We start from the raw sequence: 57,671 nt of genomic DNA on the forward strand, positions 1-57,671 counted from the left end.
GAGGATCAGAAAGCTTGTTTGAATCGATGTATTTCATCCGCAGATTATGCACGAATGCTAAGAAATCCGGAGTGCAAATATTAACCAAAAAGAAGATCGTTTTTTGATTTATGAAAGAGATCTATTGCTGGTTTTTGAACATGCCGTTAAGGTTGCACTGACCATACAGAGAGCGAGGATTAGTTTTTTCATGAGATTTATACACCGTATGTACCCAATATAATGCTAAGCGTGACTTTTATTGCTCAAGAAAAATAGCCTATTCCTGTTAACAATTGTGTGTTTGGTTAATACATCAAAACAGACATTTGATTTTTTAAAATTCGTAAATAGTGAAATATTGGTGATTTACCTAAAAGTGAACGCTAAAGGACATTTATATATTAATTGGTGAATAACTAAACAATATAGGCTTTTATAATTATTTTGCGTTGTTAAACTCTGTGGCATAGAAAAAACTGTCGGTGCAAATTGTGTTTGAAAAAACAGCGGAAAAAAGTCTGAACTTAATGGGGTGGCAAATTGATAACCATTGGGATTTAAATATCGACCAATGTGTCATGATTGCAGCGCCACATACCAGTAATTGGGATGCACTTTATGCACGCCTTGCCCTGAAAGCTTTAGGGGTAAATGTTCGTATCACGATTAAAGACAGTTATATGAAATTTCCGTTTGGACCTTTTGTACGTGCTATGGGCGGAATTGGTATTAATCGTCGTCCAAAACAAGATGGTGAAGCACGTCAAAGTATGGTTGAGCTGATGGCTGACTTATTTAAGCAACATCCGAAATTAGTCATGTTGGTAACGCCTGAAGGGACGCGCGCTAAACAAGAGAAGTGGAAAACCGGTTTTTATCATGTTGCCATGCAAGCAGGTGTGCCGATTGCTTTAGCCTATATGGACTATGCGCAGAAAAAAACGGGTGTGGGTAAAATTGTTTATCCTACAGGCGATTATGAAAAAGATATGGCTGAAATCATGGATTTTTACGCGCAAATTCATGCCAAATTTCCTGAAAAATTCAGTGTCGATACACGCTATCATTAATCCAACAAACCAATAAATAGGACAGCATCGGCTGTCCTTTTTTATGTTTAGATTCTTCTATTTAGATTCTTCTGTTTAGATTTTTATATTGATTTTAATCATTAAAGTCGGGATGGATACCGCCCAGATTTTGACATGCCGCCTTATAAATAATGTATTGCTGATCAACCACATCGATGAGCGGGATACGAAATAACTTTTCGCCTTGCTTATAGCTATCGATATAAGACACGACTTTTTGTTTGCTTGATGCCAGTTTTTCTTCATGAAAACTTGTAATCGAGCTATGAGTCATATGTGAACTTTCAATATTATTGCATTGAAAATGTGAGAGTAGTTTTTCAGCTTTTTTAATTTCACTGGACGTGCCAAACATACAGCCGCTAAGCAGAGTCACACCTGCAAGCAGGATGAGCTTTTTCATGGTTTTATTTTAAGCAAAATTATGAGGTGCAATATTCTATTAATTTTCGTCAAAAAAATTAATCACTTTTTTACCATTTGGCTAATTTTTATTTAAATGTGAACTGTGTCATTGTTACAAGATGTGAATGTCTAACTGAAAAGGCGTTTTGTTAGAACAATTTGGACAAATATCTTTAGATTTTGAGTCATCAGGTTAAGACACTCATCGTTACCAAAAAGCAGCCTGAAGAAAATAATAGCCCTAACACGATATGCTTAAATTGGCGTTCTGAAATGCGATAAAAAAGTTTGGCACCAAAAATCACTGGAAAAGCCATAATCACCAACAGCACGGCTAAATAGGGCAGATGTTCACGATGGATGATCCCTTGTAGCAGATAGCTGATGAGTGTAACGAGCTGAATGGCTAAATTGAAATGTCGCAAAATATAGCGTTGTTCTGCTTTGGGTGTATTTTTCAGCATGAGCCATGCAGAGGGTAATGCACCACAAAAGCCTCCAAGACCACCCAAGATTCCAGCAATATATCCAATACTAGAATCCGCCCATTTCCCTGATTTTTGGATGAATGAAAATTTAGGATTAAAAAATAAAATTGGGCACCAAAACATTAAAAAAGCGCCCAAAACCAATTTAAATGTATCTGGATTAATGCTGTCTAATAAATACGTACCGAGCGGTACACCTAAAATTCCTGCAATTAAATAGGGATAAATGATATTTTTATTGATCGGAATGCTTTTGCGTTCTGATGATAATGAGATGAAGTGGCTATAAACTGAAGCGCAGACGACCAAGGGTGCTGCTATTTGCGGGGGAAGTATCCAAACCCAAAATGACATTGCGATAAGGGCGAATGCAAACCCTGTTAATCCTTGTACGAATCCCGCAAAGATGGCACCAAGAATAAAAATCAGCCAAGTCATTAAATTACAGCTTTGAAATACGTGGCGCTATTGTAGTGAATTTTTCTATATAAATGTGGCTGACTGAGCAAATGAAGAAAAATTGGATGTTAAATGATGAATAAAACATGAATGTTTAAATACAGCAGATGTACACAGACTTCCAATTAAATTCATTTCGATAAGTGAAAATGCTCTTCATCAAAGAGGTGAAAATGCTCTTCATCAAAGAGGAGTGCTACACATGCTTAAACAAGTTGCTTTGCTATCTGTGGTTGCAGTTACATTTACAGGGTGTGTCGTGGCGCCATTTGATGATGGCCGATACCATTCGAATCAATATGGCTATGCAAATCAATATGGTTATTCAGGTCAATATGGTGGTTCATACGGTCAGCGCTATGACTCAAGTCAGCGTTATGACCGCTCATATGGTCGAGTGAATAGCCCGCAACATCGACCAAACTCACCACGACCGAATTCGAATAACCGTCCAGACAATATATATAAACCAAATGCGCATAAACCGAATGTACACAATTCTTCATCTCAGCATCCGTCAAATGTGCAGCGTCCAAGCTCAAAGCCTCAGACTTCGGCTAAACCCAATACAAGCAAGCCCCAGCAGCAAAAACCACAGCAACAACGTCCAAAAGTGACGCCCGTGGATAAAGCTAAAACCCCGGGTGGATTTAATAGCCAGCGTCCACTTCGACCACAGGTTTAATGATTTTCAAGTAATAAAAAAGGACGCATTAACGTCCTTTTTTGTGTGCATTTACATTAAGCCTTTTTATATAAGCCTGCACGTACCGTACCTGCTTTGGTTTGTTTGATTTGCTGCCAACTGCTCGGGAGCTTTAACTGAGCAAGATCACGGTCAGCTTCGATATAAATTAAACCATTGTCTGCAATGCACGGATCGACCAATTCAGCAAGTTCTTGCCATAAATCAAGACTATAAGGGGGATCTAAGAAAATCAGATCAAATTGATCTTTCAAGTTAGGAATGGCTTGTTGTGCCGTCATGTTTTTGAGTTGCACACGTTGTTTGTTCACCCTTAAGAGTTCTAAATTGTCCATGAGAAACTTCGCTTGGGTGCGATCAGGTTCAATTAAAACGGCTTCTGCTGCACCACGTGAGAGTGCTTCAAACGATAATGCCCCTGAACCTGTACAGAGGTCGAGGACTTTGGCATTTTGAACATCCCACATGAGCCAGTTAAATAATGTCTCGCGGACACGGTCAGGTGTAGGGCGTAAACCGTCAATACTGGCAAAAGGTAATTGACGACGCTTCCATTCACCACCAATGATTCTTAATTGATTTTTCATGAATTATTCCTCATCGGTTGCATGTGCTGCACTGGCAGCACGAGGTGTTGTATTTACACTATTCGGTTGTTGAGTGGCACTGTTGTTCTGCTGAGCTGTTGGGCTCGCATTTGGGTCGGCTGATAAAATATTAGAGCCGCTTGGTAACTCACTCGGTTTTAGACCCGCAGTCATGAGACCACCGCTAATTTGATGGCTAGCAGGACGAATTGGATTCTTTTTACGTGTTAATAACCAGTAGTCAAACATCGGTTTCGCAATTTGAGCAGCAGAACCACCGTGACGACCATTTTCCCAAACGACGGCAATCGCAATTTCAGGTTTTTCCGCAGGGGCAAAACCAACAAATAAACCATGGTCAAGTTGACGCTCTGTCAATAAAGATTCGTTATAGCGTTTACCTTGGGCAATACTTTTAACCTGTGCGGTGCCTGTTTTACCTGCGATTTGATACATTGGGGTACGAATACCACGACCGGTCCCTGTTTGAACCACATCAATCATGGCATCACGCATTTTGATCCAATCATCTGGCTTACCATTAAATTGAATGCGACCATTCGGGGCGTTATGGACTTTATGAACCTTTGCGCCTTTACTTTCACGCAAAACGTGAGGTGTAACATGAGAGCCTTGATTAGCGGTAATGGCAGTTGCCATCGCCAGTTGTAATGGTGTTGCTGTAAATGCACCCTGACCAATACTGACAGAAATGGTTTCACCTTTGAGCCAGTTGGACTTCCGTGTACGGAGCTTCCATTCAGGATTTGGATATAGCCCCGTACTTTCACTTGGTAAATCTACACCGGTTTTTTCACCGAAGCCAAACTGACGCATCCAAGTATTCATTTTTTCAATGCCCATACGATAGGACAAGACATAGAAATAGGTATCGCAGGAAATGACTTGAGCTTTGTGTAAATTAACTGAGCCATGACCAGTTTTTTTGTGGTCACGGAAACGATGGCTGTCACCCGGAAGCGTGAAATAGCCCGGATCTGAAATGGCAGTACTCCAGTCCACTAGACCATAATGAATACCACCTAGACCAAACATCGGTTTGATCGTTGAACCTGGAGGATAAGCCCCTTGTACAGCACGGTTATATAAAGGCTGATCAAGGCTATCACGTAGTTCAGAATAATCTTTACTGCTAATCCCGGTAACAAATAAGTTGGGGTTAAAACTTGGACTAGAAACGAGAGCAAGGATTTCCCCAGTACGTGGGTCAATCGCAACAATCGCACCACGTCGATCTGCAAGCTGCTCTGAAGCAACCATTTGCAGTCCATAATCTAGGGATAAATATAAGTCATTACCACGAATCGGATCTTTACGACCTAGATGACGTAACACATTACCAAAGGCATCGGCTTCAACCGACTCATTTCCCGGCATACCGTGTAAAAGTTCTTCGTATGATTTTTCAACGCCAATTTTACCGATCAGGTTTGAGCCAGCGTATAAATCTTTATCAATCGTTTTTAGTTCTTTGTCATTAATACGACCTACATAGCCAATCACATGGGCAAACAGTTCACCATGTGGATAGTAGCGAGTCATTTGGGTCTCTATATTGACACCTGGGAATTGATATTTCACCTCACTAAAACGGGCGATATCATTTTCATTTAAATTCAGTTTAATCGAAACACGTTCAGTCTTTTTAGAGGTTTTAATCCGACTTTTAAAGCGTTCGATATCTTCAGATGTAAGCTCTAATAAGGGTGTTAGGCGCTCAACGGTATCATCAATGTCTTCAACATCCGCACGGCTCATGGTTGCCGAGAAAACCGGATAATTATCGGCTAATAGCACGCCATTACGGTCATAGATATAACCACGAGAAGGTGCAAGCGGTTGCAATCGAATTCGGTTTTGATCTGCCGCAGTCGAAAAGGTCTCATAACTTTTGATTTGTAAATATGCATAACGTGCCACAAGCAACAGCATAAAGAAGGAGACAATCCCTATCGAAATCACCACGCGATTACGATAAATCCGCTTTTCTTGCTGGACATTTTTTAAAGGATAATGCTGCTTCATACGCGATCGACTTAAAGACTGAGAGCTAAAATAACGGAAGAGGCATATTCTAGCGCAACTGACATTTTTTTGATAAATAAAAACGACTCTGCTGCGATCGCAGTCTATATTTTGACTTTGCAGACATGAAAAATATGGGGCTTTGTGTATAACAGTTCATATTATTCTGCTAAAGTCGAAACGTATAAAAAAGGAATATTCCAAAAAATAATACTAAGGAAGTTTGTGAAAACAATGAATAAATTATATCCATTGCTTGCATTTATGATGCTTGGAAGCATCGCACATGCCAATGACAATTCATTTTTACCTGAGGCAAAATTAACAGGTGAGGGTTATCAACCATGGAATGTTGGAGCAGGTTTTACTCAAAAAATTATTCACGTGAATGGTGAGTGGGTAAACCCATATGGCATTGCTTATGCAAAAGCTGGTGTTTTCTTGAACGATGATAAAACACCTGGCGGGCAAGTCGGCTTTCGTTACCCAGTTCATTTCACTGGCAAAGATAAAAATGGTTATTATATCGGAGCTTATGCGGGCCACATCGACTCCAAGAAAGTAGATGGTGAAGATGAAGCGCGTTTAGGTGGTGGTATCGATCTTGCTTATGTGATGTTGAGTGCCGAGCGTATTAGTACGTTTAGTGTAGGCATGGGTGCGGGTGAAAAATTAGAAGACAAATCAGGTAATGTGATTGTGGAAACCGAACCGAGACTACAAATCTCATATACTTTAAGTTTTGGTTTGTAGTGAAAATAATCAACTTTATTTTATAACCGCACTCACTGAATAAAATTAAATATGGAAGTTATGCATGCTTGAGTACGTTAACGAATTGTGGCAAACCTTTTTGCAACGTCCCGATTTTTGGGCTGTGCTGAGTATTATCCCCGTTACCGCATTCGTTACCTGGGCACACGTTTGGATGGCACTGAAAATGGTGTTTTACCCGATTACTTTCTGGGGATTCCATTTAGGTCCATTACCCGTGGGATGGCAGGGGATTGTGCCAAGAAAAGCTGGACGTATTTCTGGCATTATTACGGATAACACATTGTCTAAATTGGGTTCCTTACGCGAGTTTTTGGATGCAATGGATCCTGAGGACATGGCGCGCATCATTGGTGAACAAGTTGGCTTTGAACTTGAGCATTTGATTGATGAAGTCATGCTAGACCGAAATGCGGTGCTTTGGGAAAACTTACCGTATTCGATTAAACGCCGTATTTATGCCCAAGCACATAAACAGCTGCCAAATACCTTAAAAGAACTCGTGACCGAACTGACCATGAACGTAGAGTCACTTGTTGACATGCGAGAAATGGTGGTGAGTCAAATGGAAGCGGATCGTCTCTTGATGGTGCGGATGTTCCTTAAAGTTGGCCAGAAAGAAATCAACTTTATTTGGCATATTAGTGCCTTGATTGGGATGTTCTTTGGTATCTTCCAAATGATCGTTTGGTTTGTGGTGCCATGGCATTGGACGGTTCCATTTTGGGCCGCAATCTGGGGCTTTTTGACCAACTGGATTGCCATCTGGATGGTATTTAATCCAATAGAGCCGCACCCTGTTAAGTATTTGCAATTATTTGAATTAACTAAAGATCGTAAATTCCCTTGGATTAAACCTGTGATTCCACGTATTGGAACGTACAATGTTCAAGGGGCATTTATGAAACGCCAAGAAGAAGTTTCAGATGTATTCGCAAGTGTAGTCACAGAAGACCTAATTACGTTAAAATCTATCATGACCGAAATGATGTATGGCGGGAAGAAAGATAAGACTCGTCGCATTGTGAAACGTCATATTAATGAAATTATGGAATCTCCACTGGTTCGTACCTCATTACAGTTGTCTTTAGGTCCAAAAGAGTACGCAAAACTCAAGACAGACTTGATCGATCGCTCAATTGAAATTACGATGGTGCCTGTATGCGACCCTGCGTTTAATGCGAGCCGTGCACAGAAAATCTTTCAAATGTTTAGAGACCGTATTCGTGAGCTAACACCGAAAGAATTTCAAAATCTATTACGTCCTGCATTTCAGGAAGACGAATGGATTTTAATTGTCTTGGGTGGTGTAACCGGTTTTATCGCGGGTACAATACATTTGTTTGTGGCTTTCTTATAATTAGATGCTGGAAGACGATCTGAATCTTGGGTTCAGATCACTACATAGCGTCATATACAATGTTTAAAATGAGGATGTTTTTTTATGCGCATTATATTACTCGGACCACCTGGAGCAGGTAAAGGTACACAAGCTCAGTTGATCTGTAAGCGCTACGATATCCCACAAATTTCAACCGGTGATATGCTCCGTGCTGCGATTCGTGAAGGTACTGAATTAGGTCTACAAGCTAAAAGCGTCATGGACAATGGCGGCCTTGTATCTGATGAGCTTATTATTGGTCTTGTAAAAGAACGCATTGCTCAACCTGACTGTGTCAACGGCTGCATTTTTGACGGTTTCCCGCGTACGATTCCACAAGCTGAAGCGCTTGAAAACGAAGGGATCAGCATCGATCATGTAATTGAAATCGATGTACCTGACGAAGAAATCGTTCAACGTTTATCTGGTCGTCGTCAACACCCTGCATCTGGTCGTGTATATCACACCGTTTACAACCCACCAAAAGTGGAAGGTAAAGATGACGAAACTGGTGAAGACCTTGTTCAACGTCCGGATGACCAAGAAGCAACAATTCGTAAGCGTTTAGGTTCTTACCACGCTGAAACTGAGCAATTGGTTGGTTTCTACCAAGGTCGTGCAGCTTCTGGCGAAAACGCACCGACTTATGACAAATTAAATGGTCTTCGTCCAATCGATCAAGTTCAAACTGATTTGTTCGCGATTTTAGATCAGTCTAAATAATTCAACTTTTTTGAATTTTTGACAATCAAAGAGTCCTACTGCATAGTGGGGCTCTTTTTTTATGTGGCTTTTAGGGCGAATCTGTTATGAAATTTGCTTTGGTTATAATGGTCATCATCGCTGTGGCGGTGTTATTGGGCTTATTATTTGTCAGCTTTAAAATGTTGCGTAAGGTGCAAGTGGAAGAAGCAGAGCAAGCTAAATTGAACCCGAAGCAATATCGCTTACATCCAAAGCTGCAGCAAGAGTTTGATAAAAAAAACAAAGAACAAGATAAAAATTAAGCATCAACTCGATCAATTGATTTATACAAATTCCATCTACCCCGAAATTGAAGAGATTAATCTTCAATTTGGGTGGTTTTAATCGGTCTTAATGCGCCAAAGTCAAAACGGTCAGGCCAATTACATACATCAGACACGATACATTCATGACATTTGGGTTTGCGGGCAATACAGGTATAACGCCCATGCAGAATCAACCAATGATGTGAATCAACAATAAACTCTTTGGGGATGACTTTGACGAGTCGGTATTCGACTTCCAAAACATTTTTGCCGACAGCCAATCCTGTACGATTACCTAAACGAAAAATATGTGTATCAACGGCCATGGTCGGTTGACCAAAAGCAGTATTCAGCACCACATTTGCAGTTTTACGACCGACACCGGGTAAGGCTTCCAAATCTGCACGATTATTCGGAACGATGCTGTTGTGCTTCTCAATGAGAATCTTGCAGGCTTTAATGACATTTTCCGCTTTTGAGTTATACAGGCCAATGGTCTTGATATATTCCTTCAGTCCGTCAACACCTAATGCATAAATAGCTTCAGGAGTATTTGCTACTGGAAAAAGTTTATCTGTGGCTTTGTTGACACTGACATCTGTGGCCTGAGCAGATAGGGTAACAGCCACTAAAAGTTCAAATGGACTACTATAATTGAGTTCGGTTTTCGGGTTGGGGCGTTGCTCACGTAAGCGTTCAAAAAAAGTTTGAATTTGCTTCTTAGTCATGTTTTTAACAGCCATGATTAAGCCCCTTGCAGTTGTGTTAATTGTTGCGTGAGGGTATGGAGTAACTCACGTTTTTTTGCATCGTCTCGAACACTCAGTTGTTTTTCTAATTTCTTAATTTGTGTACGAATTTTTGCAAGTTCAATGGTGGTTTTTGCATCGAGTTGAACGACTGGCGTAGCAGGTTTTTCCACGACTTCAATGACCGGTACTGAGTCTGTCTGGGTCGAAAATTGGGCAAAAAGTTCCGTGTCAATTTCAGCACGTACGACTGGGCCTTTACGATGAATTCTGCGCTTTTCCTCACGTTGAATATGTGCATAGTAGCGGCGACGTAAATCATTCTGTTCTGCGATTCGAGCGGCTTCAGATGGCACTTGATCAAGCTCTTCGACAAGGTCGATACAATCCACGGGACAAGGTGGGATGCAGAGTTCGCAGCCCGTACATAAATCCGTCAAGACCGTATGCATCAATTTGCCTGAGCCAATAATGGCATCGACAGGGCAGGCACTGATACATTTGGTACAACCAATACATTCATCCTCACGAATCACAGCTTTAACCCGTTGCGGGCGCCCATCACTTCGGATTGGCCAAACGCTGGCTTCTGCTGTTAAGTGTGGACGATTTAATAACGCTGCTAGTGAATCTGCCACAGGTTGACCACCGGGTATACATTTATTGGCTTCTTCTCCTTCACTGATGGCTTTGGCATAGGGTAAGCAGCCGTCTCGGTGTCCACAAAGTCCACATTGAGTTTGTGGCAATAGGGCATCAATTTGTTGGATGAGGGAAATTTCAGAAGTCATGGGTAGTCGCGAGTACAAATGAAGGCAGAGAAAAACCAAAGAGGACGTTGAATTCTAGCATGTTTCAGTATGAATTGCTGTGCGCAAAAATGGGTCTATAGATGCATCATAAATGAGCAAAATAATTCATTAAAATATTCCTAAAAGTAATAGTATTTATAACTAAAATATCTGATTAATCAATTTAAATCGCTGTTCTATAAAGAATTTAAAGATTTTTTAAAAAAACTATTGCTGATTAGTTACAAAAGATATTTAATATTTTGCGCCAAAATATATCTTTGATCAAAATTGTGATCAATTTTGATCCATACATCTGCTGAGGATTAAGTGTTGAAATATAACAGCCTTAACGACTTCCTAGACTACGTTAAAACACGTGATGAACATCAACCTGAATTTCTTCAAGCTGTTGAAGAAGTGATGACGAGCCTTTGGCCATTCATCGAAAAGAACCCACAATATGCTGACTACGGTTTGCTAGAACGTCTTGTTGAGCCTGAGCGTGCAATTCAGTTCCGTGTTTCATGGGTAGATGACAAAGGTCAAACTCAAGTTAACCGTGCTTTCCGTGTTCAATACAACTCAGCAATTGGTCCATTCAAAGGTGGTATGCGTTTCCACCCATCAGTGAACCTTTCAATTCTTAAATTCTTAGGTTTTGAACAAACTTTCAAAAATGCCTTAACTACACTTCCTATGGGTGGTGGTAAAGGTGGTTCAGATTTTGACCCTAAAGGTAAATCTGAAGGCGAAATTATGCGTTTCTGTCAAGCATTAATGATCGAGTTATACCGTCATCTTGGTTCTAACACTGACATCCCTGCGGGCGACATCGGTGTAGGTGGCCGTGAAGTGGGCTACATGGCTGGTATGATGAAAAAATTAAGCAACGACACAGCATGTGTGTTCACTGGTAAAGGTTTAACTTTCGGTGGTTCACTTGCACGTCCTGAAGCAACTGGTTACGGTACTGTGTATTTCGCTGAGGAAATGCTAAAAACTCGTGGCGACAGCTTTAAAGATAAAGTTGTAACGATTTCGGGTTCTGGTAACGTTGCACAATACGCTGCTGAAAAAGCAATGTACTTGGGTGCGAAAGTGGTTTCACTTTCAGACTCAGCAGGTACTGTATACGTAAAAGACGGTTTCACAACTGAACTTCTTGCTGAAGTAATGGAATTGAAAAACGTTAAGCGTGGCCGTATTTCTGAATTTGCATCTAAGCACGGTTTTGAATATTTAGAAGGTCAACGCCCTTGGTCAATCAAATGTGATATCGCGCTGCCATGTGCAACTCAAAATGAATTAGATGAAGCTGATGCTGAAGCTCTTCTTGCTAATGGCGTAATCTGTGTTGCTGAAGGCGCAAACATGCCATCTACTTTGGCTGCAGTTGAGAAATTCGTTGAAGCGAAAATTCTTTATGCACCAGGTAAAGCATCTAATGCGGGTGGTGTTGCAACTTCTGGTCTTGAAATGTCTCAAAACGCAATTCGTTTGGGTTGGACTTTCGAAGAAGTTGACGAGCGTCTACACGCGATCATGAAAGAAATTCACCGCAACTGCGTGAAATACGGTACTGAAGAAGATGGTACTGTGAACTATGTAAACGGTGCGAACATTGCAGGCTTCGTAAAAGTTGCTGACGCAATGCTTGCTCAAGGCGTTTACTAAGTTCTCCGTAAGTTGAACTGAAAACCGAGGCTCAAGCCTCGGTTTTTTTATGGCTGAATGGTTTGGAATATATTGGATTGTTAATTAGTGCTCATCAGGGTAAGTTGGATTTCGCTATCCATAACACTGAAGTGAAAATTTAAGGGCTGGCTGAGCAAACTTTTAATATGAAGCCCTAGCTGATGTAACTGTGGGTGGAACTTCAGAGTACTCCCTACATCTCCTATAAAACGCAAAGTATGCTTTTCTACATCATAATTGTGGCCAATGTAATTACAGCCGCTAAGAATGTCATACTGCCATCGTTAATTTGAGTGTGGTTTGGGGGGGGGAGAACGTTATTCTCTACGAGGACCCACGTCTATTGAGTTAATTGTTCTGCTTCAAAATCGCGTCAATGGGTAATTCGCTGTATGCTTAAAAATATCTGTCTGTTGATTGCGATTCGTCAGGATGAATTCAGTAATTTGCAAGAAGGAGCTTTAGATTAACATCGCGAAAGCATTGGCTGAACAGCACATTGTGATTTGAAAACTTTGCACGGCTGATTAGCGTTTGCGGTTGTGTAGATATAAAAAACCGAGGCGATGACCTCGGTTTTTATAGGCTGTAACTTACAAGGTACCTTTTACGGCTTCACGTTCGACTGACATATCAAAAATATAGGCATATTTTGATTGGTCAGCAGCAGGGTTTTTACGTTCAAAACGTTTTACGCGAATAATTTGGCGTTCTGCAGGAGTGTGCTTAAAGCCTTCAATTTGATCGTAAAATAAGGTCCAGTCTTTATCAACTTGTGTTTTTAGGCCTTTTTCATCGTACTTCACTTCACGTACTTGCAAACAAGTTTGTGGAGCAACGCCTGTACATTGTTTCGTTTCAGGGCTGACTTCAAGGAAAATCGTTTCGCCTTGTGAGTTATATTGGGTTTCAGGTGTTAATTTTCCAGTGAACACCAGTTTCTCACCTGTTGCAGAGATAATGGTTAACGTTGGATTTTGTGGATCTGTGGTATTTAAAACAAAAGGTGCTTTACGGTCACTAAAGAGTGAAGATGCAAGTCCTTCTTGTTTCATCGCATTATCAGGACACGCCATCATGGTAGATGCAATGTTACCTGTTACAAGTGTATTGTGTTCAACTTTCCATTGGGTTGACATGCTATTACAGCTGGTTGAAATACCCAAAGTGCCATTTTCTAGAAAATTTAAAACCAAAGGTTTTGGTGCATTTTCAGTGGAGGTGCTCCATTGATATGAAGCTAAAGTTTTATCAGCATTTTGTTGTTGTAATACGCTCACGGCTAAATCTCCAGCTTTTTGGATATCGCTTGATTGACATGCTGCAAGGGCTAAAGGGAAGAGGGCAATTGCTAAATATTTTAATTTCATTACGCTAACTGTTCTAAGTGAATTTCAGCCTGTAGCATAACCCATTCATTTTAAAAAAATATGAATACATTCAGCTCAAATAAGTAGCAAAATGTATCCATAAATAATAATTTGTTAACTTATTAATATAAATTATGAATAAGTCAAGCTATCTCGTTTTATTCACGTTTAATCAAAACGATAAATATCCATACCCAGCGAACCCATACTAAAGCTACTGTGAACAATAGAGAAGCGGGGGCCTGCACCCATCGCAAAGAAGATGGGTGCAAAATGTTCAATGGTCGGATGATTGCGTTGTACAAACGGGATATTTTGCCAATAGAGAACTGCATCAAAATCTTGATGAGTGAGCTTATTGACCACAAAATTACGGAATGTAGACGCCCATTCAGGCACGGCTGCGGCACGACCATCCCAAGCCAATTCACGTAAGTTATGAGTAATACTGCCCGATCCAATCAACAGAATTTGCTTGTCACGTAAAGGTGCGAGCGTTTGTCCAATTTTATAGATCTCTTGCGCAGACATGGTCATCGGCAGTGATATTTCAATCACAGGAATGTCGGCATCAGGATACATATGCAACAACGGCATCCAAACGCCATGATCACGTGGACGAGTGCTGTTGGCATGTGCCGATAATCCTGCATTGGCAAGCAAATGAAGGATTTCTTCAGCAAGCGCTGGGTTACCCGGTGCTGGATAACGAATATCATAAAGTTCCGCAGGGAAACCACGGAAGTCATGCCAAGTTTCAGGACGGGCACTGGTACTCACTTCTAGTGCGTTACTTTCCCAATGTGCTGACATGATAACAATGGCTTCAGGTTTTGGAAGATTCAGGCTTAAACGTTCCAACGCAGGACCGACTTGCTCAGGATTGATGGCAAGCATAGGTGAGCCATGGGAAATAAATAAACCTGGAAGTGTTTGTAAATTCATCGCGGTCGCCGCTGGTTGTTTAAAGGAATATGATGATCATGCACTAAATTATTCAGCGTAACAATTCGGATAATTTCAACGGTTTGTTTCATTGTTGCAACGCTGTACTTGCTGTAGATGCTGGAGTCAGTTCGGATTAACCCGCACGATGGTAAGGGTGATTATGATTAATACTCATTGCACGGTATAGCTGTTCGATGAGCATGACACGAACCATTGGATGCGGCAAAGTTAGTTTAGACAAAGACCAATGCCATGCTGCAGCTTTACGTACTGCTTCAGAATGTCCATCTGGCCCACCAATGGCTAAAACCACATCATTGCCTTCAAGCATCCAACCTTTCATGGTTTCAGCTAGTTTTTCGGTACTGAACTCTCGACCACCGACTTCTAAGGCGATCAGCACTTCATTCGATTTCATGGCATTTAAAATGCTGTCACCTTCAATTTGACGGTATTTTAAAATGTCGGCTTCTGAGTCGTTCTTGCCACGTTTAGCCATAGGCAGTTCAATGATCTGCGTTTGAACAAATGGCTGAATACGTTTGAAATAATCTTCAAAACCCGTCAGAACCCATGCTGGCATTTTTTGACCGATTGTCAGAATACGAATTTTCATACAGCGCCTGAAAGTATACAAAAGAGCATTATAACGGTTCGCTTGCGCTTTGTATGTTCAGACACAATTTGCAATTGAAATCGTGTTCTGCTTGCTGTTTAAATACGCAGCATAAACAGATTAGATCGAAGATGAAAATTGGAATAATAACAATGAAAAAAACATGGCAGGACGGTAAATTATTTTTGCTCAAGCAAGCAGCAATGCTTTCAATTTTTGCATTGTGTTCATTTGCAGCATTTGCGAACAATATTAAAACGGCTGAACCGGATAATTTAAAAGTCTATTTAGAACAAATTATTGGTAATGAAGCTGAATATCGTAACTATAAGAACATTCAAGAGTTAAACCGGGTGTCTGCTTGGATTCGTGAGCAGATGCGTTTATTTGGTGTGAATTGTCGTTTTCAAACCTATACCGTAAACAGCCAACCATACCGTAATGTGGTTTGTCCCTTAAATGCAGGGCATAGCAACCGAGTGATCATTGGCGCGCACTACGATGTATTTGAGGAGCAGCATGGCGCTGATGATAATGCTTCTGGCGTTGCAGGTGTACTCGAAGCTGCTCGGATTCTTTCGGCTGAAAAAGCGCGTTTAAAACAAAATATTGAATTTGTATTTTATACCCTCGAAGAACCGCCATATTTTAGAACAGAGTCGATGGGCAGTTTTATCCATGCAAAATCTGTAGCAAAGGAAAAGGATAAAATTTCAGGTGTGTATATTCTGGAAATGATTGGTTATTTTGATCCCAAAGTCACTCAAGATTATCCAGTTGGACTGAAATGGATTTATCCATCTCATACGAATTTTATTGCATCGGTGGGGAATATTCAGTCTCGTGACTTAACCTCATCGTATTGTGCGGCGATGGAGTCTTTGAAGCAGTTGCAATGTGAACGCTTGATTTCACCGTCATTTATTCAGGGTGTGGATTTTTCAGACCATATGAATTATTGGCAATTTGATATGCCAGCGATGATGATCACTGATACGGCATTTTATCGTAATAAGCACTATCACACCGAGCAAGATACTATGGATAAATTAAACTTAGACAAAATGGCTCAAGTGATCGATGGTTTGGTGAAAACCATCTTAAATTTGAAATAGCATGTCTTTAAACACATGACATAAAAAACGCAGCCCCGAAAGCCTGTGGACTGCGATAAAAGGTCATCTACCTGGAGATGTAGATGACCATCTTGTTCCAATGATCATCACGCTTTTAGACGTGATTGGAACCAATAAAGAAACATACAGCGCATATATCTCTCTACTATATATGTGGGATAGAGGGCGATATTTCAAGTAATAGCATTCAAATTTTGTAAGACTTTCTAATTGGCTATTCTTGATCTTGATGTCGAATTTGAAATAGTTATCCAATCCATAGTTGTAGCTGTTGTCTTGAATCTAGTGGTTGTGAAGAATTTGAATGAAAAGTTTCGAATATGCAGTATGAAATAATGGATATAAAAAAGCCCTGTCGAAACAGGGCTTTTTTTCTTTTATTGCGAGTTGCTAGCGCTTAGTGACGAGCAGCTTTGCCACCTTCAGTTGCTTTGACAATCGGTGTCTTTGCAAGAGGTTTCGGCATATCAACCAAGGCTAGAGGTAAAATCTCATCAATCGATTTCACTGGTTTAATTTCTAGACCTTCTTTGACATTGTCTGGAATCTCAGTCAAGTCACGAACGTTATCTTGTGGGATAAAGACAAGCTTGATGCCACCACGGTGAGCAGCGAGAAGTTTCTCTTTTAAACCACCAATGCGCATTGCACGGCCACCAAGACTGGTTTCACCGGTCATCGCAATATCTGGACGAATCGCAATGCCTGTAAACGCTGAAACAAGAGCAGTGGTCAGGGCTAAACCAGCAGATGGACCATCTTTCGGTGTTGCACCTTCTGGTAAATGCACGTGTACATCAGTTTCTTCAAAGCGAATCGCTTCAATACCTAGTTCATCTGCACGGGTACGTACAACAGTCATCGCTGCTGTGATCGATTCTTTCATGACATCGCCAAGAGAACCGGTGGTAATGAACTTGCCTTTACCTTTAACTGCTGCAACTTCAATCGTCAGTAGTTCACCACCAACAGATGTCCAAGCCAAGCCGTTTACACGACCCACTTCAGCTTCTTCTTCGGCCATACCGAAGTCGAATTTGTGTGGACCTAAGTAGTCAGGAAGATTTTTCGAATTCACTTCAATTTGAAGATTTTTCGCTTTCTTGCTCACTGCTTCTTTTACCACTTTACGTGCAATTTTCGATACTTCACGTTCTAAGCTACGGACACCGGCTTCACGTGTATAACGTTGTACGATATCGCGAATGGCTTCTTCGTGAACGGTTAATTCTTTTGCACGTAGACCATTGTTCTTGATGGCTTTTGGAACAAGGTAACGTTCAGCAATATTCACTTTTTCATCTTCGGTATAACCCGGTAGACGAATCACTTCCATACGGTCAAGCAAAGCTTCTGGAATATTCATGCTGTTTGCAGTGCAGATGAACATCACTTCAGAAAGGTCTAGATCAAGATCTAAATAGTGATCATTGAACTTACTGTTTTGTGATGGATCGAGGACTTCAAGCAATGCTGAAGCAGGGTCACCACGGTAGTCTTGCGCCATCTTGTCGATTTCATCGAGTAAGAACAGTGGGTTCTTTACGCCAACTTTTGTCAAAGACTGCACAATTTTACCGGGCATCGCACCGATATATGTACGACGGTGACCACGAATTTCAGCTTCGTCACGCACGCCGCCAAGCGCCATACGGACAAATTCACGACCAGTCGCTTTGGCAACAGATTCACCGAGTGAAGTTTTACCAACACCTGGAGGACCAACTAAGCACAGGATTGGACCACGAAGTTTTTTCACACGTGATTGAACAGCAAGGTATTCCACGATGCGGTCTTTCACGTCGTCTAAACCATAGTGATCGGCATCAAGAATATCTTGAGCTTTCGCAAGGTTAATGCTGACTTTGCTAGCTTTGTTCCAAGGCGTATCTAAAATAACTTCTAGGTAGTTACGCACGACAGCAGCTTCGCTTGAAGCAGGTTGCATCGCTTTTAGCTTGCGGAACTCATTTTCAGCTTTTTTACGTACATGTTCAGGTAAATCGGCTTCAGCTAGACGTTTTTCAATTTCTGCAACGTCATCTTCAGCACCGCCATTCATGTCAGAAAGTTCGCGTTGAATGACCTTCATTTTTTCATTTAAGAAGTATTCACGCTGATTCTTTTCCATTTGGCGTTTTACAGAATCATGTAAGGTTTGCTCAATTTGCTGTTCTTCTGACTGTTGTAATAAGTAGGTCATGAGTTCAGCTAAATGTGCTTCAAATTCATCATGCTCTAAGAATTTTTGTTTGACATCAATATTCAAAGGCACGCGTGTTGCTACGAAGAATAATAATTGCAGTAAATCATCAATTTTATTGGCTGCTGCAATCAATTCACGTGCATTACGCAGTTTTGCTTCTGCATATTGAGCAAATAAGGTACGTAATTCTTCGACACGGTTATTCTGAGTTTCTGAGTCTACAGAAACCGTCATTGGGCTTAATGAATGCTCGGCAGTCAGGTAATCATCGGCATCGATAATTTTTTCTAGCTTGGCACGATATAAGCCTTCAATCAGTACTTTTATACAGTTTTCATCATTCTCATGATTCACAACTTGCACAATCTTCGCGACAGTACCGTATTGATATAAATTGTCGTGATCAATTTCTTCTGTAAGCGAATCTTTTTGTGCAACTACGAATACAAGATTGTCACTGTCACGTGCGACATTGACTGCATTGATCGACTTTTCGCGACCCACAAACAGTGCAATTTGCATGTGAGGATATACAACCACATCTCGTAGCGCTAAAAGCGGTAATACGCTCGGAATTGTAGTTTCCAAGCTTTCTTCATTCATAATAATCTCAGACATGGGCACTCCTAATGAGTGACAACGGTGTTGCCATGTTTTTTATAGTGATGTGTATTTTTTAAATTACAAGGGTCATGCCAATTAAAATGTATAAAAAATGACTAAATATGTGATTTTTAAGTGTAACTCAGCGTCAAAAATATCAAATTAACGTTTGAAACTTAAAGTTTGAGATGGGCTGATAAAGCCATCTAGCGGTTGATCCCATGCTTCTCGGACTAAGGGGTCTTGGATGAGTTGAAAATCGTGACCAAGTCCTAAACGGTAGGGTATAGAGTGAGCTGTTGCTAATGTTTTATCGTAGAAGCCACCCCCCATGCCAATACGTGTGCCGTACTTGTCGCAAGCGAGCAAGGGCATGATTAAAAGGTCAAGATGAGAAACATGCTTCCCACGACTCGCCATAGGCTCTTTCATGCCGAGTGGGTGATGAGAAAAACGTTTGTTGATGTATTGATGTCGTGAGATTTCAACCCAAACCAGTTGCTGATTCATGTTGCAAATCATGGGTAAATACACGTGTTTTTGATGCGAAAAACAGTAGTGGATGAGCTGTTGAGTGTGAATTTCACCGAATGCATGTAAATACACGCCTATATGCTGACTGCGCTGAAAATGACTGAGTCGGATTAAACGCTGTAGGACCTGTTGTTCAGCTTGTCGTTGGGCCCATAGGTTTAGGCTACGACGCTGCTTGCGGAGTTGTTTGCGAAGGCTGGTGGTGCTCAAAGTCATGGTTCATTTCAAAGTAGCACAAAATTCTCAAAGGCATTTTAACGTGTTCAAGCTTAAAAGTCCGAAAAAATAGGTTTTATCTTTTCTTGTAAAAGCGTCCTTAAGAAGCGGTCTGCTCAATGAATGTGTATCTATTTTCCCCCCTCTAATCTTGTTTAAGCCAATGATTTCATAGTTTGAATTTTTGGCTTATTTCGATGGATCAGTAGATGTGCATAGGGACGCGTAAATTTTACTTAAAAAACAGAAATAAGGAATTAAAAAAAGCAGGGCATAACCCTGCAAATAGAGTGAGACAGCCTTTATTTAAGGCAAAAGGATAATAAACCAAGTAAAAAAGATAATTGCTAAAGCAACGAATTGAGCGGCACTCCCCATATCTTTTGCAATTTTAGAAAGTGGATGCTTGTCTAAAGATACGCGGTCGACAACGGCTTCAATGGCAGAATTGAATAACTCAACTATCAAGGCAAATAAGCACACCACTACCATAAGGGCATGTTCAGCACGACTCACATCGAGAAAATAACTGGTAGGAATAAGCACAATATTCATCCAGACAATTTGTCGAAATGCAGCTTCATTTTGATAAGCAGCTTTGAATCCGTCGAGGGAATATTGCGTTGCATTTAAAATTCGTTTAAATCCAGATTTGCCTTTAAACGGGGAAATTTCACTCATAGCACTGTACAGACGTATAGATTTAAAAACTGGCGAAAATATAACATGCCAAGCTTAAAGTTTTCTTGCATTCAGTTTTTATTTTATTGGGCCTAAAAATTTAAGGGGATTTACATAAGCCTGTATCAAGTTAGTGCTATGTTTATTCATTATTAGACTTAAAATCTGCCTGAATTTCAGGCACAATACAGGCGTTTAAATTTTTTAATTTTGAAGCCTTTGCTTCATTGCATGAAATAATAAAAGTGATATAGGTCAACAATGAAATACTTTAGTTTTGCTGTGCTTGCAGCAACACTTTTAACCAGCCAGGTTGTCAGTGCAGAGCCGGCAGTTATTCAAACGGAAATCAAAACGAATGTGACTCAGCCCATGGGATTTTATCCTTTCCAAGTGGGTGCGTATAAAGTCATTGCTTTAAAAGATGGGACACTCGAATTAAGTCCTGATTTATTTAAACAAAATTTAACACCAGAAGAAGTTCGCGCTTTATTCCAAAAGCTTGCTGTTGATCAGAGCAAAGGTATACAAACCAGTGTCAATGCCTACCTGATTGATGATGGACAAGGCGGTATCAGTCTTGTTGATAGTGGTGCAGCCAGTTGTTTTGGACCGAACTTAGGTTCTATTGCACAAAATATTGAAGCAGCTGGCTATAAGCTTAATCGTGTACGCAGTGTTTTCTTAACTCATTTACATCCTGATCATGCATGTGGCATTGCGAAACAAGGTAAGGCTGTGTTTCCAAATGCAACGGTCTACGTCAATGAACAAGAAAGTCAGTATTGGTTAAGTGAAAGCACCGTCAACACTTTAGCTACCGAAAAACGTGAAGGTTATTTAGCGACCGTTGTGAAAATTAAAGCTGCGATTGCGCCATATCAAACCATGCGGAGTTTTAAGACCTTTAGCGTTGGTTCGGTGATTAATGGTTTAGAGGTTTTACCGAGTGTTGGACATACACCGGGGCATTATTCTTTTATCTTAAAATCACAAGCTAAAAGTTTTGCTATCCTCGGCGATGTGGTTCATTCCTATCATTTACAGTTTGAACAACCAAAGTTATCTGTCGATTTTGATGTCGATCCGGTCAAAGCCAGTGAAACTCGTTTAGCAATTTTTAAACGTTTTGCTCAAGAGCAAACCTTCGTTGCATTTGCACATTTACCATTTCCGGGTATTGGTAAAATTAGTGAAATGAATGATGGTCAGTTCCGTTGGAACCCGCTAAATTTAGCTCCGACAGCTCCGACAGCTCCGACAGCTCCGACAGCTCCGACAGCTCCGACAGCTCCGACAGCTCCGACAGCTCCGACAGCTCCGACAGCTCCGACAGCTCCGACAGCTCCGACAGCTCCGACGGCTCCGACAGCTCCGACAGCTCCAGCACCTCAGCCAGTGGCAACGCAGTCAGCCGCAGAATATTTGGCAAACCCGCTTTAAGGTTTCCATTGAACAATAAAAAAGACGCCTCGGCGTCTTTTTTCATTTTAGGAAAATTAGGGCTTTTGCAGTTGCGTTAAGGTTTTACGTGCCAGTCCTGGATCATCGGCAAATACACCATCTACACCAGCTTTATAGAAGTTTTCAAATTCTTTAGCCGCACCTGTATCACAACGTTCGGTCGCCACTGAGTTACATTTTAAATAGTCAGGTAAAAAACCATTTTCAGGTCTGAGTGTATAAGGATGGACTTTCAAACCAGCAGCATGGGCATCTTTGACAAAACTGGTTTGTTTAAATTCAGTGTTTGAAAAAATATAGGTTTTACTTGGACCTACACCATCTGCATATTTTGCCACTGATTTTAGGCCATCTGCAGTGGCTAAACTTGCATAATTTTGAGGTGAGTTTTGTTGCTGTAAGTCACCCGGTATGGCAGTTGGGCTATCTAATAATTGAATAATTTTGCCATGTTTGAGGGTTTTCTTTTGCGTGAGTTGATCACGTAAGTATTTAAGATTGGTGGTTTCAAAGGACTGTAAATATACAGGCGCGATATCACGTGTATAACTGTATTTGGCAAGCGTTGTGAGTAAACGATCTTCCATGGCTAGATTTTGCTGTTGGAAAAATGTGGGATGCTTGGTTTCAATATATAAACCAACAATTTTTCCAGTTTTTTTATAATGAGCTTCGGCAAGTTCAATGATTTGTTCGAGCGTTGGGATGCTGTATTGATCATTATATTGAGTGTTATTAGGGCGATATTGAGCAATACGCTCACGTGCTTTTACATTTTGAGTCAGTTCATTCAAATTAAAGTCTTCCGTAAACCATCCTGTATAGTCGATACCATCGATTTTTTTGGTGGTTTTTCGATCCGCAAATTGTGACAGCGTACTAATATTGGTTGTCCCTGAAATTTCACTTTCATGGCGCGCAACCAGATAGCCATCCTTGGTTGGCACTAAATCGGGTTCGATAAAATCCGCACCATCATCAATCGCTTTTTGATATGCGGCAAGGGTATGCTCGGGTCGCAAAGCACTGGCACCACGATGCCCAACAATGACAAAACCTGTATCAGGCAAAATAGGGGGCTTGGTGACATGGGTTTTATCGTCATCCGAATTACATGCAGATAAACCAAAAACGCTAAAAAGGAGCAGTGAAGACACGCCCCATGAGGATTTCACTTTGCTTGTTATGGCTAGATTTAACTGTTTTGTTAATTGTTTTTGCATGGCTGCCTCGGCATCTTTTTATTTAAATGAATGAAGTTGCAGGCATACATTGCAGGGCAGTGGCTAAGACTTCATGACAGAGGCGGTTTTGTCACATAAATTTACTAAAATAGCTGAAGTGGAGGCTCTCCATATTTTCTACATATTTCGCTTCAAGCAAGGTTTTTATGTAGTCTAGGCTTGTAATCAAGCACATTGTGATTGATTATCAATAAGATTTTTTGAAAAAATCAATCAACATATTTTATTTCATTAATTGAAAAGTGACATGGACTGATGCTGTCTAAGTTTTTTATTTATCGACCGATTTTTGCAGGTGTCTTGGCGATCATCGTCATGGCGCTCGGGCTATTTGCTGTGCTCAATTTACCGGTAGAGCGCTATCCAGATATTGCGCCACCACGAATTACGGTCAGCGCAAGTTATAGCGGTGCGTCAGCAGAAACAGTTGAGGAAAGTGTCACACAAGTTCTTGAACAACAAATTAAAGGAATTGATCACCTTTTATATTTTAGTTCAAGCAGCGACTCTTCAGGTCGAAGCCGGATCAGCATCAGTTTTGAAAATGGCACTGACCCAGATACCGCTCAAGTACAAGTACAAAATGCCATAAATGGAGTAATCAATCGGCTGCCTGAAGATGTGCAGCGCCAAGGGGTAAATGTCTATAAATCTTTGGGTGATACCCATATGGTTATCGGCCTCTATGATGAGACTGGCAAGAGTTCGAATATCGAACTTGGTGACTATATGATGACTCATCTAGAGCAGGACATTGCTCGAATTGAGGGTATCGGTGAAGTCGATGTTTTTGGTTCGCAATTTGCCATGCGCATTTGGCTCAACCCACTGAAGTTAAAGCAATATAGCCTTATGCCCAGTGATATCCGTGCGGCTGTTGAATCACAAAATACGCAGGTTGCAGCCGGAGCCGTAGGTGAATTGCCGAGTGTATCGGATCAATATCTCAATGCAAAAGTCACTTCAGGTTCACGTTTAAAGTCAGTTGAAGAATTTGAAAATATTATTGTCAAATCTGCACGAAACGGCAGTTTTGTCTATTTAAAAGACGTTGCACGTGTTGAATTGGGTGCGGAAAATTATTCAGGGGTTAATACCATTAACGGGTATCCATCTTCAGGGATGGGGATCTCATTGGCTTCTGGGGCAAATGCACTTGAAACCTCAGCCTTAATTAAGCAAGAAATTGAACAGTTAGCGAAGCAATTACCTGCCGGTTATAAAATCGTTTATCCACGGGATAACACGCCATTTGTACAAGAATCGATTAAAGAAGTGGTGAAAACGTTATTCGAAGCCGTTTTACTGGTGGTTTTGGTGATGTTTATCTTCTTACAAAATTGGCGAGCAACGCTGATACCTGCGATTACGGTGCCTGTGGTGATTCTTGGGACTTTAGCGATTTTATATGCTTTGGGCATGACCATTAATACGCTCACATTGTTTGCATTGGTACTGGCCATCGGTCTGTTGGTCGATGATGCGATTGTTGTGGTGGAAAACGTCGAACGTTTAATGCATGAACAACAGTTAACAGCAAAACAAGCGGCCATCGAGTCGATGCATGAAATTAGCGGGGCATTAATCGGGATTACTTTGGTATTGACCGCTGTATTTATTCCCATGGCGTTCTTTGGTGGCTCAACGGGCGTGATCTATAGACAATTTTCCATCACACTCGTGGCTGCAATGGGCTTGTCACTGATGGTTGCGCTGATTTTAACCCCTGCATTATGTGCCTTAATTTTAAAACCCAATCCGAAACCACAGCGCTGGGCGATTTGGTTTAACACCAAATTAGAGACTTTAAAAACCAAATATCTAGCACTTGCACAAGCCACGGTTCGTTATCGCTTATGGACGGTGGTTTTGTTTGCGGGGCTCATTACGGTATTTGCTTTGTTTTATCGTGCTTTGCCGACCAGTTTTATTCCTAGTGAAGACCAGGGCATTTTGAGTGTGCAACTTAAATTACAAGAAGGTGCACCGATGTCGAAAAGTCGTGAGATCGGTGAACAAATTCGGCAGTACTTTTTGACTGAAGAAAAGCAAAATATTGATTTGGTGATGATTCGTTATGGACGAAATTTTTCTGGTACGGGTCAAAACTTAGGGCAAGGCTTTATTGCACTGAAGCATTGGGATGAACGTTCAGGACAATACAATTCAGCGCAAGCGATTCGTGAACGTGCTATGAAACATTTTAAAAAGTTCAACAATGCACAAATCAATGTCAGCATGCCGTCTTCAGTCAGCGGTCTTGGGCAAACCGATGGTCTGGAGTTTTGGCTGCGAGATATGAATGGTGAGGGTCGTGCTTATCTCGATGAGCAATTTAAAAGCCTGCAAGAGAAATCCGCACAATTCAGTAGTTTCGAAAATTTAGACAAACGCTCTAACCCAGACAAAGCTGAACTGAAAGTTGATATTGATCAAAAACAAGCGATGGCTATGGGTTTAACGCAAAATGCGATTAATAGCACCATGAGTAGTGCATGGGGCGGGAGTTATATTAACGATTTCATTGACCGTGGACGTATTAAACGCGTCATGATGCAGGCAGATGCCGAATTCCGTTCTAAACCAGAAGATTTGGCTTATTGGCATGTACGTAATGACCAAAATGAAATGATTCCATTTAGTAATTTTTCAACCATTGGCTGGAGTGGCGGCCCTGAAGTCGTCAATCGCTTTATGGGATACACCGCATTACAAATGGAAGCGGATACAGCCAAAAATGTCTCAAGTGGCCAAGCCATGCAGGATGTTAAAGCTTTAGTCGATCAGGTGCCTGGCGTGGATGTGGCATGGAGTGGTTTATCTTTTGAAGAGCAAAAATCAAGTCATCAAGCGATTTGGCTATATTTGGTCTCGATTGGATTTATTTTCCTCTGTCTTGCCGCCCTATATGAAAGTTGGAGCATTCCGACCGCAGTCATGAGTGCGATTCCACTCGGGATAGGCGGTAATATTTTGTTTAGCTACATGACCGGTTTTCCAAATGACATCTATTTCCAAATTGCCTTGCTGACGACCATCGGTCTGTCCTGTAAAAATGCGATCTTGCTTGTAGAGTTTGCAGCGATGGCACAAGAAAAAGGCAAACATGTAATCGAGGCTGCAATGGAAGGCGCAGCACTACGTTTACGTCCTATTTTGATGACCTCTTTGGCTTTTGGTGCAGGGGTGGTTCCTTTAGTTCTTGCTTTTGGCGCAGGTGCAGCCAGTCGTCAAGAGATTGGGGTAAGCGTACTCGGTGGGGTAATATTCGGTACGGTCTTGGTGCTGATTTTTATTCCGTTTATGTATGTGATGGTCCGCTCTATTTTTAAAATCAAACCGGTGTCTGAAACTTAGAAATAATTCACGCACAGTGTATCGCTCCACTAAAAGCCACCGTGAAAGCTTGAGTACATCGCGGTGGCTTTTTATGTCGCCAAATTTATGTCACCAAACTTTCGACAGGGAATGTTCACAGAGAATTTTCGCAAAGAACGTTCACCGAGAACATATTGAAGAGATTTGAAACTCTTTAGTTTATCCTTCAAAATGTGCTCTACATAGAAAGATTAAAATAAGAGTGAGTTGAATGGCGGATTTAATACAAAGACAGCGTGAAATTTCCGCTTTGCTGCAACAACAAAATTATGCAGCAGCAGTTTTCGCTTTACAGCCTCTGAACTACGCTGATCAGGCTCGTTTAATTCAGCAATTTCCAATCGAAGATCAAATCGAGTTACTTTCAGGTTTAGACCATCAAGGCTTGGTATTTGAGTTTTTCCCTTTTGAGTCACAGCGACAGCTGATTTCACGTTATCCACTGCGTCTACAAATTGAACTATTTGATGATATGCATTCTGATGATGCAACGGACTTATATAAAAGTTTAACTGATGCAGAACAAGATCGGATTTATCAACAACTTGATCAAGATACCCAAGAGCATCTAAAGGCGTTATCTGCATATGCAGAAGAGTCTGCAGGTGCAATCATGAGTTCAGACTATGTCAGTATGCCTGCTGACTTTACCATGCAACAAGCTATAGAGGCCTTACGCCATGAACCGCATGACCGTGAAACCCTGTATTTAATTTATGTCACCAATGATCAGTCTCAATTAGAAGGGGTGATTTCACTGCGGCAAATTTTGCAGGCCGATCGTGATGCACGGATTCAACAGGTGATGACCAAAGATGTGGTGACCGGCTGGATAGATGAAGATCAAGAAAGCATTGCGCGAAAATTGGCAGAATATGATTTTATGGCCTTGCCGATTGTGGATCATGCCCAGCGTTTGATGGGGATTGTCACCTATGATGATGCGATGGATGTGGTACAGGCTGAAACCACTGAAGACTTTTTAAAAGCCAGTGCGGTGAGTACCGAACCAGGTATGAGCATTAATAAAGCACCGATTTTAAAGTTGTATCAAAAGCGGGTGTTCTGGTTGGTGATATTGGTCTTTGGCAGCTTATTGTCCGGATTAGGCATTTCATATTATGAAGACATCATTGCCGCACATATCGTCTTGGTTTTTTTCTTACCCTTATTGGTCGGAAGTGGAGGCAATGCAGGTTCACAGTCTGCAACCTTAATGGTGCGAGCGCTTGCCACTGGGGATGTAAAAATTCGTGATTGGTTTTATTTATTGGGTCGGGAGACGCTCGTCGCGCTTTGCCTCGGTGGAACCATGGCCATTGCTGTATCGATTTTAGGCTACTACCGTGGTGATGCAACCGTCGCTTTGGTCTTGGCTTTAAGTATGATGGGTATCGTATTGCTCGGTTGTTTAATTGGCATGAGTTTGCCCTTTGTACTCAATAAGTTGAAGCTCGATCCTGCAAGTGCATCTGCACCCTTGGTGACCTCGATTTGTGATGCGACAGGCGTGGTGGTGTATTTGATGATTGCTTCACAATTGCTCAATTTATAGAGATTAGCATTTTGCTACAGATTGAAGACTTCTAATATGTTTTAATCTCAGTGATTTACACGGTTTTTATTGGATAAAACATGACTGAACCATTAAAACAAAAAATGTCAAAGCAAGAAGTCATTCGTCTTGAACGCGATCTCGCAAAGTTTGCCAATATGATGGACTCCGTGGTTCGGATTCCATTTACTCGACAAGGGGTAGGTGCGGACGCAGCGTTGAGTACCATTCCGGTCGCTGGTGATATCGCAGGATTTGTCTTGACCTGTTATGCCGTCTATAAAGCCAAACAGATTGGCGTACCACAAGCCAAATTAAATGGTGTGATGAAACTCGCAGTTATGGATGCTGTCGTGGGGTTTATTCCTGTTGCAGGGACGATCTTTGATGTGTTTATTCGACCGAGCCGTAAAGCTTTAGATGTTGTACATACGCACATTCGTGAAGAATATCAAATCAGTACAGATCAACATGTGGTACATCCGTTTTTACATGAAAAATTAGAACAGAAACAACAGCAATCGGCTTTTTGGCGCAACCCTGTGGTTGCATGGATATGGATCCATATCCCAGATATACTCGGGATGATTTTCTTATTAGTCTTTATCTTTGCAATTTATATGGGTGGTTCATTGCTTTGGCAATGGTTAAAGGCCAATGGGGTATTGTAGAGAGAAATGCACTGTTGCTTGAGCGCGATCAATGAAAGGCTATTCAACTGAAAAGTGATTGATAAAACGGTAAACGCTCTGAGAAAAATTAGACTCAATAAAAAAGCCTCCATAGGGAGGCTTTTTTACGACTTACATCAGATGCTGAATTATGGGCAATCTAATTGTTGTAAAGCCGCAACACGTTGTTCAATCGTTGGGTGTGTTTGGAACAATGCAGCTAAGCTGAAACCTTGTTCTTGACCCGCAGAAATAGCAAAGGCTTTCATTTCTTTTGGCATTTGATCTGGCATTTCAGATTCTGCTTGTAAACGTAATAGGGCAGAAATCATCGCTTGTTTACCTGCTAGACGCGCACCAGCTTCATCGGCACGGTATTCACGGTAGCGAGAGAACCACATCACAATGGCAGACGCTGCGATACCAAAGACAATATCTAATACAATCGTAATGACGAAATATGCGATACCCGGTGCTTCACCATCTTCACGACCGAAGACATTACGGTCGATAAAGTCACCTGCTACACGTGCAAAGAACATGACAAAGGCGTTGACTACACCTTGCACCAAAGCAAGGGTCACCATGTCACCATTGGCTACGTGACCAATTTCGTGAGCGAGTACGGCACGGAGCTCATCTTTGTTCATACGCTCAAGTAGACCGGTAGAAACTGCTACTAAAGCATCATTTTTATTCCAGCCTGTTGCAAAGGCATTTGACTGGTACGATGGGAAAATACCCACTTCTGGCATTTTGATACCAGAACGTTGTGCTAGTTGCGCAACTTCGTTAAGTAACCATGCTTCAGCTTGGTTACGTGGTGCATTAGGGTCAATCAGCTCTGTACCCGTGGTTTTTTTCGCCATCCATTTTGACATGAATAGTGAGATCATCGAACCCACCATACCGAACACAAAACAGATAACGAGCAAGTTGCCTAAGTTTAAGCCGCCTGCACCGTGGTAACTACCGACACCGAAGAGTGACAAGATTATGCCAGCTACAACCAGTACCGCGAGGTTGGTCAGCAAGAACAAACCAATCCGCATCATTGGGTAAATCCTCTTATTATAGAAAAATGATCTGATTTACAAATAAAAATCATTAAACTCAATATGAGGTGAAAGTCTTAAAATTTCAAGGAAAAATTAGTAAAACAGATGCAATTTTACAAAATCAGTGAATTTATTCATTGAAATAAATACGCGCTGAAGCAGACGCATTTGCTGTGGCAAATGAACCTGAAGGTGCGTCGGTAAAACTACCATTGTCTGTTTGAATAATTTGACGTGCTGGAGACTTGGCTACAGTAGGGGCAGCGGCATGATAATTGTCCGAACTGGCAATAATCCGACCACTATTTGAAGTGCTATTTGAACTACTCGAACCCGAGACACTTAAACTACCAGCATATAGGTTGCTGTAGCGGCTAGTGACACGGCGGACATAGTCTTGAGTTTCACGAAAAGGAGGGATGCCACCATATTTTGCGACATTGCCTTCACCTGCGTTATAACCTGCTAAGGCAAGTGAGGTGTTACCATTAAAACGTTTCAGCAGCCAAGATAAATAGCGCGCACCAGCCATAATGTTCTGATGTGGATCATAGGCATTTGATACATTGAAGCGACGTGCAGTAGCAGGCATGAGTTGCATTAAACCTTGCGCACCGACAGGCGAGCGTGCATTGGTGTTAAAACCAGATTCGGTATGCATCACCGCTTTGATCAGACCTTCGGAAACACCATGTTGGGCCGCGGCTTGTTTAATAATATTGTCAAAGGCATTTTTATTACGGCTATAGCTTGGCAACACAGACGCTTCATTTGAGCCCCAGTTACTATAACTATGGATATTACTGTCCGGATAGTAGGTTTTTTTCTCGACTTTCAGATTGCTATAGCGGCCTTGTTTATTGGTTAGTAGCGTTGTGCCGTTACTTTCACGTAATTGATAGATCGTTTGGCCGGCAAAAATGCTCGGTGCAGCTAAACTGATAGCCACACTTCCACTTAATAACAGCCCCAAAGTCCAAGTATTGTTTTTCATTTTATTGTGAAGAAAAAAATTCTGTCCCCAAACAGTTAAAATAGAGTTTATCAAAAAAAAATCAGATGAAAAGGCTTCGAGGGCTGATTTCTTCTTTACTTTGTAAAAATCAAGTCATTTTGATGATTCAATAATCAAAAAAAATATTTATTTTTTTTTAATGAGCATAACTTGACACATATAAAGTATTGATAAATAAGTAATAATAAATTGATCAAAAAATGATCAATTTAAATAGAAGCCTTAAAATAAGGGCAGCTCACCTTGTCAAGTCATTTAAAATCCACAAAGTTATCCACAGCTTTTGTGGACAACTGTGGAAAAGTCCAAAAGATAAGCGTTTCGCCTAAAAAATGAACTCGACCGTATAAAATAATGCGCTGAGGATGACGTGATCATGACAGTATTTTTAGTTTTTTCGGAAATTACATTCTTTTGATGCGAGAAGTCTGCGAATCGGATAAAATTGCGCGGTATTTTTTTTTAGGTTTAACTCGTCTATGTTCTCGCCAGTTGAGTCCGAACAAGGATTTAATTTCAAACCAGAACTACCAACTAGCTCTGCGTATTATCGTTTATTGAAAAAGCTACGCCGTCAGGTCGGTCATGCCATTCGTGATTTTAAAATGATCGAAGAGGGCGACAAGGTGATGGTCTGTATTTCAGGCGGTAAAGACAGTTATACCTTGCTCGACATTTTGTTGCAGTTTAAGCGTATTGCACCGATTAATTTTGATGTGGTTGCGGTCAACCTTGACCAAAAACAACCGGGTTTCCCTGAAGACGTATTGCCACGTTATTTAGAAGAAAACAAAATTCCGTATTACATCTTAGAAAAAGATACCTACAGCATTACTAAACGTTTAACCCCAGAAGGTAAAACGTATTGTGCAGTATGCTCACGTTTACGTCGTGGTTCGTTATACGGCTTTGCTCAAGAAATTGGGGCGACGAAAGTGGCTTTAGGTCATCATCGTGATGATATTTTGGCGACGTTCTTCTTGAACTTGTTCCATGGCGGCAGCTTAAAAGCCATGCCACCGAAATTATTGTCTTCTGATAAAAAGAACATTTTGATTCGTCCACTGGCTTATGTGGAAGAAAAAGATATCATCAAATATGCAGAAATGCGTAAGTTCCCAATTATCCCATGTAACTTGTGTGGTTCACAGGAAAACTTACAACGTGCAATGTTAAATGACATGCTGCGTACTTGGGATAAAGAATTTCCAAAACGTTTACACAGTATTTTTGGCGCATTGCAAAATGTATCGCCTTCACAACTGGCAGACCGTGAGTTATTCGACTTTGAAGCCTTGGATGAACAACGCGAATTTGACTTCAAAAATAGCGAAAGTTGTTCAACTGAAGAAGGTGAGCCTGAAAGCAAACGCATTAATATGGTGAACTTAGGTTTTATGGCAGATTAAGCCGAAAACTTCATCACGCAAAAGGCATTCTACGGAATGCCTTTTTTATGCTTATGATTTTTCTCATTTTGTTGTTAAACAGTTAAATATTGAACGGTGCGTACAAAAAACTTTAGCCTTTTCGCAAATGATCATGCTATAACAAGCCTCAAGCAAAATATGCTTGCACTGATGTTGTCCGGAACGGCAACACACACGAACAAAATAAATTGAGGAAAGATCATGCCTGCTTTTTTAACTGATGATTGGTTTTCAACTGTAGAAACTCTGACAGCTCAAGCTGGTGATTTAAACTTACCACCTGCATTGGCTAATCTTGCAATTAACCTTGTGGTTGCTGACGCTGCAGGCAATACCGAATTGTCATTAGACGGTGGTGCAATTAAAAAAGGTTTATCTTCAAACGCTAAAACAACGTTGAACATGGATGCTGAAACGTTACGTAAAGTATTCCTTGAGTTTGATATGGCTGCAGCGATGCAAGCGTTTATGACGGGCAAAATTAAAGTACAAGGTGATATGTCACAATTGATGGCATTGCAAACAGCAAAACCAAGTGCTGAGCAAAAAGATTTGTTCAAAAAAGTACTTGAGCAAACTGCTTAAGTCTAAAACGAAAAAAGCTTACCCGAAGGTAAGCTTTTTTTTTGTGCGCTCACATGTAAATGTTAGATGGACGCATATTAGATATTCACCAGTTGTGGGGTGGTTTTAATATGTTCCAAATAAGCACGAATACGAGTGACATATTGCACGGCTTGACGATAACGACCATTGCTGGCTTTGTTACGGTCGAGATAAGCATATAAGTTCACCCACTTATTCGGGTTTTTACCCTGAGCTTGGATGCGCTTTTGAATCTGACTTACAGCACCAGGCCCCATGTTATACGCAACTAAGGCATACCAATTACGATCTGGGTATGGAATGTTGCTATAACGGTTTAGCATTTGGTCATAGTACTTTGCACCGCCCTGAATGCTTTGTGTCGCATCTGTACGGTTACTCACACCCATGGCTTTTGCTGTACTGTTGGTCAGCATCATAATGCCACGAACACCCGTCGGGGATACCGAGTCAGGTTTGAGGTAAGATTCTTGATAACCAATCGCTGCCAATAAATGCCAGTCAAGATCATATTGCTTGGCCGTGTTTTTAAAACTTGCCTTATAGATTGGCATACGTTTACTTAGATCACGCTGAATCACATTCCAAGAATCTTGTTTGACCACATTACGGTTGTAAAAAGATGCCAACTGTCCAATTGCGCCATTTTGTTTGGCACGGCAAATAAAGCCACTCGCGGTTTGGCTGAGTGGATCGTCTGCATTTTTAAATACCCAGTTTAAGTTGCTGTTTAAACCATTTTTTTTCAAAGAAACAGTATCACCACAACTGGCTGAAAATGACGTCAAATGCTTGGCTTCAATGGTACTCATTTCGGCAGTGGTCATAGCAAAATTGGCTTGACCTTTGGCAACCATTTTTAAAGCAGTGGCATTGTCATTCACTGTTTTAAAATCTAATTGGACATTTAAACTTTCTGCATAGTTACGTGCAAGGTCGTAACCAAAACCATGTCGATGTTTACCATCCTGAAAAACAATGTCAGGATTGGCAACGGCAACAACAGTGAGTTTATTACTGTTGACGACAGCATCATATTGATGAGCTGTTTTGCTGGCATTAATACTGTGAAAAGGAATTAAGACAGTACTAAGTGCAAGCGCTTTAAATGGGAGAGAGTTAAAAGAGTTAAGGCAAAGCCTCGACCCAGAAGTTGAACTACTGTGCATGTTGTCTCCGCTACAAGTAATTTATGCCCTAAAAAGCAAAGGCAAACACGCCTCAGACTTTTTCAAGTTTGATAAATTCAATAAGGGTTGGGCAGTCATGACGTCATTCAAAAATGACTAGGGGTTTTCGGGAAATATGTAGAAAATCTACACTGGATAAAAATTAAACAAGCCTGAAAGATGTGCGCATAATAATAAGCAAAAAAATACTTGTCAAATTTTGTACGAAAAAATATTAAAATATGTAACATAAATAATTGATTTTGTTTGCGAATAAATTTTATATACTTTGCCTGTGTAGAAATGGAGGATAAAATAGGCATGTTTTGTAAAAATCAGCGCTTGCTCAAGGCCGAAAAATCATCATGAAATCTAACTTAATTACCCGTGGTGGACACGATTTATTGGTCGCTGAACTTCAACATTTATGGCATGAAGAACGACCTGAAATTACCAAAAAAGTGAACTGGGCGGCCAGTCTTGGCGACCGTTCGGAAAACGCGGATTATCAATATAATAAGCAATTGTTACGCAAAATTGACCGACGTGTACGCTATTTGGGAAAACGTTTGGAAGAGCTTCGTATTATCGATTATTCACCCGAACAAAAAGGGAAAGTCTATTTTGGGGCGTGGGTCGAAATTGAAAATGAAGACGGCGAACAAAAAACACTAAGAATCGTGGGGGTAGATGAAATTTATGATCATCATCCGCAGCATATCTCAATTGATTCACCTATGGCTCGAGCACTCCTGTCGAAGCAAGTGGATGATGAGGTCGAAGTCCTAACTCCATTGGGAAAAAAATGTTGGTATATCAATTCAATTCGTTATGAAATGGGCGAAAGTACTGAAAAATAACAAACTGCTTTTATTTTGTTCAATTAGACGTATTTTTTACAAAATAATTTGCCATTGCTGAATTTTGTTTATATGATGGCGGCCATGGAAGCGTGGCAGAGCGGTTTAATGCACCGGTCTTGAAAACCGACGAGGGCGCGAGTCCTCCGTGAGTTCGAATCTCACCGCTTCCGCCAAATTCAAAAACCCTGATGTTTTTAACATCAGGGTTTTTTTATATGTGTAAATTTAGGCAATGCAATTAGCTATGATCTCAATTTAATACATATTTATTCACCTTCAATTTTTCTGACCTAATCCAAAATTTTCGAATCGCCTAAATTTTGTATGAACGATTCGCCAAGTGTTCAAAATAAAGCAAAATAATTTGCCAAGCTGAATTTTTATTTATATGATAGCGGCCATGGAAGCGTGGCAGAGCGGTTTAATGCACCGGTCTTGAAAACCGACGAGGGCGCGAGTCCTCCGTGAGTTCGAATCTCACCGCTTCCGCCATATTCAAAAAACCCCAATGTAAAACATTGGGGTTTTTTATTGCCTAAATTTTTTGAATAGTTTTTTTCTACAGGCGAAGCTGATATACAGCATGGATATGACATGCTATTAATTATTCACAATAAACAGAAAACAAGATCAATCGATTTAGAAAAGGAATTCACCCATGCAAAAACCAGAGCTTATTCATGAACTGGAATGGCAAGCGCGTTGTCAATTGGCGGCTCTGTATCGCTTGGTGGCTTATTATAAAATGACCGACTTAATTGATACCCATATCAGCTTACGTTTAAGTCATGAACCGGAGCATTTTCTGATTAATCGTTATGGTGTGACCTTTGACAAAATGACGGCTTCGGATTTGGTCAAAATTGATCATGAAGGTAAAATTGTTGAAACCTATGATGCAGGGAAGATGGTGAATGTAGCAGGCTTTGTGATTCATTCTGCCTTACATCATGCGCGTGCAAATATTAATTGCGTGATTCATACGCATACTGCGGATGGCGTGGCAGTTTCTGCACAGGAACATGGATTATTGCCAATCTCACAACATGCGTTAAAGTTCTATCAGAACATTGCTTATCATGAATATGAGGGCATAGCCTTTTCAACTGAAGAGCGTGAAAGATTGGTACAGGATATGAGGCATTATCGCTGTATGATTTTACGTAATCACGGTTTGCTTGCGACTGGTGATAGTGTGGCACGGGCATTTCATGAAATTTACTTTTTAGAACGAGCTTGTCAAATTCAAGTAAAAGCATTGTCGAGTGCTACATTGCATTATCCAAGTCCGAAGGTTTGTGAACATACGTTGCAGCAGTTTGAAAATCCGATGGCCGAGCCCATTATTCAAGCGGCTTGGCAGGCGGCCTTGTCCTTAATTGACGATCAGCAGTCAGATTATTGCAGATAATATAATTTTCAATCATCTAGCTCATAGAGTATAGGCGCTATGCCTTATGTGCAGAAGAATAGTCATGGCTTGAGCAACGCGTTATCATGTTCATAGTGGAACTATGAGATGAACTATGAAAATCGTTGCAGATGAAAATCTGGCATTTACTGAGTATTTTTTTGCCGAATTTGGTGAAATAAAGCAAGCGGCAGGTCGAACATTGACCCATGCAGATGTCAAAGAAGCCGATGCATTGTTGGTACGATCGGTGACTCAGGTAAATGCAGACTTAATTCAACAGACCGCACTCAAATTTGTCGGTAGTGCTACGATTGGAACAGATCATTTAGATATTACTGCTTTAGAAAAGCAGGGGATTGCTTGGTCAAATGCCGCAGGTTGTAATGCACAAGCGGTTGCTGAATATGTGATTACGGCATTGCTTTATGTTAAACCTGAATTGTTGAATGCAAATGAAAAATTTACCTTGGGCATTGTTGGTTTAGGTAATGTTGGTTCACGTTTAGCCGTCATGGCAGAATTATTCGGTTGGAATGTCATTGGCTATGATCCATTTGTGCAATCTGATCAGGTGAAACAAGTTGAATTTGCAGAACTGTTAAAAAGTGCAGATGCGATTAGTACTCATGTGCCACTGACCAAAGAGGGTGAACATCCAACCTATCATTTAATCAATGCTGCTGCGCTTGCTGCTATGAAGCCAACTGCGATCTTGATTAATTCCGCGCGTGGGCCAGTGGTCGAAGAAGTTGCCTTAATTGCCGATATTCAACAGACACAGCGTAAAGTGGTCTTAGACGTTTTTGAGCATGAGCCAGAGATTTCAGCAGCGTTGTTAGATTTAATTTACGTGGTGACACCACATATTGCGGGCTATAGCTTGGAAGGTAAAGCACGTGGCACACAGATGATCTATGAAGCATTTTGTCAAACTTTCAAGCAACCGATAAATAAAGCTTTTGAAAGTCAGTTGCCCGTCTGTGAGCAGTATTTTACGGGTGCTGACTTTAAGACGGTATTACAGCGTTATTTAAAAGATATTTATGACATCGCTCGTGATGATGCCAACTTACGTGCTTGCCTAAAAGACGGCAAGGTGGATCAAAAAGCCTTTGATTATTTACGTAAAACCTATCCTTTACGCCGTGAATGGGCTGCACATGGAGGCCCAGCAGCATGAGTCAAATGAACTTTCAACCGAGTTGTGAACTCACTGCACTTCGTGCACGTGCCACGATGTATGCTCAAATTCGCCAGTTTTTTGCGGCACGTGATGTACTAGAAGTGGAAACACCTGTGCTTTCTCAAGCGGGTGTCACCGATGTGCATTTAGCATCGGTACAGGCTCAGCGCCATGTGAATGGTCAAAAGCAAACGCATTATTTGCAAACTTCACCTGAATTTGCCATGAAACGTCTGTTGGCAAGTGGCAGTGGATCTATTTACCAAATCTGTAAAGTTTTCCGTGATGATGAACATGGACGTAAACACAACAGTGAATTCACCATGTTGGAATGGTACCGTCCGGGTTTTAGCTTAAAAGACTTGATGTTTGAAGTGACGGACTTATTGAATGAAACTTTGAAACAGCGCTTTGGTGAAGTTCGTCCAACTATTTTGAGCTATAAGCATGCCTTTATGGATCGTTTGGATTTGAACCCGTTACAAGCTTCTTTACAAGATCTGAAAGATTGCTGTCGTCGTGTGGGACTAAGCTTAGATCTGGGTGAAGACCGTTTAGGCTATATCGATTTATTGTTCTCGCATTATGTTGAGCCGAGCCTCGGTTTTGATACGCCAGTGTTCCTTACAGATTTTCCACCGGAAATGGCTTCTTTGGCGAAAACCCGTGTGGACGAAGATGGTGAATTGGTTGCAGCACGATTTGAGCTATATATCGAAGGTTTAGAGTTAGCAAATGCTTATGATGAACTGATTGATGCAGACGTTTTACGCCGTCGTTTTGAGGCGGATAATGCAGAGCGCGCTAAACTTGGCTTGCATGTGATGCCGATTGATGAATATTTGCTTGCTGCATTACCGTATATGAGTGAGTGTGCAGGTATAGCCTTAGGCATTGATCGATTGCTAATGGTGGCAACGAATCAGTTAAAACTTGAAAAAGTCATTAGTTTCCCAGCTGATATTTCTTAAAAAATGTCTTGATCGGCTGATGGTAAAATTGGCCGATCAATTTAAATATTTAGTAAAACCCAAACTATAGGCTTCAAACCCTAAATTTTGATAAAAAGCATGTGCGGCATAGCGTTCAGGACGATTACCACTGTTGAGTAAAATACGTTTTAGACCTTGTCGCCGAGCGCTTTGCTCAATGGCTTGCATGAAGCGTCGCCCTAAACCTTGACCGCGATAACTGGCATCAATGACAAAAGCCTGAATCCGAATAAATCCTTCCTCAAACTCCCAACTGTATTGTTGGATAAAACCTGCATAACCAATGACGCGGTCATCAGCCGTCATCACCAAGGTTTGATAATGCTTATCCAAATGAATCAACTGCCAATGCTGTTGGAGTCGCTCTGGTGGTATTTCATAACCCAATTGGAGTGTGAGTTGATGAATGTCGAGGAGATCTTTTGGGAGGTGTAGTGGACGAATTTGGGGATGCATATTGTCAGCTCGATGGTTTGTTTTCCTTAGAGCATAGATGAATGAGCCTTGATGTGAATGCAGATATTTTTCAAAGCTTATCTATATCTGAAAGGGCAAGGTGAAATATTGCAAAAGTTAAAGTTTTAAAAATATAGAAAAGGAAAATATAGAAAAGGTAAATTAAAAAAGCACCCGAAGGTGCTCTAATTATGCTTCAACTGCATATTGACTGGTTTTTAGTTCTGCAATGGCTTGGATACGTCGTTCAATCAGCATTTCACCAATATCCGGCCCTGATACATCAGGTGGAAGATCGGCAGCTTTAATATTGCGAACCACCTGCATGGCATCTAAAACGTATTGAGCTTGCGGATAGGCACGATCCTCTAAACCTAAGCGACCACGTGAATCACATTCACAGGCTTGTACAAAGGCCTCTACGCGTTCAGGACGGCGTAGTACATCCATGCGTTGTAACAGACGCCATAATGTACCCGGTTTTAAACTCAAGGCTTGATGGCATTTTAAATGCTCTTTACATACTGAGATGGCCAATTGCTTGGTATTGGTGGGAACACGCATACGGTCACAGACTTCGGTAACGGGTTTTACACCACGTTCTTCATGCATGATATGGCGCGGTAACTCATCTACTGGAGTAAGTGCTTTGCCTAAGTCGTGTACCAGTACGGCAAAACGAACATCCAGAGAATAATTGGCACGACAGGCTTGCTGTAGCGACATCATGGTGTGAATGCCGCAGTCTATTTCAGGGTGATATTCAGGACGCTGTGGAATACCGTATAACGCATCAATTTCTGGGAACAAGACTTTTAAAGCACCACAGGCTCTTAAGACTCCAAAATATTCATCTGCATGGTCTTCCATTAACGCACGAGACGTTTCCTTCCATACACGTTCAGGTGTAAGGGCTTCAAGTTCGCCAGATTGAGCGAGATCTTGCATCAGCGCAAGTGTTTCTTCAGCCACTTTAAAACCTAAAGCTTTATAACGTGCCGCAAAACGTGCAATCCGCAGAACTCGCAAAGGATCTTCGACGAAGGCATCAGACACATGGCGAAGGATGCGTCGCTCTAAATCTTGTTGACCATGGTAGGGATCATAAATCTGACCTGCATCATCCATAGCAATCGCATTGATCGTGAGGTCACGTCGAATGAGATCTTGTTCGAGTGTGACATTGACGTCGGTATAAAATTCAAAGCCATGATACCCATGTCCAGACTTACGTTCTGTACGGGCTAAGGCATATTCGTCTTTGGTCTCTGGATGAAGAAAAACAGGGAAATCTTTACCCACAGGTTGATAACCTTGAGCAAGTAATTGTTCCGGCGTTGCACCGACAACGACATAATCTTTTTCGTGATAGGGGTGCCCGAGCAAGTGATCTCGAACTGCACCGCCTACTAAATAAACTTGCATGAAAAAACCTCTATTCTTAGAGCAATCATGCTACAGAACAGAGGTTTTCTCAAGTCACAAAGTGTGTTCAGGTCAACTAAATTAGAGTGCTAATTTTTCGTTTTCTTGAATCTCTGCAACAGTCAATGCAGTCATATTCACTAAACGGCGAGTTGTCGCTGTTGGCGTTAAAATATGAACAGGTTTTGCAGCACCCAAAAGAATTGGGCCAATCGTCACGTTACTGCCCGATGTTGATTTCAACAAGTTGAACGAAATGTTCGCTGCATCCAGATTAGGCATAATCAGCAAGTTCGCAGAACCTTTAAAACGTGAGTTCGGGTATGCGAAATGACGAATATTTTCATCCAATGCGGCATCACCATGCATTTCACCTTCAACCTCAAGTTCAGGTGCAATTTCTGACAAAATATCATAAACCTTACGCATTTTTTGAGCGCTAGGATCATTTTGGTCAGAACCGAAACTTGAGTGAGAAAGCAATGCTACACGCGGCGTAATACCAAAACGGCGGACTTCTTCAGCCGCTAAAATAGTCATTTCAGCAAGCTGTTCAGCTGTTGGGTTACGGTTAATGTAAGTGTCGGCAATAAACAAGTTACGATCTTCAAGCATTAATGCATTCAGCGTGAAGAAGTTATTACGGCCTTCTTTTAGCCCAATCACATTGCTGACGAAGTCTAAGTGAATGTCATAGCTAGAATAAGTACCACATAGCATACCGTCAGCCACACCATGACGAACCAGCATTGCAGCGATCAGGGTAGAGCGACGACGTGCTTCACGCTGAGCGTATTCAGGTGTTACACCTTTACGTTGCATGATGCTGTAGTAATCGTCAGCAAACTTATCGTAATCAGGGTTTTTCTCTTGATCGACGATAGTGATGTTCACGCCGTCTTCAAGACGTAGGCCTAATTTCTTGATGTTTGCTTCAATGACTGCAGGGCGACCGACAAGGATTGGTTTTGCCAAACCTTCATCAACAGCAATTTGCACCGCGCGAAGTACACGTAAATCTTCACCTTCAGCATATGCAATGCGTTTTGGATCAGTTTTCGCTTGCGCAAAAATTGGTTTCATCATAAACGCAGAGTTGTAGACGAATTCAGACAAACGTTGACGATATGCAGAGAAGTCTTGAATCGGACGAGTTGCAACACCTGAATCCATCGCTGCTTGTGCAATTGCAGGTGCAATTTCAAGAATCAAACGTTGATCTAATGGGCGCGGAATGAGGTAATCACGACCAAATGAAGCAGATTTTTCACCATACGATGCAGCATCAGCTTCGACATGCGCCATGCGAGCAATCGCATGTACACAAGCAATCTTCATCTCTTCATTAATCGTAGTTGCGCCAACATCTAGTGCACCACGGAAGATATAAGGGAAGCAAAGGGCATTGTTTACTTGGTTTGGATAGTCTGAACGGCCAGTTGCCATAATCACGTCTGGACGTGCTTCATGTGCATGTTCAGGAAGAATTTCAGGGTCTGGGTTAGCAAGGGCAAAGATAATCGGATCTTTCGCCATGACTTTAACCATTTCTTTGGTCAAAATACCTGCTGCAGAAAGACCAAGGAACATGTCAGCACCTTCCATTACATCAGCAAGCTGAGAGCCTTCGATGTCCTGAACGTATGCCTTTTTCGACTCATCCAAGCCTTCACGTTTAGTCGTCAATAAACCGCGTGAATCTGCCACAACGATGTTTTCTTTTTTCACGCCAAGTGCGCAAAGTAAGTTCAAACATGAAAGGGCAGCAGCACCTGCGCCAGAAGCGACAATTTTGATTTCTTCAATTTTTTTGCCATTGAGTTGAAGTGCATTCAGTAATGCAGAACCCACAATGATCGATGTACCGTGTTGGTCATCATGGAACACAGGAATATTCATGCGTTCACGAAGTTTTTGCTCGATGTAGAAACACTCTGGGGCCTTGATGTCTTCAAGGTTGATACCACCGAAAGTAGGTTCTAATGCTGCAACGATATCTACGATTTTGTCTGGATCATTTTCAGCAATTTCAATGTCAAAAACATCAACACCAGCGAATTTTTTGAATAGAACGCCTTTACCTTCCATAACAGGTTTTGACGCTAGAGGACCAATGTTACCTAAGCCCAGTACGGCTGTACCGTTACTGACTACAGCAACAAGATTACCGCGCGCTGTGTAAAGTGCAGCAGTAGATGGGTCGCGTTCAATTTCTAAACAAGGTGCAGCGACACCTGGCGAGTATGCGAGGGCTAAATCGTGTTGGTTGACCAATTGTTTGCTTGGTGTAACGCTGATTTTCCCCGGAGTTGGAAATTCGTGATAATACAAAGCCTGCTGTTTTAAAGATTGATCGTCCATCTGTATCTCGATTGTGTTTTGTTTATCCAATATAAAGCTGAAATGCTTGCTTTATCCGCTTGAATATAACATTAGTTGCACAGTTGGGACAGTCGAAGTCGCGTCTTTTTCAGACAATCTTATAGCTCAGGCATAGTGACTTATATTAAGTAACTATAAGCAGGCGAAGAGATATTATTTTCTAGGAACACGGTTGCCTCTTCTTGTGGCAATGGCTTAGAGAAAAAATAGCCTTGAGCAATATCACATTCTAAGTCTTGTAGGTACTGTAACTGTTGTTCAGTTTCAATCCCTTCAGCGACTACCGTCATGCCCATCGCTTTGCCCATGGCAATCATGGCACTAACGATGGCCAATTGTTTATTTTCACCAATTTTAGAGATAAAACTGCGATCTATTTTTAAAATATCAATTGGAAAATCAGCTAGATACGATAGAGATGAGTAGCCAGTGCCAAAATCATCAAGTGAAATATTGATTTTACGTTTTTTTATTTCGTTTAATAGTTCACGTACTGAATCTAGATTTTCGACCAAAGAAGATTCTGTAATTTCCAGTTCCAGACTGGCACCATCAATTTGATTGGCATCTATCGCTTCATCTAAATCATTTAATAATTGTCCACGGCGCAGTTGCTGTGCAACAATATTGACGGATACACAAATATTTTGATAACCCAAATTATTCCAAAAGCGAATTTGCTGCGCGGTTTTTTGCAGGACAAAACGCCCGATATCGGAAATTAAACTGGTTTGTTCTGCTAAAGGAATAAATAAGCCCGGTGGTATTAAGCCTTTTTCAGGATGATTCCAGCGCACCAAGGCTTCAAAACCGTAAATATTTTTATCACGGAAATTGATCTTCGGTTGGTAATACACCACCAGCTCATTATTTTGAATGGCTTTACGCAAGTCGCGTTCCAAGAAGATCCCTTGCTCTAATAATGCGGTATTTTCATTGGAATAATAACGTGTAGTATTGCCTCCCAAATTTTTAGCTTCGCTCAGCGCTTGTTCTGCACAGTTATTTAGATAATCTAGCTGACGGCCATGCTCAGGATAGAACGCGACGCCCATCGATAAAGTGATGACATGTTCTTGGCCAAAAATATTAAATGGAATGCTAAAGGCTTTATTGATGCGTTCACAATGCTCTTGCACAGAAGGGCGGATATGTGAAATTTCATACACAATCGCAAAATCATCGCCATTTAAATGCGCAACAAATAATGCTTCGGCATTGGTTAGACGTAAACGCTGTGCGACTTGGCGTAACAGTTCGTCACCACCATTGTTGCTGAGATATTCATTTAATGGACGGAAACGGTCGATGTTTAAACGAATGACGGCCAACTGTTTAATCGAATCTTGCTGTGAAACTAAATATTGATGCAGTTGATAGTTGTAATAAAAACGGTTCGGCAAATCCGTTAAGGTGTCATAATTTTCTAAATAAGATAAACGTTGTTCTTGCAATTTACGTTCGGTCAGGTCTGAGACAATCCCGATATAATGGGTAACGCGGTTTTGATCATCAGTAATCGCATTAATATGCATCCATAGCGTCAGTTCTTTACCTGAAAGAAATTTTTCGTGCAACTCACCATCATATTCACCAATTTTCAGCACTTGTTTAATGATCGAGTAGTGCATACTGCGTTGAATTGATTTGTAATTTGCTGTGATATCAAATAGATGTTTGCCAATAATTTGGTCGTAGTTAAAGCCGGTTAATTGTTCGTAAAACGGATTGACTTCGATATAGCACAGCTCTTCATTTAAAATGAAAATCCCTTCAGCAGCTTGTTCGAGTACGCTGGCTGCAAGTTTTAAACGTTCTTGAGACGTCCGTTCTTGATGGATATCACGACGAATACCGACCATGCGCAAGGGCTTGCGGTTATCTGGATCGCGTTGAATGACTCGCCCAATATCATGTACCCAACTCCATTTTCCTTGACTGTTTTGAATCCGATAGGTGGCCTCATAACGGTCTTTAAATCCACGAAGATGTTGAATCATCGCTGATTTAAAATGTGGGATATCATCAGGATGGATCACATGTTGTAACTGTTGCTGATGCTCTTTCGAATGTCTAAGGGTTTTTTCTTGCTTATAGTTGGTGACAACGATTTTACGGTCTTTGATGTTCCAATCCCAAGGACGTAAACCGGCGATTTCATGCGCAAGGACTAAATTGGCTTGTTGGTTTTCTAAATCCTTGTTCATTTGCTCAATGTCGAAGGTCCGCTCTTTAACTTTTTGTTCAAGGATTTGGTTACCCAGTTGTAGCTGTAATTCGATGTCTCGTGATTTGTTGACTTCATCTTGGAGCTGCTGACACAGTTCATCAGTCCATTTGACTTGTTGCTTGGCACTATCGACCAGTAGGTTATTTTTAGCATGTAAAGTCGATACACGACGGTGAATCCGATATGACGTCATGGCGCACATTAGAATCACAATGAGCCCAAAATTAATACTCAGGCTAAATAAGTGATTTGAACTATCTAAGAAAAAGAACTGTGCAATCAGATACGGCACGATAGACGGGATAAAGGCTAAACAAAAATAATTGAGTTTTTGCGTTAAATAGGTCAAACCAAAGGTTTGTGTCACGATCAAGAGTAGGGCGGAGAGCGTTAAGGCCTGAATCGGTTCAAAGCTTTGATTGGTCGCAGGTAAATAATAAAAAATTAAAAAGATACCGCTCGCAATCAGCGTACCGACTGAAAAACACTGAAACTGTAACCAACGATGCGCAATCATCAGTGAATATTGTTCAGGTTTAAAATAAACGGTGCTAATCAGCCAGCATAAACTGACAAAAACTTCGGTAAAAATAAACCAAATATTGAAATACAAAGATGGCGATTTATAAAAAATTTGATATATCGAAAAAATATATAAGCAAATAATCAGAATACTGACTAAAAAATAGCGGCTATGGCGAATCGTGTTCGCAATTTGAGCAGTATGATTGTACTGCTTGATATATTCATCTTGTTTATACGTCATGAATATAAAAATCCTGCCTTAACCAAATCTAGATCGTTGTATTTGTATTGTTCCTGAGAGTATTTGTTTATTCTTAGTAACAAATCATTTGTTTTTATTGACTCTAGGGTAATTGCGTTACAAATAAAAAGCAATATCAAGGATGCCATCATTGATGCTTTCAGATGAACTATCGAGTAAAAATTAAATAGATTTATAATTTAAAATTGAAAGTGCAACTACAGGTGCAGTTTCTGTGCGAAGGACACGTTCACCGATACACCAGTTCACGAAACCTTTCTCATTTGCTGCGCTGATCTCTGCTTCGCTCAAGCCACCTTCAGGGCCAATCAGTAAGGCAAAGTGCGGGTCAGCATCAGCTAATACATCAGCTTCATCTTTATTGGGTGCGAGTACCAATTTAGTTGTCGGCAGATCACTTTCCAACCATTTTTCAAGGGAAAGTGGCGCAAGTACTTTAGGGACAATGTTGAGACCACACTGTTCGCAAGCTGCAATGGCAATACCTTGCCAATGGTCGAGTTTCTTTTGATCACGATCGTACTTCAAACGCATTTCACAACGTTCTGAAGTGAGTAGTTGAATTTCCGAAACACCGAGTTCCACAGCTTTTTGAATCGCATAATCCATGCGGTCGCCTTTGCTCATCACTTGACCCAATAGTGCCGTAAAATGTGGTGTGCGATTGCTTGGATTGAATTGCAAAACTTGGACGGCAGCCGACTTTTTAGCGACTTCAACCAATTCAACATGGTATTCGCCACCTTGCCCATTGAACAAAGTGGCAGTTTCGCCTACTTGAGCACGTAAAACTTTTACCCAGTGATGAAACACTGTTTCCGTTAATTCAACAGTCGTATCAACAGTTAAATCAGCTTCAATATAAAAACGTGGCATTAAAGTTTTACTCTCAAAAAGGTCGAAATGTCTTATGCAAGACCGAGGTCTTTCACAAGTTGACGTGTAGGGTCAGTGGTGTTCATGGTGTAGAAGTGCAAGCTTGGCGCACCGCCAGCAATCAGGCGTTCGCAAAGTTTAACAATCACTTCATGACCAAAAGCTTTGATAGAAGCAGTGTCATCGCCATAAGTCGCAAGCTGTTTACGAATCCAGCGAGGAATTTCTGCACCTGTACCATCAGCAAAGCGGATTAAATTGCTTGCATTGGTAATCGGCATAATGCCTGGCGCTACAGGAATTTTCACGCCTTCTTTTTGAATGCGCTCTACAAAGTAGAAGTATGCATCTGGATTAAAGAAGAACTGTGTCAAAGCTGCGTTTGCGCCCGCATTGGCTTTATCGCAGAAACGTTTGATGTCGAGATCAAAGCTGTCTGCTTGCGGATGCATTTCAGGATAAGCCGCCACTTCAATGTGGAAATGGTCACCTGAATGCTCACGGATAAAACGCACAAGATCAGTTGCATAAGGCAATTCGCCTAAGCCCACTTGGCCAGACGGTAAGTCGCCGCGCAGCGCAACAATGCGGTCAATACCTTGTGATTTATACAAATCTAGCAATTCAGCAATACGTTCTTTGCTGTCACCGATACAAGACAGGTGAGGAGCAACTGGCGTGCCTTTGCCGTTGAAATCGTTCAATGTAGACAAAGTACGTTCACGGGTAGAACCGCCTGCACCATAAGTCACAGAGAAAAATTCAGGATTTAATAATTGTAGTTCTTGGTGTACAACTTTAAGTTTTTCCGCGCCCGCATCAGTTTTGGTCGGGAAGAACTCAAAGGAAATAGGAATCTGTTTTGACATGTTCAAATCCTTTTTTATAAATACTATTTATTTAGACCTCTCCCTAGCCCTCTCCTGAGAGGAGAGGGAACGTCCATTATAAATTTACTTAATAATGAAAAGTCCCTTCTCCCTGTGGGAGAAGGCTAGGATGAGGGGGAATATAAAACTTAGTATTTATAAGCCTCAGCTTTGAACGGGCCTTCAACTTGAACACCGAGGTAATCCGCTTGTTCTTGAGTCAAAGTCGTCAATACGCCACCGAAACCTGCAACCATTGCAGCAGCAACTTCTTCGTCTAATTTCTTAGGAATAAGTTCTACACGGATTGCAGCTTGTTTTTGATCTTCTGGAAGATCAGCAAATTTCTCAGCGAATAGGTGCATTTGACCCAATACTTGGTTAGCAAAAGAACCATCCATAATACGTGATGGGTGACCAGTTGCATTACCAAGGTTCACCAAACGGCCTTCAGAAAGAAGGATTAAGTAATCGTTTTCGTTTTCTGTACGATACACTTGGTGAACTTGTGGCTTAACTTCAACCCACTTGTAACCGCGTAGGTAGTTTGTGTCGATTTCAGTATCGAAGTGACCGATGTTACAAACTACAGCGCCAGCTTTTAATGAATCAAGCATTGCAGCGTCACATACGTGGTAGTTACCAGTAGTCGTTACTATAAGGTCAGTGTTTTGAAGAAGGTCAAGGTTAATGTCTTCTTTTTTGCCAGTTTGAACGCCGTTTTTGTACGGAGCAACAACTTCAAAACCGTCCATGCATGCTTGCATTGCGCAGATTGGGTCAACTTCAGTTACACGTACAATCATGCCTTCTTGACGAAGTGATTGAGCAGAACCTTTACCTACGTCGCCATAACCGATTACAAGCGCACGGCGGCCAGATAAAAGCATATCTGTACCGCGTTTGATTGCATCGTTTAATGAGTGACGGCAGCCGTATTTGTTGTCGTTTTTAGACTTAGTTACAGAGTCGTTTACGTTGATTGCAGGAACTTTTAAAGTGCCGTCGCGGTGCATTTCGTAAAGACGTTGAACACCTGTCGTTGTTTCTTCAGTAATACCGTGGATTTTAGCGATTACTTCTGGGTATTTTTCGTGAACAAGTGCAGTTAAGTCACCGCCATCGTCCAGAATCATGTTGGCATCCCAAGGTGTGCCGTTTACGTTGATTTGCTGTTCTAAGCACCAAACGTATTCTTCTTCAGTTTCGCCTTTCCAAGCAAATACTGGAATACCGGCAGCCGCGATTGCAGCAGCAGCATGGTCTTGAGTAGAGAAGATGTTGCAAGAAGTCCAGCGAACTTCTGCGCCTAATTCAACTAGAGTTTCAATTAAAACTGCAGTTTGAATCGTCATGTGGATACAGCCAAGAATTTTCGCGCCAGCAAGCGGTTTAGCCGCTGCATAGCGTTTGCGAAGACCCATTAGGGCTGGCATTTCTGCTTCTGCAAGTTTGATTTCTTTACGGCCGTAGTCAGCTAGTGAAATATCGGCAACTTTGTAATCTGTAAATGAAGCATTAACCGCGTTCATCACGATCTCCTTAATAAAAACAATTGATCATTCAGTTCGCGGATGCCGTTGTTGATTGGAGCGATTGTCCAACCGAATCGTCGAGCCTAGCGATCTTATATTTAGTGCCTATAAGAAAGTCGCAGCATCCCTCGACTAGGGCAGTATTGTACTTGGAAATAGAGTGAGTTCCAATCCGAAAATGCTTAATATCTGACTTATAGGTTTTTTGATCTGTAAAATTACGTCGCGAATATTTAAATTTCATAAATCGCTTGGGAGTATAAGAATAATGATTAAACCCGTAATGGCTTTATTGATGTTTTGGCCTGTTATTGTCGCGGCCAACGACTCAACAGGCTACGTGGCAACAGGCGGTGTACAGTATCTGAAAAGTAAAGACATTCAAATGTTCAGTGAAGACCTGTTTATTAGTAAAAAAAATCATTAAGGTCGATTATCAGTTCAAAAATTTAAGCAATAAAGATGTGACTGAAACGGTCTTATTTCCGTTGCCAAAAGTTGAAAACTTCTTTGAATCTGATTTTGCCAATACAGAAAAGCTGCTCAAAAGTTTTAAAGTTCAAGTGAATGGAAAAACGATTCAGCCTGAAATGCACGTACGCACTTTTATTCAAAAAGATGAGAAAACAGCGCCGATTGATATGACTGAGAGTTTTAAGCAATGCGGATTTACGGAAAAAGACATGCTGAATCCGTGGAGCAGGCAAGATGTTGAATATAAAACTTTTGAGGCAAAGCTTAGAAACTGTAAAAATGCAGCGCTGCAAAAAGTATTGCCCAAAGATTTGAGTGAAGTCATTTCATGGTCATCTCAGGTGATTTATAGCTGGAAGCAAACGTTTAAAGCCAATGCGCTCACACGTGTACAGCATCAATATGCACCGCTAGTGGGTGGGTCTGTGGCTTTATATCCTGATGAATATAATAAAAGTTATTGTATGGATCAAAACTTTAAGGCAGGACTCAGAAAGGCTAAATCACAGCATGCACCATTTCAAGCGCTGGGCTATATCTTAAAAACTGGTGCCAATTGGGCAAAGCCTATTCAAGATTTTAAACTGACTATCGAGCGTGATGCAGGAGAGTTGGTTTCTTTTTGCTGGGCAGGTAAAGTGAAGAAAATCAGCGCTACGCAGTTTCAAATGGTTGAAAAGAATTTTGTGCCCAAACAAGATTTGGACATTATTTTTGTGCATGTGAAATCAGGTCTGGATTAAAACTTGCAGGCAAAACTGCTGCGATTTGTTTATCATCGTCCATAAGCAATTTTGAGTTTTGATATATGTCGATGGAAATACCTGATGAGTTGGCAAATTTAGAAGCCAATGGCGGCATTTATGCAGTGTGGATGTTGCTGCAGCACTTAGGTATAGATGCAGACATTCAGCAGCTCATCGAAGTTTGCGCTTATGAAGCTGGCCATGGCACAACAACCATTGGTTTGGCTGTAGGACTGAAAAAGTTTGGCTTTCTAGTAAAGTTTTACACAGAGCATGATCCTGAGCTGCAAGACAGTGAAAAACGCAGCTATGCAGAAGCGGACCAATTGGAACTACCTATATTGCCTGCAATTGGCTATGCACAAATTCAGCAGGCTTTTGAACAAAATCAGTTTGTGATTGTGTATTACGATACTCTAGAGGGCGAGGGGAACCATTCTTTGGTGTATGACATTGATGAAACTGAAATTAGTTTCTTTGACAGCTTTGATGCCATGCCAGCAGAGGTATTTGAACAGCAGCGTGGAGCAGAAGGCATTTGCCGACAAGTCATTACGGTGGATGTAAATAACTATGTGGCGAGCTGAGCCATTTTGTTAAAAGCAAAAAGCCCATCATGAGATGGGCTTTATTTTTTAGAAAATAATTGGATTACTGCTCAGCCACATTGGCTTTTTCATTCCAAAAATCTGCTTTTTCTTCATCAGCGTCGATGCCTAATCCATTGGCATAAATAAAAGCTAAATCACGCATGGCTTGAACTTCACCTAATTTTGCAGATTGTTCAACCAGTTCAATGGATTTAGCGACATCTTTTTCCACCACATCGCCGCGACGGTAAAAATTGGCCAATTCTAAAATAGCAGCAGGATGGTCATGCTTCGCCGCTTGTTCTAACCAGCGGTGCGCATGTTCAAAATAGGTTTTAGATTCTTCCGGATCTTCTTCGAGCATATCTTTGGCATAGACTGCATAGCCTTCACCCAGCCAATACATTGCTTCTACATGACCTAACTGAGCTGCTTTGAGTGCCCATTCTTCTGCAAGTTCAACATGCTCATCATTTTCACTTTGCATATAAATTTCAGCCAGTTCAAATTGAGCATCTTTATTGCCTGCCATGGCACGGTTATATAAAGCAGGAGAGATCGAAAGTTCAGACATGTGTAATCCAAAAGAGCAGAATAGGCATAGCCTAATCGGTTGGCATGAAAAAAGCCAATCCGAAGATTGGCTTTCAATGTTTAGAGAAGCTTGTCTAATGAATTAAAATTTCAATAACACTGCTGACAATACAAAGATGACAACCAATGCACCAATAATTTTCCAAAAATATTCAGCGATATAACTAATACATAGCCCGACAAATAAAGCCGCAATAGTCAGCGCGCCAAAGCAATAACTGATGTTATTGCTCGGCGTGCCAAGAGAGAGGCAAATTATCAAGGCAATAATCAATAGCGCCCAGCCGACTAACGTGGCTAAGCGTGTTTGGCCCACACTAAACTCTTTGCTGTAGAACTGCTTTTGATGTTTAGACATGCTGCATGCTAAGGCAAAAAAACCTAAGCTACTCAGTGCCCAAATCAGGAGAAAGAACTTCATGCTTCAACCTCCTTTGTGCTACGTGCTTTTTTAACAGGCAGTCCTTTATGCTTTTTCACTTTGTAAAATGAATAGGCAAACAAAACAGCTAATAGCCACATTGCAAGGTCAAAGGATGCAATCATCCATTGGCCATTTGCCATGGTATTCCAAAGCGGTTGACCACCAGTCATGAAGTTTACAATCGGCAGTAAGGCAAAAATTGCTGTGGCAAAAGCTAAAAGTTCTAGCCACGCTTGACGATGCGTACGGAACATCGCATAAATAAGCGTTAGTAGCCAAACAATAAAGAAACTACGAATTTCTAATTCCGAACGGTTTTCAAGTTGTGCGGGAATAAAACGGTTGGCATAGAAAAATGCTGCGCAGGCAATCGGCAAACCAATAATCGCTGCAATATTGGTCACTTCAACCGTGCGGTAGCCAAATGATTTAAAGCCTTGTTTTTGCTGTTGCGGCGCACGTTTTACACACCACAGAATGAGACCTGTAGCGATCATCAGTGTGCCTACAATCCCTGAAATAAACAGCAGCCAACGTAGTGCTAAATCTACACCGCGTGCTTCATGCAGCGTAGTCACTACATTGTAAATACCCATAGGTACAGAAGGGTGCTTTAACTTAGCACTTTCGTCAGTTAAGTCTTTACCAGTTACGCCATCAAATTGTTTGCTTGCATAGACATTTCGATACGCGACACTTTCACCATGTAAGGCTCGTAGTTCAATTTTAGCTTGGGCTGTATTCGGTGCAATGATGCTAACGGTACTAATAGGATTAGTTTTCCATTCAGTCTGAACCGCAGTCACGATAGGCGCTAAATTGGTCAACGGCGCAGCAACGACAGGTTGCTCTTCACGTTTAGAGCGACGATCTCCTCGACCTTCACCACGGCCCTCAGCACGATTTTCGCCTTGGTTTTGTGCAGAATTGGCACGGGCTTGCTGTGGGCGTTCGCCACGTTCTTCGCGTCCTTGGGCAGATTCACGTCCTTCAGGTTTATTTTCTTGAACTAGGGCACGATTTTGTTCTTGTAAAAATTGTCCCCGGTTTTCATAAATACGCTCAATCCCCCAAGGCATGATCGTAAATAACAGCAGCAACAGGCCACTAAAGGTGATCATGATGTGGAAGGGAAGCGCAAATACTGCGGTTGCATTATGTGCATCGAGCCAAGAACGTTGTCCTTTACCTGAACGGAAGGTAAAGAAATCTTTAAAGATTTTTTTATGAGTAATCACACCACTAATGATGGCAACTAACATCAACAGTGTCGCTATCCCGACAAACCATCGCGTCCACATACGTGGCATACCATAAAGTTCGAAATGGAAACGATAGAGAAAATTACCACCACGCGTATCGCGCGGCTCAAGCACTTCACCTGTAGCACTATCAATGTAGATTTGTTTACCACCACGGCGTGCGCGAGGGTCTTCACCTTGTTCACGAACGGTAATTAATGTGGCATTTTGACGCGTATTTGGCAGCAAAATATTCCAAGCACCTGCATTCGGATGATTTTGCTGTAAATAATTCAGTGCGACTTCAGTTTGTTGGACTTGTGAACTGGCTGGAACAGATTGATGCAGCTCAGGTGTCATCCAGACATTGATTTCATTTTTAAAGAAGCTCAGGGTTCCGGTCAGGAAAATAGCATACAGCAACCAACCTAAGATTAGGCTAGCCCATGTATGCAGCCAAGACATGGACTGGCGAGGCCCCTCTACTTTTGCATCAACACGCATTTTAGCTTCCCATCATCATGTAAATGGCATACAAACACACCGCAGGGATCACAATGCCTAAAGTTGCTTTGAGGGTTTTATTCACCATAAAGACCCAAATAAATGCACAGCTCCACAGGATAAATGCAATTAAAGTTGCACTCATGGCTGCACTTCCACGGTCTTCGCTAAATACATCTGCGATCACGATGGCAGATAGCATCACGACAACATATCCGCCCACTAAAGCGAGGGCAAAGCGATAGAAAATCATCAAGCGATAGGTCAATAGAGAGGGGGTGTCTTTACGCGTTTTAGGCAGCGCAGATGTGAGGGGGGTCACGAGTGCCTCAGGTGGTGAGCTATTCATAAAATACTTAAGCGCTTGGAAATTGTATTAAAGCTAATCTAAATGATAACAATTATTATTAATAATTATAATAATGTATTCACAAAATTATTGATTTTTCAGCATGCTGAGTTGAAGTTGAATTAAAAAAGAGGGAAATAAAGGCAAAAAAATAGCGACCGGAGCCGCTATTTTAGAATGCATGAATGCTTAATTGTCTACATTATTGCTCTTGTTGAATGCCTGCAACTAACCAGTCTTGATCAGAACCCGCAGGTTTAACAAAATGCCATACTTCAGCAAAAGGCTGTGGCAGGCTATTTAAGTCTTCACTTACCGTACCTGTAAAACGCACACTTACAACGTATTGACCATTTTCGTTAGCAGAATCGACCACCATAGCATTTAAGTTAGAAAACTCAGCAACGTCTTCATCTTTATTTGCCATAATGTCGTTATACATCGACTGGTAAAGATCAGGCGTTAAGTAACGCTGAATTTCAGAAATGTTGCTTGCTGTATTCATCGATTGAATGTGATTAAAACGCTGACGTGCAACACGTAAAAATGTTGCTGGCTCTGTACCATCAGGCAATTGATTACCGCTGTTGGTATAGGCAGCACCAAAAGGCGCGTTCGTTGCTGCAGTTGCACCAAATGGAGCATTTGAAGCTGCTGAATTACCGCCTACAGAATTACCAAAAATATTCGTATTGTCATTACCTGCACGAGGTGCAGCATTTTGCTGGCCAAACGGTGCATTGTTTGCACCGCTGTTTGGCGCATACGGATTGTTAGCGGCTAGTTTTTTTTTTGCGCCCATCTTACGGAAAATGAAGAAGGCAACAGCAGCGGCAAGTAAAATCCAGATCCAGCCTGGAATACCACCTTTCTCTTCCTGTTGTTGAGCTTGAGCTTCAGAAGCTGCTTGACCGTTATTGTCATCTGCCATCGCATTTGCAGCGACAGCACCAATAGCAGCACCAGCCACACCAGCAGCAACCATTCCGCCCACATTCGAGCCAGATTTTGCTGGAGCGCCAGCAGTTGCAGGCTGTTGAACAGGAGCAGATTGACGAGGTTGCTGATAAGACTGAGTTGGAGCAGCTTGACGGCTCATACCATGGCTTTTACCACCACCGGCACGTTTCGCTTCTGCAATCGGCGCTACCAAAAGGGCTGCTGTTAAAAGAGCAGTCATCAAACCACGCTGTCGAACTTCCATCAAATTTTCCTATATCTATATAAAGTTAAAATAGCCATCTAGTTATGCCGCCATTTGTACTGAATTTCAATAGAACATCGGTAAAAAATTGAAAATTCATTCAAAATAAACGATTCAACGTGACTAAGACTCATCGGTCAGCGTAATTGCCTGACTCAATGCCTCATGTAAACGTGCCACAGAAATAATCTCTACACCTGAAATGGGTTTTTGCGGTGCATTCCCACGCGGTAAAATAATGGTTTTGAAGCCATGCTTAATGGCTTCTTTGAGTCGTTCCTGTCCATTGGGTACAGGACGGATTTCGCCTGAAAGTCCAACTTCGCCAAATACCGCCAAATGCTGTGGCAGGGCTTTAGCTCTTAAGCTAGAGGCGCAGGCTAAAAGTACCGCAAGGTCAGAACCGGTTTCAGTGATTTTTAAGCCACCGACGACATTGACATAGACATCTTGTCCAGCGGTTTGTACGCCACCATGACGGTGCATAACCGCTAAAAGCATGTTTAAACGGTTTTGTTCTAAACCTAAGGCCACGCGTCGAGGCTGTCCGTGCGCATCATCCACCAAAGCCTGAACTTCAACCAAAAGTGGGCGTGTACCTTCACGGCTAATCATGACAATGGAACCCGGAATGGCTTCATCATAACGACTAAGGAAAATAGCGGAGGGGTTTGATACCTCGCGCAGACCTTTATCGGTCATGCCAAATACACCAAGCTCGTTGACTGCACCAAAACGGTTTTTCACCGCCCGAATCATACGGAAGCGAGAGTCAGACTGACCTTCAAAATACAAAACACAATCGACCATGTGCTCAAGCACACGAGGGCCAGCCAAAGAACCTTCTTTTGTTACATGACCGACAATAAACAATGCTGTACCACTATTTTTGGCAAAACGGGTCAGGAGTGCAGCCGATTCACGAATTTGGGAAACACCCCCCGGCGCAGACTGGAGTGTCTCGGTGTATAAGGTTTGGATCGAATCTAAAATGGCCACGGCAGGGCGTTCATGTGCCAATACTTCACAAATACGCTCGACACAGGTTTCGGCCATGACTTTGAGTTGATCGGTCGGTAAATCTAAGCGCTGGGCACGTAGCGCCACCTGAGACAAAGATTCCTCACCAGTGACATATAAGGCAGAGCTTTTACTCGCCGCCATATAGGTTGCGGTTTGTAGCAAAATAGTGGATTTACCAATGCCGGGGTCACCACCAATCAGCACTACTGAACCTGTGACCAGTCCACCACCGAGCACACGGTCAAATTCACCAATACCTGTTGCCATACGGGTTTCATGCGAAACGGAAACTTGATTTAAGGTGGTCACAGCAGCAGCTTGACCTGCATAGCCACCGCCCATTTTAGGCTGTGCACGGTGTGTAACGGCGGGTGCAATATTGACTTCGACTAATGAATTCCATTCACCACATTCGGTACATTGACCGGCCCATTTGGGATGATCAGCACCACATTGTTCACATCGATAGACACTTTTTGCTTTCGCCATAATATTTACTGTGCACAAACTCAAATTGAGTCACAGCATAGCGGTGAATACATCGAAAAACCAAGTTTTTATCGCATGAAATGACTGTTGAAGGTCAATTGATGTCGTTTTATTTTCAACAGATGCACTTTTACATGGTAAGCACTTTATAATAGCGCATTATATTTTTTGAAATGGGTCACCACATGACTGAACTATTACGACATATCGATGCCATCGCACGTGAAAAAAATCGTGATGTGTTATTTGTGCATTTTGAAGAATATGATCATCAACATCCTGAAAAAAATACGGTGCGTAATGATGTTATGCACTGGTTTGACCTGCAAAATATCGACTATTTCCCTTGTATGGGGCTAGAAGGTGAGTCTTTAATCGATAGCTATACAGGTGATTTATACCTTGACGTGCCTTTTGATGAAAGCAGCCCTGCATATAAAACCCTCAGTGAATACCTTGAAGATGAACAAGGGAACATGAAAATTCAGGGGGTATTGTTCTTTTCTTTATCTTTGGAAATTGCCCTAGAAATCGAAGCTGATCTGATGGAAGCCAGTGCTGTAGATTCTGAATATGCTGAAAATGAGTTTGGTGACCAATTTGGTGAAGGCTTTATTGAAGATACTGAATCAGATCCAAAAGATGAAGCAGCCAATGAAAGCAACACGAAAAACGACAAATTTGATGATGGTCAAATTGGTACGATTCAATAAGTAAATATTGATTTTCAGTCCGAAAAAAAAAGCCACGTGAATTCACGTGGCTTTTTGTTTAGCAGGGGATTAGTACAATTCACCTGATTTACGACGTTCAATAAAATCTTTCGATTCTTTTACAATGATGCCTGAGAGCAATAACAGTGCAATACAGTTTGGTGCAGCCATCAAACCGTTAAAGGTATCGGCAAATAACCAAACGAGATCGAGTGTTACGACACAGCCGACAAAGACTGAT

The 57,671-nt window shown here is 41.4% G+C and carries 48 protein-coding genes, 2 tRNA genes and 4 pseudogenes (1 of these 54 running past the window's edge); 24 read left to right on the forward strand and 30 right to left on the reverse strand.

Going from position 1 to position 57,671, the window contains the following annotated elements; translation table 11 throughout:
• Positions 1-473 precede the first annotated feature (473 nt).
• Complete coding sequence (locus FTV04_RS06120; RefSeq protein WP_180003952.1) at positions 474-1,052, forward strand: 1-acyl-sn-glycerol-3-phosphate acyltransferase; 579 nt, start codon at positions 474-476, stop codon at positions 1,050-1,052.
• A 94-nt stretch (positions 1,053-1,146) separates the two neighbouring features.
• On the opposite strand, the gene FTV04_RS06125 is transcribed toward FTV04_RS06120, so the two are convergent.
• Both FTV04_RS06125 and FTV04_RS06130 read right to left on the reverse strand, forming a co-directional pair.
• Entirely contained in the window at positions 1,147-1,476 is a 330-nt protein-coding gene (locus tag FTV04_RS06125) for a hypothetical protein (protein ID WP_180089045.1), read from the reverse strand.
• Positions 1,477-1,666: 190 nt separating this feature from the next.
• Positions 1,667-2,404 (reverse strand): sulfite exporter TauE/SafE family protein, encoded by a 738-nt coding sequence (locus FTV04_RS06130; RefSeq protein ID WP_180089046.1) that lies wholly within the window; start codon positions 2,402-2,404, stop codon positions 1,667-1,669.
• 223 nt (positions 2,405-2,627) lie between these two features.
• On the opposite strand from FTV04_RS06130, the gene FTV04_RS06135 reads away from it, so the two are divergent.
• On the forward strand, positions 2,628-3,110 hold the full coding sequence (locus tag FTV04_RS06135) for a hypothetical protein (protein WP_180089047.1): 483 nt from the start codon (positions 2,628-2,630) through the stop codon (positions 3,108-3,110).
• Between the two features lie 56 nt (positions 3,111-3,166).
• On the opposite strand, the gene rsmD is transcribed toward FTV04_RS06135, so the two are convergent.
• Both rsmD and mrdA read right to left on the reverse strand, forming a co-directional pair.
• Positions 3,167-3,718 carry a 16S rRNA (guanine(966)-N(2))-methyltransferase RsmD gene (rsmD, locus tag FTV04_RS06140; RefSeq protein WP_180089048.1) on the reverse strand — a complete coding sequence of 184 codons (552 nt, stop codon included), beginning with the start codon at positions 3,716-3,718 and terminating at the stop codon, positions 3,167-3,169.
• 3 nt (positions 3,719-3,721) lie between these two features.
• Positions 3,722-5,764, reverse strand: coding sequence for a penicillin-binding protein 2 (gene mrdA / locus FTV04_RS06145; RefSeq protein WP_180089049.1), 2,043 nt, complete (start codon positions 5,762-5,764; stop codon positions 3,722-3,724).
• 234 nt (positions 5,765-5,998) lie between these two features.
• On the opposite strand from mrdA, the gene FTV04_RS06150 reads away from it, so the two are divergent.
• The 4 genes from FTV04_RS06150 (at position 5,999) to FTV04_RS06165 (ending at position 8,926) form a co-directional block, all read left to right on the forward strand.
• Positions 5,999-6,517, forward strand: a complete 519-nt coding sequence (locus FTV04_RS06150; RefSeq protein ID WP_180060043.1) for a hypothetical protein — start codon at positions 5,999-6,001, stop codon at positions 6,515-6,517.
• 64 nt (positions 6,518-6,581) lie between these two features.
• Positions 6,582-7,898 carry a hypothetical protein gene (locus FTV04_RS06155; RefSeq protein ID WP_168378316.1) on the forward strand — a complete coding sequence of 439 codons (1,317 nt, stop codon included), beginning with the start codon at positions 6,582-6,584 and terminating at the stop codon, positions 7,896-7,898.
• A gap of 84 nt (positions 7,899-7,982) precedes the next feature.
• Complete coding sequence (adk, locus tag FTV04_RS06160; RefSeq protein ID WP_078189866.1) at positions 7,983-8,642, forward strand: adenylate kinase; 660 nt, start codon at positions 7,983-7,985, stop codon at positions 8,640-8,642.
• Positions 8,643-8,728: 86 nt separating this feature from the next.
• On the forward strand, positions 8,729-8,926 hold the full coding sequence (locus tag FTV04_RS06165; RefSeq protein WP_180026662.1) for a hypothetical protein: 198 nt from the start codon (positions 8,729-8,731) through the stop codon (positions 8,924-8,926).
• A gap of 56 nt (positions 8,927-8,982) precedes the next feature.
• On the opposite strand, the gene nth is transcribed toward FTV04_RS06165, so the two are convergent.
• Positions 8,983-9,672, reverse strand: coding sequence for an endonuclease III (gene nth, locus FTV04_RS06170; RefSeq protein ID WP_180089050.1), 690 nt, complete (start codon positions 9,670-9,672; stop codon positions 8,983-8,985).
• Positions 9,673-9,674: 2 nt separating this feature from the next.
• A complete protein-coding gene (locus tag FTV04_RS06175; RefSeq protein WP_180089051.1) occupies positions 9,675-10,469 on the reverse strand; it encodes an RnfABCDGE type electron transport complex subunit B in 795 nt (264 codons plus the stop codon).
• A gap of 330 nt (positions 10,470-10,799) precedes the next feature.
• On the opposite strand from FTV04_RS06175, the gene gdhA reads away from it, so the two are divergent.
• Positions 10,800-12,146, forward strand: coding sequence for an NADP-specific glutamate dehydrogenase (gene gdhA / locus FTV04_RS06180; RefSeq protein ID WP_227591817.1), 1,347 nt, complete (start codon positions 10,800-10,802; stop codon positions 12,144-12,146).
• Between the two features lie 614 nt (positions 12,147-12,760).
• On the opposite strand, the gene FTV04_RS06185 is transcribed toward gdhA, so the two are convergent.
• From FTV04_RS06185 to rlmH, 3 genes are all read right to left on the reverse strand, one after another.
• The gene (locus FTV04_RS06185) at positions 12,761-13,537 is read right to left on the reverse strand and encodes an META and DUF4377 domain-containing protein (protein WP_180026665.1); all 777 of its coding nucleotides are present in this window, start codon (positions 13,535-13,537) and stop codon (positions 12,761-12,763) included.
• A gap of 168 nt (positions 13,538-13,705) precedes the next feature.
• Positions 13,706-14,482 carry a class III extradiol ring-cleavage dioxygenase gene (locus FTV04_RS06190; protein ID WP_180089052.1) on the reverse strand — a complete coding sequence of 259 codons (777 nt, stop codon included), beginning with the start codon at positions 14,480-14,482 and terminating at the stop codon, positions 13,706-13,708.
• Positions 14,483-14,618: 136 nt separating this feature from the next.
• Positions 14,619-15,101, reverse strand: coding sequence for a 23S rRNA (pseudouridine(1915)-N(3))-methyltransferase RlmH (rlmH, locus tag FTV04_RS06195; RefSeq protein WP_078189858.1), 483 nt, complete (start codon positions 15,099-15,101; stop codon positions 14,619-14,621).
• A gap of 152 nt (positions 15,102-15,253) precedes the next feature.
• Here rlmH and FTV04_RS06200 point away from each other — a divergent pair, with 152 nt between their 5' ends.
• On the forward strand, positions 15,254-16,216 hold the full coding sequence (locus tag FTV04_RS06200; protein ID WP_180089053.1) for a M20/M25/M40 family metallo-hydrolase: 963 nt from the start codon (positions 15,254-15,256) through the stop codon (positions 16,214-16,216).
• Between the two features lie 418 nt (positions 16,217-16,634).
• On the opposite strand, the gene lon is transcribed toward FTV04_RS06200, so the two are convergent.
• From lon to FTV04_RS06215, 3 genes are all read right to left on the reverse strand, one after another.
• Positions 16,635-19,061 (reverse strand): endopeptidase La, encoded by a 2,427-nt coding sequence (lon, locus tag FTV04_RS06205; protein ID WP_180089054.1) that lies wholly within the window; start codon positions 19,059-19,061, stop codon positions 16,635-16,637.
• 147 nt (positions 19,062-19,208) lie between these two features.
• On the reverse strand, positions 19,209-19,796 hold the full coding sequence (locus tag FTV04_RS06210) for a 5-formyltetrahydrofolate cyclo-ligase (RefSeq protein WP_180020703.1): 588 nt from the start codon (positions 19,794-19,796) through the stop codon (positions 19,209-19,211).
• A gap of 306 nt (positions 19,797-20,102) precedes the next feature.
• The gene (locus FTV04_RS06215; protein ID WP_168378310.1) at positions 20,103-20,477 is read right to left on the reverse strand and encodes a diacylglycerol kinase; all 375 of its coding nucleotides are present in this window, start codon (positions 20,475-20,477) and stop codon (positions 20,103-20,105) included.
• 372 nt (positions 20,478-20,849) lie between these two features.
• Here FTV04_RS06215 and FTV04_RS06220 point away from each other — a divergent pair.
• Together FTV04_RS06220 and FTV04_RS16785 are read left to right on the forward strand one after the other, a co-directional pair.
• Positions 20,850-21,629: pseudogene (locus tag FTV04_RS06220) on the forward strand (MBL fold metallo-hydrolase); the annotation flags it as partial.
• Between the two features lie 90 nt (positions 21,630-21,719).
• Positions 21,720-21,920: pseudogene (locus FTV04_RS16785) on the forward strand (hypothetical protein); the annotation flags it as partial.
• Between the two features lie 56 nt (positions 21,921-21,976).
• Here the strand turns inward: FTV04_RS16785 and FTV04_RS06230 are convergent.
• Positions 21,977-23,164: a glycerophosphodiester phosphodiesterase gene (locus FTV04_RS06230; protein WP_180026670.1), complete on the reverse strand. Its 1,188-nt coding sequence runs from the start codon at positions 23,162-23,164 to the stop codon at positions 21,977-21,979.
• A 276-nt stretch (positions 23,165-23,440) separates the two neighbouring features.
• On the opposite strand from FTV04_RS06230, the gene FTV04_RS06235 reads away from it, so the two are divergent.
• The 3 genes from FTV04_RS06235 to FTV04_RS06245 all read left to right on the forward strand — a co-directional run bounded on the left by FTV04_RS06235 (position 23,441) and on the right by FTV04_RS06245 (position 28,789).
• Positions 23,441-26,542: a multidrug efflux RND transporter permease subunit gene (locus tag FTV04_RS06235; RefSeq protein ID WP_180026671.1), complete on the forward strand. Its 3,102-nt coding sequence runs from the start codon at positions 23,441-23,443 to the stop codon at positions 26,540-26,542.
• Positions 26,543-26,774: 232 nt separating this feature from the next.
• Positions 26,775-28,118 (forward strand): magnesium transporter, encoded by a 1,344-nt coding sequence (gene mgtE / locus FTV04_RS06240; protein ID WP_180007504.1) that lies wholly within the window; start codon positions 26,775-26,777, stop codon positions 28,116-28,118.
• A gap of 80 nt (positions 28,119-28,198) precedes the next feature.
• Positions 28,199-28,789, forward strand: coding sequence for a DUF4112 domain-containing protein (locus FTV04_RS06245; protein WP_180089055.1), 591 nt, complete (start codon positions 28,199-28,201; stop codon positions 28,787-28,789).
• Positions 28,790-28,938: 149 nt separating this feature from the next.
• On the opposite strand, the gene htpX is transcribed toward FTV04_RS06245, so the two are convergent.
• Together htpX and FTV04_RS06255 are read right to left on the reverse strand one after the other, a co-directional pair.
• The gene (htpX, locus tag FTV04_RS06250) at positions 28,939-29,844 is read right to left on the reverse strand and encodes a protease HtpX (RefSeq protein ID WP_078192146.1); all 906 of its coding nucleotides are present in this window, start codon (positions 29,842-29,844) and stop codon (positions 28,939-28,941) included.
• 133 nt (positions 29,845-29,977) lie between these two features.
• Positions 29,978-30,841 carry a lytic transglycosylase domain-containing protein gene (locus FTV04_RS06255; protein WP_180007505.1) on the reverse strand — a complete coding sequence of 288 codons (864 nt, stop codon included), beginning with the start codon at positions 30,839-30,841 and terminating at the stop codon, positions 29,978-29,980.
• 500 nt (positions 30,842-31,341) lie between these two features.
• Between FTV04_RS06255 and ttcA the strand changes: the two genes are divergently transcribed.
• On the forward strand, positions 31,342-32,271 hold the full coding sequence (gene ttcA, locus FTV04_RS06260; RefSeq protein ID WP_078190435.1) for a tRNA 2-thiocytidine(32) synthetase TtcA: 930 nt from the start codon (positions 31,342-31,344) through the stop codon (positions 32,269-32,271).
• Positions 32,272-32,493: 222 nt separating this feature from the next.
• Positions 32,494-32,877 carry an SCP2 sterol-binding domain-containing protein gene (locus tag FTV04_RS06265; RefSeq protein ID WP_180008384.1) on the forward strand — a complete coding sequence of 128 codons (384 nt, stop codon included), beginning with the start codon at positions 32,494-32,496 and terminating at the stop codon, positions 32,875-32,877.
• Between the two features lie 77 nt (positions 32,878-32,954).
• Here FTV04_RS06265 and FTV04_RS06270 read toward each other — a convergent pair whose 3' ends face one another.
• Positions 32,955-34,067 carry a transglycosylase SLT domain-containing protein gene (locus FTV04_RS06270; RefSeq protein ID WP_180003373.1) on the reverse strand — a complete coding sequence of 371 codons (1,113 nt, stop codon included), beginning with the start codon at positions 34,065-34,067 and terminating at the stop codon, positions 32,955-32,957.
• A 365-nt stretch (positions 34,068-34,432) separates the two neighbouring features.
• On the opposite strand from FTV04_RS06270, the gene greB reads away from it, so the two are divergent.
• The 6 genes from greB (at position 34,433) to epmA (ending at position 38,498) form a co-directional block, all read left to right on the forward strand.
• A complete protein-coding gene (gene greB / locus FTV04_RS06275) occupies positions 34,433-34,927 on the forward strand; it encodes a transcription elongation factor GreB (RefSeq protein WP_180008380.1) in 495 nt (164 codons plus the stop codon).
• Positions 34,928-35,013: 86 nt separating this feature from the next.
• Positions 35,014-35,103 (forward strand) — tRNA-Ser (locus FTV04_RS06280).
• A 229-nt stretch (positions 35,104-35,332) separates the two neighbouring features.
• Positions 35,333-35,422, forward strand: a tRNA-Ser gene (locus tag FTV04_RS06285).
• A 166-nt stretch (positions 35,423-35,588) separates the two neighbouring features.
• On the forward strand, positions 35,589-36,341 hold the full coding sequence (locus FTV04_RS06290; RefSeq protein ID WP_180008378.1) for a class II aldolase/adducin family protein: 753 nt from the start codon (positions 35,589-35,591) through the stop codon (positions 36,339-36,341).
• A gap of 115 nt (positions 36,342-36,456) precedes the next feature.
• Positions 36,457-37,524 carry a 4-phosphoerythronate dehydrogenase gene (locus FTV04_RS06295; RefSeq protein WP_180008376.1) on the forward strand — a complete coding sequence of 356 codons (1,068 nt, stop codon included), beginning with the start codon at positions 36,457-36,459 and terminating at the stop codon, positions 37,522-37,524.
• A 5-nt stretch (positions 37,525-37,529) separates the two neighbouring features.
• On the forward strand, positions 37,530-38,498 hold the full coding sequence (epmA, locus tag FTV04_RS06300; protein ID WP_373683566.1) for an EF-P lysine aminoacylase EpmA: 969 nt from the start codon (positions 37,530-37,532) through the stop codon (positions 38,496-38,498).
• Between the two features lie 36 nt (positions 38,499-38,534).
• Here the strand turns inward: epmA and FTV04_RS06305 are convergent, their stop codons facing one another.
• From FTV04_RS06305 to ahcY, 7 genes are all read right to left on the reverse strand, one after another.
• A complete protein-coding gene (locus FTV04_RS06305; RefSeq protein ID WP_180008372.1) occupies positions 38,535-38,975 on the reverse strand; it encodes a GNAT family N-acetyltransferase in 441 nt (146 codons plus the stop codon).
• A gap of 189 nt (positions 38,976-39,164) precedes the next feature.
• Positions 39,165-40,400 carry a multifunctional CCA addition/repair protein gene (locus FTV04_RS06310; RefSeq protein WP_168378286.1) on the reverse strand — a complete coding sequence of 412 codons (1,236 nt, stop codon included), beginning with the start codon at positions 40,398-40,400 and terminating at the stop codon, positions 39,165-39,167.
• 81 nt (positions 40,401-40,481) lie between these two features.
• On the reverse strand, positions 40,482-42,761 hold the full coding sequence (locus FTV04_RS06315) for an NADP-dependent malic enzyme (RefSeq protein ID WP_078192090.1): 2,280 nt from the start codon (positions 42,759-42,761) through the stop codon (positions 40,482-40,484).
• Between the two features lie 140 nt (positions 42,762-42,901).
• The gene (locus FTV04_RS06320; RefSeq protein WP_180089056.1) at positions 42,902-45,778 is read right to left on the reverse strand and encodes an EAL domain-containing protein; all 2,877 of its coding nucleotides are present in this window, start codon (positions 45,776-45,778) and stop codon (positions 42,902-42,904) included.
• Between the two features lie 183 nt (positions 45,779-45,961).
• Entirely contained in the window at positions 45,962-46,675 is a 714-nt protein-coding gene (locus tag FTV04_RS06325) for a 16S rRNA (uracil(1498)-N(3))-methyltransferase (protein WP_180089057.1), read from the reverse strand.
• 32 nt (positions 46,676-46,707) lie between these two features.
• Positions 46,708-47,544 carry a methylenetetrahydrofolate reductase [NAD(P)H] gene (metF, locus tag FTV04_RS06330; RefSeq protein ID WP_180039606.1) on the reverse strand — a complete coding sequence of 279 codons (837 nt, stop codon included), beginning with the start codon at positions 47,542-47,544 and terminating at the stop codon, positions 46,708-46,710.
• A gap of 149 nt (positions 47,545-47,693) precedes the next feature.
• Complete coding sequence (gene ahcY, locus FTV04_RS06335; RefSeq protein WP_180089058.1) at positions 47,694-49,076, reverse strand: adenosylhomocysteinase; 1,383 nt, start codon at positions 49,074-49,076, stop codon at positions 47,694-47,696.
• 271 nt (positions 49,077-49,347) lie between these two features.
• On the opposite strand from ahcY, the pseudogene FTV04_RS06340 reads away from it, so the two are divergent.
• Positions 49,348-50,296 (forward strand): annotated as a pseudogene (locus FTV04_RS06340) (DUF4424 family protein).
• 65 nt (positions 50,297-50,361) lie between these two features.
• Positions 50,362-50,886, forward strand: coding sequence for a peptidase C39 (locus tag FTV04_RS06345; protein ID WP_180089059.1), 525 nt, complete (start codon positions 50,362-50,364; stop codon positions 50,884-50,886).
• Positions 50,887-50,950: 64 nt separating this feature from the next.
• Here the strand turns inward: FTV04_RS06345 and FTV04_RS06350 are convergent, their stop codons facing one another.
• The 6 genes from FTV04_RS06350 to radA form a co-directional block, all read right to left on the reverse strand.
• Positions 50,951-51,463 carry a tetratricopeptide repeat protein gene (locus tag FTV04_RS06350; protein ID WP_180003360.1) on the reverse strand — a complete coding sequence of 171 codons (513 nt, stop codon included), beginning with the start codon at positions 51,461-51,463 and terminating at the stop codon, positions 50,951-50,953.
• A 102-nt stretch (positions 51,464-51,565) separates the two neighbouring features.
• Positions 51,566-51,904, reverse strand: coding sequence for a DUF3325 family protein (locus FTV04_RS06355; protein ID WP_180089060.1), 339 nt, complete (start codon positions 51,902-51,904; stop codon positions 51,566-51,568).
• Positions 51,901-53,652 carry a PepSY domain-containing protein gene (locus tag FTV04_RS06360; protein ID WP_180089061.1) on the reverse strand — a complete coding sequence of 584 codons (1,752 nt, stop codon included), beginning with the start codon at positions 53,650-53,652 and terminating at the stop codon, positions 51,901-51,903. Before FTV04_RS06360 ends, FTV04_RS06355 begins: the two co-directional genes overlap by 4 nt.
• 1 nt (position 53,653) lies before the next feature.
• Entirely contained in the window at positions 53,654-54,001 is a 348-nt protein-coding gene (locus tag FTV04_RS06365) for a hypothetical protein (protein WP_180089062.1), read from the reverse strand.
• 202 nt (positions 54,002-54,203) lie between these two features.
• Entirely contained in the window at positions 54,204-55,205 is a 1,002-nt protein-coding gene (locus FTV04_RS06370) for a Tim44 domain-containing protein (protein ID WP_180089063.1), read from the reverse strand.
• Between the two features lie 123 nt (positions 55,206-55,328).
• Complete coding sequence (radA, locus tag FTV04_RS06375) at positions 55,329-56,717, reverse strand: DNA repair protein RadA (RefSeq protein WP_180003350.1); 1,389 nt, start codon at positions 56,715-56,717, stop codon at positions 55,329-55,331.
• 185 nt (positions 56,718-56,902) lie between these two features.
• On the opposite strand from radA, the pseudogene FTV04_RS06380 reads away from it, so the two are divergent.
• Positions 56,903-57,259, forward strand: a pseudogene (locus FTV04_RS06380) (hypothetical protein); the annotation flags it as partial.
• A 240-nt stretch (positions 57,260-57,499) separates the two neighbouring features.
• On the opposite strand, the gene FTV04_RS06385 reads toward FTV04_RS06380, so the two are convergent.
• Positions 57,500-57,671 carry the 3' end of a sodium:alanine symporter family protein gene (locus FTV04_RS06385; RefSeq protein WP_180049055.1) on the reverse strand. Its footprint extends 1,190 nt past the window's final position, so 172 of the gene's 1,362 nt are visible here — the last part of the coding sequence; its start codon lies off the right edge, out of view; its stop codon occupies positions 57,500-57,502.

The sequence above is a fragment of the Acinetobacter sp. YH12219 genome (assembly GCF_013417875.1).
Taxonomy (GTDB): Bacteria; Pseudomonadota; Gammaproteobacteria; order Pseudomonadales; family Moraxellaceae; genus Acinetobacter; species Acinetobacter amyesii.

Excerpts from the sequence above, each read along its gene's own strand:
- rlmH (WP_078189858.1), bottom strand. The coding sequence starts at position 15,101 with ATGAAAATTCGTATTCTGACAATCGGTCAAAAAATGCCAGCATGGGTT.
- FTV04_RS06245 (WP_180089055.1), top strand. The coding sequence starts at position 28,199 with ATGACTGAACCATTAAAACAAAAAATGTCAAAGCAAGAAGTCATTCGT.
- FTV04_RS06165 (WP_180026662.1), top strand. The coding sequence starts at position 8,729 with ATGAAATTTGCTTTGGTTATAATGGTCATCATCGCTGTGGCGGTGTTA.
- FTV04_RS06175 (WP_180089051.1), bottom strand. The coding sequence starts at position 10,469 with ATGACTTCTGAAATTTCCCTCATCCAACAAATTGATGCCCTATTGCCA.
- metF (WP_180039606.1), bottom strand. The coding sequence starts at position 47,544 with ATGTCAAAACAGATTCCTATTTCCTTTGAGTTCTTCCCGACCAAAACT.
- FTV04_RS06150 (WP_180060043.1), top strand. The coding sequence starts at position 5,999 with ATGAATAAATTATATCCATTGCTTGCATTTATGATGCTTGGAAGCATC.
- FTV04_RS06185 (WP_180026665.1), bottom strand. The coding sequence starts at position 13,537 with ATGAAATTAAAATATTTAGCAATTGCCCTCTTCCCTTTAGCCCTTGCA.
- FTV04_RS06315 (WP_078192090.1), bottom strand. The coding sequence starts at position 42,761 with ATGGACGATCAATCTTTAAAACAGCAGGCTTTGTATTATCACGAATTT.
- adk (WP_078189866.1), top strand. The coding sequence starts at position 7,983 with ATGCGCATTATATTACTCGGACCACCTGGAGCAGGTAAAGGTACACAA.
- epmA (WP_373683566.1), top strand. The coding sequence starts at position 37,530 with ATGAACTTTCAACCGAGTTGTGAACTCACTGCACTTCGTGCACGTGCC.
- lon (WP_180089054.1), bottom strand. The coding sequence starts at position 19,061 with ATGTCTGAGATTATTATGAATGAAGAAAGCTTGGAAACTACAATTCCG.
- FTV04_RS06265 (WP_180008384.1), top strand. The coding sequence starts at position 32,494 with ATGCCTGCTTTTTTAACTGATGATTGGTTTTCAACTGTAGAAACTCTG.
- mgtE (WP_180007504.1), top strand. The coding sequence starts at position 26,775 with ATGGCGGATTTAATACAAAGACAGCGTGAAATTTCCGCTTTGCTGCAA.
- FTV04_RS06305 (WP_180008372.1), bottom strand. The coding sequence starts at position 38,975 with ATGCATCCCCAAATTCGTCCACTACACCTCCCAAAAGATCTCCTCGAC.
- FTV04_RS06230 (WP_180026670.1), bottom strand. The coding sequence starts at position 23,164 with ATGCAAAAACAATTAACAAAACAGTTAAATCTAGCCATAACAAGCAAA.
- FTV04_RS06190 (WP_180089052.1), bottom strand. The coding sequence starts at position 14,482 with ATGAATTTACAAACACTTCCAGGTTTATTTATTTCCCATGGCTCACCT.
- FTV04_RS06155 (WP_168378316.1), top strand. The coding sequence starts at position 6,582 with ATGCTTGAGTACGTTAACGAATTGTGGCAAACCTTTTTGCAACGTCCC.
- ttcA (WP_078190435.1), top strand. The coding sequence starts at position 31,342 with ATGTTCTCGCCAGTTGAGTCCGAACAAGGATTTAATTTCAAACCAGAA.
- FTV04_RS06310 (WP_168378286.1), bottom strand. The coding sequence starts at position 40,400 with ATGCAAGTTTATTTAGTAGGCGGTGCAGTTCGAGATCACTTGCTCGGG.
- FTV04_RS06350 (WP_180003360.1), bottom strand. The coding sequence starts at position 51,463 with ATGTCTGAACTTTCGATCTCTCCTGCTTTATATAACCGTGCCATGGCA.
- FTV04_RS06215 (WP_168378310.1), bottom strand. The coding sequence starts at position 20,477 with ATGAGTGAAATTTCCCCGTTTAAAGGCAAATCTGGATTTAAACGAATT.
- mrdA (WP_180089049.1), bottom strand. The coding sequence starts at position 5,764 with ATGAAGCAGCATTATCCTTTAAAAAATGTCCAGCAAGAAAAGCGGATT.
- FTV04_RS06200 (WP_180089053.1), top strand. The coding sequence starts at position 15,254 with ATGAAAAAAACATGGCAGGACGGTAAATTATTTTTGCTCAAGCAAGCA.
- FTV04_RS06295 (WP_180008376.1), top strand. The coding sequence starts at position 36,457 with ATGAAAATCGTTGCAGATGAAAATCTGGCATTTACTGAGTATTTTTTT.
- ahcY (WP_180089058.1), bottom strand. The coding sequence starts at position 49,076 with ATGAACGCGGTTAATGCTTCATTTACAGATTACAAAGTTGCCGATATT.
- FTV04_RS06125 (WP_180089045.1), bottom strand. The coding sequence starts at position 1,476 with ATGAAAAAGCTCATCCTGCTTGCAGGTGTGACTCTGCTTAGCGGCTGT.
- greB (WP_180008380.1), top strand. The coding sequence starts at position 34,433 with ATGAAATCTAACTTAATTACCCGTGGTGGACACGATTTATTGGTCGCT.
- rsmD (WP_180089048.1), bottom strand. The coding sequence starts at position 3,718 with ATGAAAAATCAATTAAGAATCATTGGTGGTGAATGGAAGCGTCGTCAA.
- FTV04_RS06345 (WP_180089059.1), top strand. The coding sequence starts at position 50,362 with ATGTCGATGGAAATACCTGATGAGTTGGCAAATTTAGAAGCCAATGGC.
- FTV04_RS06365 (WP_180089062.1), bottom strand. The coding sequence starts at position 54,001 with ATGAATAGCTCACCACCTGAGGCACTCGTGACCCCCCTCACATCTGCG.
- FTV04_RS06325 (WP_180089057.1), bottom strand. The coding sequence starts at position 46,675 with ATGCCACGTTTTTATATTGAAGCTGATTTAACTGTTGATACGACTGTT.
- FTV04_RS06370 (WP_180089063.1), bottom strand. The coding sequence starts at position 55,205 with ATGGAAGTTCGACAGCGTGGTTTGATGACTGCTCTTTTAACAGCAGCC.
- FTV04_RS06135 (WP_180089047.1), top strand. The coding sequence starts at position 2,628 with ATGCTTAAACAAGTTGCTTTGCTATCTGTGGTTGCAGTTACATTTACA.
- FTV04_RS06355 (WP_180089060.1), bottom strand. The coding sequence starts at position 51,904 with ATGAAGTTCTTTCTCCTGATTTGGGCACTGAGTAGCTTAGGTTTTTTT.
- FTV04_RS06210 (WP_180020703.1), bottom strand. The coding sequence starts at position 19,796 with ATGACTTTGAGCACCACCAGCCTTCGCAAACAACTCCGCAAGCAGCGT.
- nth (WP_180089050.1), bottom strand. The coding sequence starts at position 9,672 with ATGGCTGTTAAAAACATGACTAAGAAGCAAATTCAAACTTTTTTTGAA.
- FTV04_RS06360 (WP_180089061.1), bottom strand. The coding sequence starts at position 53,652 with ATGCGTGTTGATGCAAAAGTAGAGGGGCCTCGCCAGTCCATGTCTTGG.
- FTV04_RS06235 (WP_180026671.1), top strand. The coding sequence starts at position 23,441 with ATGCTGTCTAAGTTTTTTATTTATCGACCGATTTTTGCAGGTGTCTTG.
- FTV04_RS06130 (WP_180089046.1), bottom strand. The coding sequence starts at position 2,404 with ATGACTTGGCTGATTTTTATTCTTGGTGCCATCTTTGCGGGATTCGTA.
- FTV04_RS06320 (WP_180089056.1), bottom strand. The coding sequence starts at position 45,778 with ATGACGTATAAACAAGATGAATATATCAAGCAGTACAATCATACTGCT.
- htpX (WP_078192146.1), bottom strand. The coding sequence starts at position 29,844 with ATGATGCGGATTGGTTTGTTCTTGCTGACCAACCTCGCGGTACTGGTT.
- FTV04_RS06270 (WP_180003373.1), bottom strand. The coding sequence starts at position 34,067 with ATGCACAGTAGTTCAACTTCTGGGTCGAGGCTTTGCCTTAACTCTTTT.
- radA (WP_180003350.1), bottom strand. The coding sequence starts at position 56,717 with ATGGCGAAAGCAAAAAGTGTCTATCGATGTGAACAATGTGGTGCTGAT.
- FTV04_RS06255 (WP_180007505.1), bottom strand. The coding sequence starts at position 30,841 with ATGAAAAACAATACTTGGACTTTGGGGCTGTTATTAAGTGGAAGTGTG.
- FTV04_RS06290 (WP_180008378.1), top strand. The coding sequence starts at position 35,589 with ATGCAAAAACCAGAGCTTATTCATGAACTGGAATGGCAAGCGCGTTGT.